General features: G+C 62.3%; 55 protein-coding genes (1 of these 55 cut by a window edge). 37 read left to right on the forward strand and 18 right to left on the reverse strand.

From position 1 onward, the window contains the following. The 10 genes from MKZ91_RS09585 to MKZ91_RS09630 all read left to right on the forward strand — a co-directional run. Window positions 1-213: the end of an aminopeptidase P family protein gene (locus MKZ91_RS09585; protein WP_336170385.1), read on the forward strand. It extends 1,590 nt beyond the left edge of the window; only the last 213 of its 1,803 coding nucleotides appear in the window; its start codon lies beyond the left edge, outside the window; it ends in the stop codon at window positions 211-213. Between the two features lie 226 nt (window positions 214-439). After that, on the forward strand, window positions 440-1,171 hold the full coding sequence (locus tag MKZ91_RS09590) for a DeoR family transcriptional regulator (RefSeq protein WP_336170387.1): 732 nt from the start codon (window positions 440-442) through the stop codon (window positions 1,169-1,171). Between the two features lie 178 nt (window positions 1,172-1,349). Beyond that, complete coding sequence (gene deoC, locus MKZ91_RS09595; RefSeq protein WP_336170389.1) at window positions 1,350-2,363, forward strand: deoxyribose-phosphate aldolase; 1,014 nt, start codon at window positions 1,350-1,352, stop codon at window positions 2,361-2,363. 5 nt (window positions 2,364-2,368) lie between these two features. Then, the gene (locus MKZ91_RS09600) at window positions 2,369-4,753 is read left to right on the forward strand and encodes an aldehyde dehydrogenase family protein (protein WP_336170391.1); all 2,385 of its coding nucleotides are present in this window, start codon (window positions 2,369-2,371) and stop codon (window positions 4,751-4,753) included. Window positions 4,754-4,946: 193 nt separating this feature from the next. Beyond that, a complete protein-coding gene (locus tag MKZ91_RS09605; RefSeq protein ID WP_060518285.1) occupies window positions 4,947-5,399 on the forward strand; it encodes an RbsD/FucU family protein in 453 nt (150 codons plus the stop codon). Between the two features lie 106 nt (window positions 5,400-5,505). Next, window positions 5,506-6,438, forward strand: coding sequence for a ribokinase (gene rbsK, locus MKZ91_RS09610; RefSeq protein WP_336170396.1), 933 nt, complete (start codon window positions 5,506-5,508; stop codon window positions 6,436-6,438). Continuing rightward, window positions 6,435-7,310 (forward strand): carbohydrate ABC transporter permease, encoded by an 876-nt coding sequence (locus MKZ91_RS09615; protein WP_336170398.1) that lies wholly within the window; start codon window positions 6,435-6,437, stop codon window positions 7,308-7,310. Before rbsK ends, MKZ91_RS09615 begins: the two co-directional genes overlap by 4 nt. Then, complete coding sequence (locus MKZ91_RS09620) at window positions 7,307-8,335, forward strand: carbohydrate ABC transporter permease (RefSeq protein ID WP_336170400.1); 1,029 nt, start codon at window positions 7,307-7,309, stop codon at window positions 8,333-8,335. Before MKZ91_RS09615 ends, MKZ91_RS09620 begins: the two co-directional genes overlap by 4 nt. Window positions 8,336-8,375: 40 nt before the next feature. Beyond that, on the forward strand, window positions 8,376-9,830 hold the full coding sequence (locus tag MKZ91_RS09625; RefSeq protein ID WP_336170402.1) for an ABC transporter substrate-binding protein: 1,455 nt from the start codon (window positions 8,376-8,378) through the stop codon (window positions 9,828-9,830). 85 nt (window positions 9,831-9,915) lie between these two features. Then, window positions 9,916-11,007, forward strand: coding sequence for an ABC transporter ATP-binding protein (locus MKZ91_RS09630; protein WP_336170404.1), 1,092 nt, complete (start codon window positions 9,916-9,918; stop codon window positions 11,005-11,007). Between the two features lie 45 nt (window positions 11,008-11,052). Here MKZ91_RS09630 and MKZ91_RS09635 read toward each other — a convergent pair whose 3' ends face one another. From MKZ91_RS09635 to MKZ91_RS09655, 5 genes are all read right to left on the reverse strand, one after another. Then, window positions 11,053-11,559 (reverse strand): GAF domain-containing protein, encoded by a 507-nt coding sequence (locus MKZ91_RS09635; RefSeq protein ID WP_336170406.1) that lies wholly within the window; start codon window positions 11,557-11,559, stop codon window positions 11,053-11,055. A gap of 74 nt (window positions 11,560-11,633) precedes the next feature. Continuing rightward, complete coding sequence (locus tag MKZ91_RS09640; RefSeq protein ID WP_336170408.1) at window positions 11,634-12,374, reverse strand: ABC transporter ATP-binding protein; 741 nt, start codon at window positions 12,372-12,374, stop codon at window positions 11,634-11,636. Further along, window positions 12,371-13,204 carry an ABC transporter ATP-binding protein gene (locus tag MKZ91_RS09645; protein WP_336170410.1) on the reverse strand — a complete coding sequence of 278 codons (834 nt, stop codon included), beginning with the start codon at window positions 13,202-13,204 and terminating at the stop codon, window positions 12,371-12,373. Before MKZ91_RS09645 ends, MKZ91_RS09640 begins: the two co-directional genes overlap by 4 nt. Further along, entirely contained in the window at window positions 13,204-14,109 is a 906-nt protein-coding gene (locus MKZ91_RS09650) for an ABC transporter permease (protein WP_336170412.1), read from the reverse strand. The genes MKZ91_RS09645 and MKZ91_RS09650 overlap by 1 nt, the downstream gene beginning before the upstream one ends. Window positions 14,110-14,122: 13 nt before the next feature. Further along, window positions 14,123-15,115 carry an ABC transporter permease gene (locus tag MKZ91_RS09655; RefSeq protein WP_336170571.1) on the reverse strand — a complete coding sequence of 331 codons (993 nt, stop codon included), beginning with the start codon at window positions 15,113-15,115 and terminating at the stop codon, window positions 14,123-14,125. Window positions 15,116-15,325: 210 nt separating this feature from the next. Here MKZ91_RS09655 and MKZ91_RS09660 point away from each other — a divergent pair, with 210 nt between their 5' ends. The 3 genes from MKZ91_RS09660 to MKZ91_RS09670 all read left to right on the forward strand — a co-directional run bounded on the left by MKZ91_RS09660 (window position 15,326) and on the right by MKZ91_RS09670 (window position 18,155). Further along, entirely contained in the window at window positions 15,326-16,006 is a 681-nt protein-coding gene (locus MKZ91_RS09660) for a helix-turn-helix domain-containing protein (protein WP_336170414.1), read from the forward strand. A 10-nt stretch (window positions 16,007-16,016) separates the two neighbouring features. Continuing rightward, on the forward strand, window positions 16,017-17,606 hold the full coding sequence (locus MKZ91_RS09665; protein ID WP_336170416.1) for an ABC transporter substrate-binding protein: 1,590 nt from the start codon (window positions 16,017-16,019) through the stop codon (window positions 17,604-17,606). Window positions 17,607-17,726: 120 nt separating this feature from the next. Further along, a complete protein-coding gene (locus MKZ91_RS09670; protein ID WP_336170418.1) occupies window positions 17,727-18,155 on the forward strand; it encodes an OsmC family protein in 429 nt (142 codons plus the stop codon). 83 nt (window positions 18,156-18,238) lie between these two features. On the opposite strand, the gene MKZ91_RS09675 is transcribed toward MKZ91_RS09670, so the two are convergent. The 4 genes from MKZ91_RS09675 to MKZ91_RS09690 all read right to left on the reverse strand — a co-directional run bounded on the left by MKZ91_RS09675 (window position 18,239) and on the right by MKZ91_RS09690 (window position 21,248). Continuing rightward, entirely contained in the window at window positions 18,239-19,534 is a 1,296-nt protein-coding gene (locus MKZ91_RS09675) for an MFS transporter (RefSeq protein ID WP_336170420.1), read from the reverse strand. A 113-nt stretch (window positions 19,535-19,647) separates the two neighbouring features. Beyond that, a complete protein-coding gene (locus MKZ91_RS09680; RefSeq protein WP_336170421.1) occupies window positions 19,648-20,043 on the reverse strand; it encodes a MarR family winged helix-turn-helix transcriptional regulator in 396 nt (131 codons plus the stop codon). Window positions 20,044-20,246: 203 nt separating this feature from the next. After that, the gene (locus MKZ91_RS09685; RefSeq protein WP_336170424.1) at window positions 20,247-20,768 is read right to left on the reverse strand and encodes a hypothetical protein; all 522 of its coding nucleotides are present in this window, start codon (window positions 20,766-20,768) and stop codon (window positions 20,247-20,249) included. Window positions 20,769-20,822: 54 nt separating this feature from the next. Then, the gene (locus tag MKZ91_RS09690; protein WP_043613515.1) at window positions 20,823-21,248 is read right to left on the reverse strand and encodes an Lrp/AsnC family transcriptional regulator; all 426 of its coding nucleotides are present in this window, start codon (window positions 21,246-21,248) and stop codon (window positions 20,823-20,825) included. A 92-nt stretch (window positions 21,249-21,340) separates the two neighbouring features. Between MKZ91_RS09690 and MKZ91_RS09695 the strand changes: the two genes are divergently transcribed. The 8 genes from MKZ91_RS09695 to MKZ91_RS09730 all read left to right on the forward strand — a co-directional run bounded on the left by MKZ91_RS09695 (window position 21,341) and on the right by MKZ91_RS09730 (window position 28,585). Next, the gene (locus MKZ91_RS09695) at window positions 21,341-22,423 is read left to right on the forward strand and encodes an ornithine cyclodeaminase (RefSeq protein ID WP_336170572.1); all 1,083 of its coding nucleotides are present in this window, start codon (window positions 21,341-21,343) and stop codon (window positions 22,421-22,423) included. Between the two features lies 1 nt (window position 22,424). Then, on the forward strand, window positions 22,425-23,396 hold the full coding sequence (gene ctlX / locus MKZ91_RS09700; protein ID WP_336170426.1) for a citrulline utilization hydrolase CtlX: 972 nt from the start codon (window positions 22,425-22,427) through the stop codon (window positions 23,394-23,396). Window positions 23,397-23,427: 31 nt separating this feature from the next. Continuing rightward, complete coding sequence (locus MKZ91_RS09705; RefSeq protein ID WP_336170427.1) at window positions 23,428-24,231, forward strand: dimethylarginine dimethylaminohydrolase family protein; 804 nt, start codon at window positions 23,428-23,430, stop codon at window positions 24,229-24,231. 29 nt (window positions 24,232-24,260) lie between these two features. Continuing rightward, window positions 24,261-25,061, forward strand: coding sequence for a transporter substrate-binding domain-containing protein (locus MKZ91_RS09710; protein WP_336170429.1), 801 nt, complete (start codon window positions 24,261-24,263; stop codon window positions 25,059-25,061). A 167-nt stretch (window positions 25,062-25,228) separates the two neighbouring features. Beyond that, window positions 25,229-25,942: an ABC transporter permease gene (locus MKZ91_RS09715; protein ID WP_336170430.1), complete on the forward strand. Its 714-nt coding sequence runs from the start codon at window positions 25,229-25,231 to the stop codon at window positions 25,940-25,942. Then, a complete protein-coding gene (locus MKZ91_RS09720; RefSeq protein ID WP_336170432.1) occupies window positions 25,942-26,643 on the forward strand; it encodes an ABC transporter permease in 702 nt (233 codons plus the stop codon). Before MKZ91_RS09715 ends, MKZ91_RS09720 begins: the two co-directional genes overlap by 1 nt. Window positions 26,644-26,658: 15 nt before the next feature. Continuing rightward, window positions 26,659-27,423, forward strand: a complete 765-nt coding sequence (locus MKZ91_RS09725) for an ABC transporter ATP-binding protein (RefSeq protein WP_336170434.1) — start codon at window positions 26,659-26,661, stop codon at window positions 27,421-27,423. 10 nt (window positions 27,424-27,433) lie between these two features. Beyond that, a complete protein-coding gene (locus MKZ91_RS09730) occupies window positions 27,434-28,585 on the forward strand; it encodes a M20 aminoacylase family protein (protein ID WP_336170436.1) in 1,152 nt (383 codons plus the stop codon). A 48-nt stretch (window positions 28,586-28,633) separates the two neighbouring features. Here the strand turns inward: MKZ91_RS09730 and MKZ91_RS09735 are convergent, their stop codons facing one another. Both MKZ91_RS09735 and MKZ91_RS09740 read right to left on the reverse strand, forming a co-directional pair. Further along, complete coding sequence (locus MKZ91_RS09735) at window positions 28,634-30,010, reverse strand: FAD-containing oxidoreductase (protein WP_336170438.1); 1,377 nt, start codon at window positions 30,008-30,010, stop codon at window positions 28,634-28,636. Next, window positions 30,007-30,474: a DUF4126 domain-containing protein gene (locus MKZ91_RS09740; protein ID WP_336170440.1), complete on the reverse strand. Its 468-nt coding sequence runs from the start codon at window positions 30,472-30,474 to the stop codon at window positions 30,007-30,009. The genes MKZ91_RS09735 and MKZ91_RS09740 overlap by 4 nt, the downstream gene beginning before the upstream one ends. 336 nt (window positions 30,475-30,810) lie before the next feature. On the opposite strand from MKZ91_RS09740, the gene osmF reads away from it, so the two are divergent. The 10 genes from osmF to MKZ91_RS09790 all read left to right on the forward strand — a co-directional run bounded on the left by osmF (window position 30,811) and on the right by MKZ91_RS09790 (window position 41,196). Beyond that, window positions 30,811-31,722, forward strand: a complete 912-nt coding sequence (gene osmF, locus MKZ91_RS09745) for a glycine betaine ABC transporter substrate-binding protein OsmF (protein ID WP_336170443.1) — start codon at window positions 30,811-30,813, stop codon at window positions 31,720-31,722. A 98-nt stretch (window positions 31,723-31,820) separates the two neighbouring features. After that, window positions 31,821-32,990 (forward strand): ABC transporter permease, encoded by a 1,170-nt coding sequence (locus MKZ91_RS09750; protein WP_336170445.1) that lies wholly within the window; start codon window positions 31,821-31,823, stop codon window positions 32,988-32,990. Further along, on the forward strand, window positions 32,987-33,925 hold the full coding sequence (locus tag MKZ91_RS09755; RefSeq protein WP_336170447.1) for an ABC transporter ATP-binding protein: 939 nt from the start codon (window positions 32,987-32,989) through the stop codon (window positions 33,923-33,925). Before MKZ91_RS09750 ends, MKZ91_RS09755 begins: the two co-directional genes overlap by 4 nt. Next, window positions 33,925-34,662 (forward strand): ABC transporter permease, encoded by a 738-nt coding sequence (locus MKZ91_RS09760; protein ID WP_336170449.1) that lies wholly within the window; start codon window positions 33,925-33,927, stop codon window positions 34,660-34,662. The genes MKZ91_RS09755 and MKZ91_RS09760 overlap by 1 nt, the downstream gene beginning before the upstream one ends. A gap of 79 nt (window positions 34,663-34,741) precedes the next feature. Further along, window positions 34,742-35,554 (forward strand): pirin family protein, encoded by an 813-nt coding sequence (locus MKZ91_RS09765; RefSeq protein WP_336170451.1) that lies wholly within the window; start codon window positions 34,742-34,744, stop codon window positions 35,552-35,554. A 240-nt stretch (window positions 35,555-35,794) separates the two neighbouring features. Continuing rightward, a complete protein-coding gene (locus MKZ91_RS09770; RefSeq protein WP_336170453.1) occupies window positions 35,795-36,952 on the forward strand; it encodes a Gfo/Idh/MocA family protein in 1,158 nt (385 codons plus the stop codon). A gap of 13 nt (window positions 36,953-36,965) precedes the next feature. Next, window positions 36,966-37,850: a carbohydrate ABC transporter permease gene (locus MKZ91_RS09775; RefSeq protein WP_336170455.1), complete on the forward strand. Its 885-nt coding sequence runs from the start codon at window positions 36,966-36,968 to the stop codon at window positions 37,848-37,850. Continuing rightward, window positions 37,847-38,704 (forward strand): carbohydrate ABC transporter permease, encoded by an 858-nt coding sequence (locus MKZ91_RS09780; protein WP_336170457.1) that lies wholly within the window; start codon window positions 37,847-37,849, stop codon window positions 38,702-38,704. Before MKZ91_RS09775 ends, MKZ91_RS09780 begins: the two co-directional genes overlap by 4 nt. 37 nt (window positions 38,705-38,741) lie before the next feature. Then, window positions 38,742-39,971: an ABC transporter substrate-binding protein gene (locus MKZ91_RS09785; RefSeq protein ID WP_336170458.1), complete on the forward strand. Its 1,230-nt coding sequence runs from the start codon at window positions 38,742-38,744 to the stop codon at window positions 39,969-39,971. Between the two features lie 91 nt (window positions 39,972-40,062). Further along, the gene (locus tag MKZ91_RS09790; protein ID WP_336170460.1) at window positions 40,063-41,196 is read left to right on the forward strand and encodes an ABC transporter ATP-binding protein; all 1,134 of its coding nucleotides are present in this window, start codon (window positions 40,063-40,065) and stop codon (window positions 41,194-41,196) included. A 116-nt stretch (window positions 41,197-41,312) separates the two neighbouring features. Here MKZ91_RS09790 and MKZ91_RS09795 read toward each other — a convergent pair whose 3' ends face one another. Continuing rightward, the gene (locus MKZ91_RS09795) at window positions 41,313-42,788 is read right to left on the reverse strand and encodes a M81 family metallopeptidase (protein WP_336170461.1); all 1,476 of its coding nucleotides are present in this window, start codon (window positions 42,786-42,788) and stop codon (window positions 41,313-41,315) included. Between the two features lie 28 nt (window positions 42,789-42,816). Beyond that, entirely contained in the window at window positions 42,817-43,308 is a 492-nt protein-coding gene (locus tag MKZ91_RS09800; RefSeq protein WP_336170463.1) for a hypothetical protein, read from the reverse strand. Between the two features lie 113 nt (window positions 43,309-43,421). Here MKZ91_RS09800 and MKZ91_RS09805 point away from each other — a divergent pair, with 113 nt between their 5' ends. From MKZ91_RS09805 to MKZ91_RS09830, 6 genes are all read left to right on the forward strand, one after another. Beyond that, a complete protein-coding gene (locus MKZ91_RS09805; RefSeq protein ID WP_336170465.1) occupies window positions 43,422-43,811 on the forward strand; it encodes a RidA family protein in 390 nt (129 codons plus the stop codon). A 23-nt stretch (window positions 43,812-43,834) separates the two neighbouring features. After that, window positions 43,835-44,698 carry a MurR/RpiR family transcriptional regulator gene (locus tag MKZ91_RS09810; RefSeq protein ID WP_336170466.1) on the forward strand — a complete coding sequence of 288 codons (864 nt, stop codon included), beginning with the start codon at window positions 43,835-43,837 and terminating at the stop codon, window positions 44,696-44,698. A gap of 21 nt (window positions 44,699-44,719) precedes the next feature. After that, complete coding sequence (locus MKZ91_RS09815; RefSeq protein ID WP_336170468.1) at window positions 44,720-45,496, forward strand: SDR family oxidoreductase; 777 nt, start codon at window positions 44,720-44,722, stop codon at window positions 45,494-45,496. A 22-nt stretch (window positions 45,497-45,518) separates the two neighbouring features. Then, window positions 45,519-47,438, forward strand: coding sequence for a beta-N-acetylhexosaminidase (locus MKZ91_RS09820; RefSeq protein ID WP_336170470.1), 1,920 nt, complete (start codon window positions 45,519-45,521; stop codon window positions 47,436-47,438). Between the two features lie 11 nt (window positions 47,439-47,449). Further along, window positions 47,450-48,892: a M81 family metallopeptidase gene (locus MKZ91_RS09825; protein ID WP_336170472.1), complete on the forward strand. Its 1,443-nt coding sequence runs from the start codon at window positions 47,450-47,452 to the stop codon at window positions 48,890-48,892. An 87-nt stretch (window positions 48,893-48,979) separates the two neighbouring features. After that, a complete protein-coding gene (locus tag MKZ91_RS09830) occupies window positions 48,980-50,197 on the forward strand; it encodes an MFS transporter (RefSeq protein WP_336170474.1) in 1,218 nt (405 codons plus the stop codon). A gap of 5 nt (window positions 50,198-50,202) precedes the next feature. On the opposite strand, the gene MKZ91_RS09835 is transcribed toward MKZ91_RS09830, so the two are convergent. The 5 genes from MKZ91_RS09835 to hutI form a co-directional block, all read right to left on the reverse strand. After that, window positions 50,203-50,880: a hypothetical protein gene (locus tag MKZ91_RS09835; protein ID WP_336170477.1), complete on the reverse strand. Its 678-nt coding sequence runs from the start codon at window positions 50,878-50,880 to the stop codon at window positions 50,203-50,205. Window positions 50,881-51,102: 222 nt separating this feature from the next. Continuing rightward, window positions 51,103-52,776, reverse strand: a complete 1,674-nt coding sequence (gene hutU / locus MKZ91_RS09840; protein ID WP_336170573.1) for a urocanate hydratase — start codon at window positions 52,774-52,776, stop codon at window positions 51,103-51,105. A 2-nt stretch (window positions 52,777-52,778) separates the two neighbouring features. After that, on the reverse strand, window positions 52,779-53,597 hold the full coding sequence (hutG, locus tag MKZ91_RS09845) for an N-formylglutamate deformylase (RefSeq protein WP_336170479.1): 819 nt from the start codon (window positions 53,595-53,597) through the stop codon (window positions 52,779-52,781). Between the two features lies 1 nt (window position 53,598). Further along, a complete protein-coding gene (gene hutH, locus MKZ91_RS09850) occupies window positions 53,599-55,134 on the reverse strand; it encodes a histidine ammonia-lyase (protein ID WP_336170482.1) in 1,536 nt (511 codons plus the stop codon). After that, window positions 55,131-56,375, reverse strand: coding sequence for an imidazolonepropionase (gene hutI, locus MKZ91_RS09855; protein ID WP_336170484.1), 1,245 nt, complete (start codon window positions 56,373-56,375; stop codon window positions 55,131-55,133). The genes hutH and hutI overlap by 4 nt, the downstream gene beginning before the upstream one ends. Window positions 56,376-56,620 lie beyond the last annotated feature (245 nt).

Here is a 56,620-nt window from a genome sequence, read left to right on the forward strand (position 1 = left end):
GAGGTGGTGGATGACGGCGATGGCTTCCTCAGTTTCCACAGTCTGACGCTGGTCCCGATCGACATGCGCTTGGCGGGCCTCGATCTCTTGACGCCGGCCGAACGGCAGTGGATCGACGCCTATCACCGGCGCGTCGCCCAGGAGGTGGGCGAGTTGCTCGACAATGAAAGCTTGGCCTGGCTGGCGGAGCGGACGGTCCCGATAGGCGGCTGATCCGTACCGTTTCCCTATGCGATGTGTACAAGACCATTCAATCGAACGGCGGGCGGGTGCCCGCCGCTTTGTTTTGTGGCTAAGCCACTTTAAGTCCATGTCCATCTTGGCTGCTTCTCAAACAATGTGAGTCCTCTTGCTTGCGGAATGCAATTTGTGATAAATTTCACAAAGCCTGTTCCAGCACTTGGAGAACGGGCAGAACGCTCCGGACACGGATTTAGCCATGGTCAGCCGCAAGACAGCCCGCATCATCCAACTCGCCGACGCCCTTTCCGGGCGACGGGTTTTGCATCTGCGCGACGCTGCAGCCCTGCTTGGCGTTTCGGAAATGACCATTCGCCGCGACGTTGCCGACAATCCCGGCCAGTTCGCCTTCCTCGGCGGCCACATCGTTCCGGCAGGCGAGATGGAGCCGGATGCGCCCTATGAGCTCGCGCGTGAAGCCGACAGCCATGCGACCGCCAAGCGCGAGGCCTGTGTGCACGCGGCCCGTCACATTCGACCGGATGAGACGATCTTTATCGATTGCGGCACCACGCTCGAGTATCTCGTTGAGCTCATTCCGGAAAATTATTCAATAACGGCAGTCTGTTATTCGCTGAACGTCGCGGAAAAGCTGACACGCAAACCGAATGTCCGGATCGTCATGCTGGGTGGCGTCTATCACCCGTCATCGGCATCCTTTTCCGGCAATTCCGGACTGGAGACGCTCGATTCGCTCGGCATTAACGTGGCCTTCCTTTCGGCGGCCGGAGTCGATCCGGGGCGGGGCGCGACCTGTGTTCATTTCCACGAGGTGTCGGTGAAGCAGAAGGTCATTTCGCTGGCGCGTGAAAGCCATCTCGTCATCGATTTGAGCAAGATCGGCAAGCTGAAGCCGGCGTTCTTCGCGCCCCTTCATGTCTTTCGCTCCGTCATCACCGAAGAGGGTGAAACCCTGGTGCCGGCGCAGTAATTATCGTCCGCTCAAAAATATTACGAATTCGTCAAAATCCGCACGCTTCGCTTGACACCTTCAATATTTGATGGAATAGTCACAAAAAATCGGTAGAAAAATAACAAAATTGACGATCTCCACGGCTGCGCCCTGGGTGTAGAGTTATGCCGTGACAGGGAGTTCAAGGAGCCATCGCTTGGAAGACCTAGCTGTGAAGTCAGGCGCGGTGAAAGCCGCGCAATCGCCTGCGGCAGGCCATAACTGGCCGCGCAACAACGGCATCGATCTCGATCTCGGCTGGGTGCTGGACCAGCGCGTCAATCTGTCTGCCGCCGAGCGCCGCGTGGCGACGCTACCCGGCCGGCGGACGGTGAAGAAGGACGCGCAGGCCGCCTGGTTGCTGAAAGCCGTGACCTGCATCGACCTCACTACCCTTAATGGCGACGATACGACGGAGCGCGTCAAGCGCCTCTGCGCCAAGGCGCGTCAGCCGGTGCGCCAGGACCTGCTCGATGCGCTTGGCATGGGTGGTCGCGGCATCACCACCGGCGCTGTTTGCGTCTATCATCGTTTCGTCTCGACCGCCGTCGAGGCGCTTGATGGCTCCGGTATTCCGGTTGCCGCCGTTTCCACCGGCTTTCCGGCCGGTCTCATTCCGCATGACGTCAAGCTGCGCGAGATCGAAGCCTCGGTCGCCGATGGCGCCAAGGAAATCGATATCGTCATCACGCGCGAGCATGTGCTCACCGGCAACTGGCAGGCGCTCTATGACGAGATGCGCGACTTCCGTGCTGCCTGTGGCGATGCCCATGTGAAGGCGATCCTGGCGACGGGCGACCTGAAGACGCTGCGCAACGTCGCGCGCGCCTCGCTCGTCTGCATGATGGCCGGTGCCGATTTCATCAAGACCTCGACCGGCAAGGAAGGCGTCAACGCCACGCTGCTCGTGACGCTCGTGATGTTGCGCATGATCCGTGCCTATCAGGAGCAGACCGGCCTCAAGGTCGGCTACAAGCCTGCCGGCGGCATTTCGGCGGCCAAGGACATTCTAAACTACCAGTTCCTGATGAAGGACGAGCTCGGTCGTGAATGGCTCGAGCCGGATCTCTTCCGCATCGGCGCATCGAGCCTGCTTGCCGACATCGAGCGCCAACTCGAGCATCACGTGACCGGCGCCTACTCGGCCCTCAACCGACACCCGATTGGATGATCCCGATGACTGTCGCAAGGTATTTTGACGAAATGTCCTATGGTCCAGCACCGGAAGCCGACACCGAAGCACGCCAGTGGCTGGCTCGTCACAAGGGCGAATTCGGCCACTTCATCAACGGCGCATTCGTGGCGTCCGCTTCGGGCAAGACCTTCGAGACGAACGAGCCGGCAACCGGCAAGCTGCTGGCCAAGATTGCGCTCGGTGGCGCCAAGGACGTGGACGACGCCGTTGCCGCCGCCCGCAAGGCGCAAGGCGCCTGGGCGAAGCTGCCGGGCCATGCCCGCGCCCGCCATCTCTATGCGCTCGCCCGCATGATCCAGCGCCACGCGCGCCTGATCGCCGTGGTCGAGGCCATCGACAACGGCAAGCCGATCCGCGAAACCCGCGACATCGACGTGCCGCTCGCTGCCCGCCATTTCTACCACCACGCCGGCTGGGCGCAGCTGCAGGAAACCGAGTTTGCCGATCAGGTGCCGGTTGGTGTCGTCGGCCAGGTCATCCCGTGGAACTTCCCGTTCCTGATGCTTGCCTGGAAGGTCGCGCCGGCTCTGGCGCTCGGCAATACGGTCATCCTGAAGCCGGCCGAATTCACGCCGCTGACGGCGCTGCTCTTTGCGGAACTCGCCGCCGCTGCCGGCCTGCCTGCCGGCGTACTCAACGTCGTCACCGGTGAGGGCGAGACCGGTGCGCTGATCGTCGAGCATGCGGACATCGACAAGATCGCCTTTACCGGCTCGACCGAAGTCGGCCGCCTCATCCGTGAGCGCACCGCCGGCACCGGCAAGTCGCTGACGCTCGAACTCGGCGGCAAGTCACCCTTCATCGTCTTTGACGATGCCGATATCGACGGCGCCGTCGAAGGCGTGGTTGACGCCATCTGGTTCAACCAGGGCCAGGTCTGCTGCGCCGGCTCGCGCATCCTCGTGCAGGAAGGTGTAGCACCCCTTTTCTACGAGCGGCTGAAGCGCCGCATGCAGACGCTGCGTGTCGGCCATCCGCTCGACAAGGCGATCGACATGGCGGCAATCATCGCCCCGGTGCAGTTGCAGCGTATCGAAAGCCTCGTTGCCAAGGGTGTCGCCGAAGGTGCGGCACTGCACCAGCCGAAGATCGAGTTGCCGAAGGGCGGCAGCTTCTATCCGCCGACGCTTCTGACCGGCGTGCAGCCGACCTCGATCGTCGCAACCGAAGAAATCTTCGGACCGGTCGCCGTCTCGATGACATTCCGCACCCCGGAAGAGGCGATCCAGCTTGCCAACCACACGTGCTACGGCCTTGCCGCCAGCGTCTGGAGCGAAACCATCGGTCTCGCGCTGCACGTGGCGGCCAAGCTCGCCGCCGGCGTCGTCTGGGTCAATTCAACCAATCTCTTCGATGCGTCGGCCGGGTTCGGCGGCAAGCGGGAGTCCGGCTTCGGCCGTGAGGGTGGTCGCGAGGGCTGCTACGAGTATCTGAAGCCGAAGGCATGGCTCGGCCGCAAGCCGCGCCCTGCCGTTGCCGAGGCCGCGCTGAAACCGGTCGCCGGTGATTTCGCCATGCCGACGGTCGACCGTACGGCCAAGCTCTTCATCGGCGGCAAGCAGGCGCGGCCTGACGGTAACTATAACCGCAACGTGCTTTCGCCCAAGGGCAAGGTGCTGGGCGAGGTCGGCGAAGGCAACCGCAAGGACATACGCAACGCCGTGGTCGCGGCACAAGCGGCATCTGGCTGGGCTTCGGCAACGACCCACAACCGCGCGCAGATTCTCTACTATATCGCCGAGAACTTGAGCGGTCGCGCCGACGAGTTCGCCGACCGCATCGCCGCCATGACCGGTGCCTCTGCGGCCAACGCCAAGGCGGAGGTCGAAGCCTCGATTGCCCGCCTCTTCACCTACGGTGCTTGGGCGGACAAGTACGAGGGCGCCATCCACCAGCCACCGCTGCGCGGCGTCGCACTCGCCATACCCGAGGCCATCGGCGTCGTCGGCGTGATCTGCCCGCCGGAAGCACCGCTTCTCGGCATGATCAGCCTCGTCGCGCCGCTGATTGCCACCGGCAACCGCGTCGTGGTCGTGCCAAGCGAGCCGCATCCGCTGGCCGTGACCGACTTCTACACGGTCTTGGAGACGTCTGACGTTCCGGCCGGCGTCGTCAACATCGTCACAGGTTCGGCGGTGGAACTGGCGAAGACGCTTGCAAGCCACAATGACGTCGATGCCGTCTGGGCTTTCGGCACGCAGGAACTATCGACTCTCGTCGAGAAGCTCTCGGTCGGCAATCTGAAGCGCACCTTCGTCGACTACGGCAAGGCAACCAACTGGCTCGATCGCGACGCTGCGGAAGGCCCCGCCTATCTGCGTCGTGCGACCGACGTCAAGAACATTTGGATCCCCTACGGCGAGTAGGGGGTCGTCGGGAGCGGGATGAGGAAAAGTGCGTGCGGTTTTCCGCCCGCGTCCCGCTCTAACTTGATGGAGGCGCGAGGCGGGGGGAGCCGGCTCGCGCACAATGGAGAAATGTACGGTTTGGGAGACGCGCTTGCCCCAAGAGCAAGCGTATATGGCGCGGCCGCGACGGCAGCGTCTGGAGGAGGACTGCATGCTGAAGAATATCGACCCCGCCCTCAACGCTGATGTGCTGCACGCACTCAGATCCATGGGGCATGGCGACACGCTGGTCATTTCCGATACCAATTTTCCGTCCGATGCCATCGCCCGCAAGACGACGCTCGGCACACTGCTGCGCATCGACAATGTCTCGGCGGCGCGCGCCGTCGAAGCGGTGCTTTCGGTGCTGCCGCTCGATACGCCACTGCAGCCTTCCGCTGGCCGAATGGAGGTGATGGGCGCTCCCGATGAAGTTCTGCCGGTGCAGCAGGAAGTCCAGGCCGTGATCGACCGCGCCGAGGGCAAGTCGGCGCCGATGTACGGCATCGAACGCTTCAAGTTCTACGAGGAAGCCAAGAAGGCCTATTGCGTTATCACCACGGGTGAGACGCGCTTCTACGGCTGCTTCCTGTTCACCAAGGGCGTCATTCCGCCCAAGACCTGAGCGACACGCCTGCGCGGCCGCCGCGTTGGCGCCAGACCACACATGAAATCGCGAGAGATTGCCTGGGCACACCGTTCCTGCGGTGCGGTCGCAGGGGGAGGCTTGAATGAAGACTGGCGTTTCCATCCTTGGCATTTTCGTTGCCGACACGGCCTATCTGGCGCGGCGCATGCCGGTTGTCGGTGAAACGATTACCGGCAGCGGTTTCTCCGTCGGCCCCGGCGGCAAGGGCTCGAACCAGGCGGTGGCTGCGGCACGCGCAGGCAGCCCGGTTTCCTTCATCTCCAAGCTCGGCCGCGACACCTTTGGCGAGATGGCGCTGCGCACCTACGCGGAAGCCGGTGTGACGCCGAAGATCGTGCAGATGGACGATCTGCCGACGGGTGCCGCCTTCATCTACGTCAACGACCAGAACGGTGAAAACGCCATCATCGTTTATCCGGGTGCCGCCGGCTCGATCGGCGTCGACGATGTCGAGGCTGCCCGGGAGACGATCGAGAGTTCGCGCATCTTCGTCACCCAGTTGGAGCAGCCGGTGGCGGCCGCGCAGCGCGCGCTCGAGATCGCGCATACGGCCGGCGTCATCACCGTCTTCAATCCGGCGCCGGCCGAACCCTTCCCGGACGCGATCTATCCGCTCTGCGATTATCTCGTGCCGAATGAAACCGAAGCAGCAGCAATCGTCGGTTTCGCACTTTCTTCGGAGGACGACATTCGCCGTGCCGGTGACGTGCTCCTGAAAAAGGGCGCCAAGACGGCGCTGATCACGCTCGGCGAACGCGGCGTCCTTTACCACAACCACCAACAATCGGTGCTGGTGCCCGCAATCGCGAGCGGTCCGGTGATTGATACGACCGGGGCAGGGGACGCCTTCGTCGGCGGCTTCTCGGCAGCGCTGGCGCGGGATCTTTCGCCGGTCGACGCGGTGCGCTTCGGTTGCGCCACGGCCGGCATCGCCGTGACCCGCCGCGGCACGGCGCCGGCCATGCCAACGCTTGTCGAGATCGAGGCGCTGCTTGCAAAAGGGCTGGCCGCATGACGCGCAACGATCCGATCAAGCACTTCTTCATCTGGCCGGCGTTGCTGATCGTGCTTCTGATCTCGATCTTCCCGCTCGTCTATTCGCTGACCACCAGCTTCATGAGCATGCGGCTGGTGCCACCGACGCCGGCGCGCTTCGTCGGCTTCGGCAATTATCTCGACCTCCTGCAGAACCCACGCTTCTGGCATGTGGCGGGAACGACGACGCTGATCGCCGTCATCTCCGTCGGGCTGCAATATGTCATCGGTCTTTCGGTGGCGCTGGCGCTGAACTCAAAGGTGCCGGGCGAGGGCATCTTCCGGGTGAGCTTTCTCCTGCCGATGCTGGTCGCGCCGGTCGCCGTCGCGCTGATCGCCCGCCAGGTGCTCAATCCGACAATGGGGCCGCTCAACGAGGTGATGACCGCGCTCGGATTTCCCAACCTGCCGTTTCTCACGCAGACGAGCTGGGCGCTCGGCTCGATCGTCGCGGTCGAGGTGTGGCAATGGACACCCTTCGTCATCCTGATGCTGCTGGCCGGGCTGCAGACGCTGCCTGACGATGTCTATGAGGCGGCAGCCCTCGAAAACGCCACGCCCTGGCAGCAGTTCCGCGACATCACCTTTCCGATGCTCTTGCCGATATCGGTCGCCGTCGTCTTCATCCGGCTGATCGAGAGCTACAAGATCATCGACACCGTCTTCGTCATGACCGGCGGCGGGCCGGGAATCTCGACTGAGACGCTGACGCTCTTTGCCTATCAGGAGGGCTTCAAGAAGTTCAATCTCGGCTACACCTCGGCGCTCTCCTTCCTGTTCCTGATCGTCATCACCGTCATCGGCCTCGTCTATCTCGCGGTCCTCAAGCCCTATCTGGAGAAGCACAAATGAGCGTGCGCACTCTCAAGGGAAAACGGCGCTGGCTGGCGCTCGGCGGCTGCCTCGCCTGGCTCGCCATCACCTTCTTCCCGCTCTACTGGGTGCTGATCACCTCGTTCAAGACGCCGATCGCCGTCGTCGGTGGCCCGACCTATCTGCCATTCGTCGACTTCGAGCCGAGCCTGACCGCCTGGAGCGAGCTTCTGTCTGGCCAGCGCGGCCAGTTCTTCAGCACCTTCTGGGCGTCGACGATCATTGGCCTTTCGGCGTCGATCGCCGCGACCTTCATCGGCGCCATGGCGGCCTATGCGCTGGTGCGCTTCACCTTCCGCTTCCGTCTGCTCTCGGCACTGATCTTCGTGGTCATCGCCTTTGGCGGCTTTCTGCTCGGGCGCCATATGCTTGGCTACGGCCAGGGCATATCGCTGATCTGTTCTTTCGTTGCAGCACTTGCACTTGCGGTGATTTCCAGCCGTTTCTGTCTTCCCGGACCGGAACTCGGCAACAACGACATCGTCTTCTGGTTCGTCAGCCAGCGCATGTTTCCGCCGATCGTCGCCGCCTTCGCGCTCTACCTGATGTACACTGAAATGGGCAAGCTCGGCTTCAAGCTGGTCGACAGCTACATCGGCCTGACCTTCGCCTACATCGCCTTCTCGCTGCCGATCGTCATCTGGCTGATGCGCGACTTCTTCGAGGCATTGCCGGTCGAGGTCGAGGAAGCCGCGATGGTCGACAATGTGCCGTCCTGGCGGATCTTCTTCGGTATCGTGCTGCCGATGTCGAAGCCGGGGCTGATCGCGACCTTCATGATCACGCTTGCGTTCGTGTGGAACGAGTTTCTGTTTGCGCTGTTCCTGACCAATTCCAAGTGGCAGACGCTGCCCATTCTCGTTGCCGGCCAGAACAGCCAGCGCGGCGACGAATGGTGGGCGATTTCCGCTGCCGCCCTTGTCGCCATCATTCCGATGATGGTCATGGCCGGGCTTTTGAGCCGGCTCATGCGCTCCGGCCTGCTTCTGGGAGCGATCAAATAATCAACCGCTTTGGCATGAATTCATTCAACAGGAGGATAGAATGAGGAAACTGCTACTGGCATCTGCATCCCTCGGCGCACTGGTAATGGGGAGTGCTGGAACGGCGCTTGCCTGCGATCCGGATTACACCGGCGTCGAACTGACCGCGACGACACAGACCGGCCCCTATATCGCTTCGGCGCTGCAGCTTGCGGCCAAGGGCTGGGAGGAAAAGACCTGCGGCAAGGTCAAGGTCGTCGAGTTCCCTTGGTCGGAACTCTATCCGAAGATCGTGACGTCGCTGACCTCGGGCGAAGACGCGTTCGACGTCATCGCCTTTGCGCCGGCCTGGGCGCCCGACTTTACCGACTTCCTGTCGGAAATGCCGGCGGATATGCAGAAGGGCGCCGATTGGGACGACATCGCGCCGGTCTACCGCGAGCAGTTGATGGTCTGGAACGGCAAGGTCCTGTCACAGACGATGGACGGCGACGCCCATACCTATAGCTACCGCATCGATCTCTTCGAAAATGCCGACAACCAGAAGGCCTTCAAGGAAAAGTACGGATACGACCTCGCTCCGCCGAAGACCTGGAAGCAGTACCTCGACATCGCCGAATACTTCAACCAGCCGACGAACAACCTCTGGGGCACGGCCGAAGCCTTCCGCCGCGGCGGTCAGCAGTTCTGGTTCCTGTTCAGCCACGTCGCCGGCTATACCAGCCATCCGGACAATCCTGGCGCCATGTTCTTCAATCCGGAGACAATGGACGCCCAGGTCAACAATCCCGGCTGGGTTCGCGGCCTTGAGGAATACATCCGCGCGTCCAAGCTCGCACCGCCCAATGCGCTCAACTTCTCCTTCGGCGAAGTGAACGCCGCCTTTGCCGGTGGTCAGGTGGCAGAATCGATCGGCTGGGGCGACACCGGCGTTATCGGCGCCGACCCGAAGCAGTCGAAGGTTGCCGGCAGTGTTGGCTCGGCGCCGCTGCCGGGATCGGACGAGATCTGGAACTACAAGACCAAGAAATGGGACAAGTTTGACCATGTCGTCCAGACCTCCTTCATGGCGTTTGGCGGCTGGCAGGCGGCGGTTCCGGCGACCTCGACGAAGCAGGAAGCAGCTTGGAACTATATCCAGTACCTGACGAGCCCAGCCGTCTCCGGCCAGGCGGCGATCACCGGCGGCACGGGCGTCAACCCCTATCGCATCTCGCACACGACCAATCTCGATCTCTGGTCGAAGATCTTCTCCGAGCGGGAGGCGAAGGAATATCTCGGCGCGCAGAAGGAGGCGGTGACCGCGAAGAACATCGCGCTCGACATGCGCCTGCCCGGCTACTTCTCCTACACCGAAGTGCTGGAGATCGAGCTTTCCAAGGCGCTTGCCGGCGAAGTGACGCCACAGCAGGCGCTCGATAGCGTCGCCGAGCAGTGGAACAAGCTGACCGACGAGTTTGGCCGCGACAAGCAGCTTGCCGCCTACCGTGCGTCGATGGGCCTCGCCCAGGAATAACGAGACCGCGCCCGCCCCGAGGTGGTCGGGGCGGGCCCTAACGTCCCGGGCGAGACCGGGCACCGTCAGCAGCAAGGGTTTTCGCATGTCACAGGTCCGACTGGAACAGATCACCAAGTCCTTCGGGAACGTCACGGTCATTCCGCCGCTCGATCTTCATATCGCCGATCGCGAATTCGTCGTGCTCGTCGGGCCATCCGGCTGCGGCAAGACGACGACGCTTCGGATGATCGCCGGCCTCGAAACCGCGTCGTCGGGTTCGATCCGGATAGGCGACCGCGACGTCACTGATCTGAGGCCTGGTCTGCGCAATTGCTCGATGGTGTTCCAGAACTACGCGCTCTATCCGCATATGACGGTTGCCGAAAACATCGGCTACGGCATGAAGGTGCGCGGCACGCCGGCGGCGGAGATCGATAAGGCGGTCGCAGATGCGGCGCGCATTCTCAATCTCGGCGCTTACCTCGCACGTAAGCCGAGTGCGCTTTCCGGCGGCCAGCGCCAGCGCGTGGCGATCGGCCGGGCGATCGTGCGCCAGCCGGATGTCTTCCTGTTCGACGAGCCGCTGTCCAATCTCGATGCGAAGCTGCGCATCGAAATGCGGACGGAAATCAAGCTGTTGCACCGGCGTCTTCAGACGACGGCCGTCTATGTCACGCACGACCAGGTGGAGGCGATGACGATGGCTGACCGCGTCGTCGTCATGAACCAGGGTCGTATCGAACAGGCGGCTGATCCGATCACGCTTTACGAAGCTCCGGCCAATCTCTTCGTCGCCGCCTTCATCGGCGCGCCGAGCATGAACTTCATCGAGGGCCGGCTCGAGCGTGGCGATGGCGGGTTGACGTTCCGGGCGGAGGGCGATGTTGCAATTGCGGTTCCGCAGAACCGGGCGGAAAAGCTCGGCGCCTTTGCCGGCAAGGACGTTGTGCTCGGCATTCGTCCTGAGCATACGATGGCGACGGACGCTCTTGCGCCGACCGTGAAGCTCACCGTGCGTGACGTCGAGCCGCTAGGGCCGCACACGCTGGCGCTCGGCAGGGTGGGACAAGGCGCTTTCACCGCACAGGTTCACGCAGCGTCACGCATCGGCCCTGACGATCAGATCGAGGTGCCGATCGAAGCGGAAAAGATGCATTTCTTCCTGAAGGAAACCGGCAAGTCGATCGGCCGCTAATCGGAGGGACGGAGCCGAAGGCGGTGACGCCTTCGGCTCGGACCATTACTTCTGCTCGGCGCGCGCGGCGGCAAGGAAGGCGAGTTTCGCCGGCAGTTCTAGATGCTTTGACAGCGCGACGCGTTCCGGCGTGTAGTGGTGCTCGACGTCAAGGCAGTTGACCGTGCCGAGCAGTTCGCCGCCGACGACGACCGGGATGTTGGCGACCGAGCCGCAGCCGAGCGACCAGATGGTTTCATGGTCACCGAAGACCTTGGAGATGTCGACGATGGTGTTGGCGACGAAGGTCTGATGCGCCTTGTGCACGATGTCGAACCAGCTGTCATAGCGGATCGGCTTGGTGCCGGAGGTCGGGTATTCTTCCGGATGCGAGGTATAGGCACGGCGGGCGACTTCGTTGACCATGTCGACCGTCATGATGGTGAAGAGCTTGGCGCCGATCACCTGGCGGCAGAGCGTCTGCAGCGCGGTCCATACCGCATCGGCATCTGTGGTCTTGGCAATGGCCGCGTCGAATTCCGCCAGCGCGGAAGCGATCTGTTCACTGTTCATGCTATGTCCTTGGGGTTACTCGATATGTCAGAACGGAACGCGAGTGGAGAACCGCCGGCGTTGGGTGTCCCGCTCTAGTTGGCGTGGGCGGCGCTGATCTGCATCAGCTCGCGCGAATAGGCTTCCTTGAGGTCGCCGCGCTTGAGGTCGGCGACATCGGCCACCTCGACGATGCGGCCCTGACGCATCACGGCGAGGCGATCGCAGAGGAAGGAGACGACGGCCAGGTTGTGCGTGACCATCAGGAAGGTGAGGTTCTGCTCGCGCCTGAGGCGCTTCAGCAGGTTGAGGATTTCGGCCTGGACCGAGACGTCGAGCGCTGAGGTCGGCTCGTCGAGCAAAAGCACTTTCGGCTTCAGCATCAGCGCGCGGGCGATTGCCACGCGCTGGCGCTGGCCGCCGGAGAGCTGGTGCGGGAAGCGGAAGCGGAACTTGCGGTCGAGGCCGACCGAGGTCATCACTTCCTCGATCCGCGCATTGCGGTCGCCGATACCGTGGATCGTCAGCGCTTCGCCAAGCGTGGCGTCGACGGTCTTGCGCGGGTGCAGAGAGCCATAAGGATCCTGGAACACCATCTGGCACTGGCGCGAAAACGCGCGGTCGATGCCATGGCCGCGCGGCGAGCCGAGCACGGTGATTTCGCCGGTCCATTCCGGCGCGAGGCCGGCGATCGCCTTCAAGACAGTCGATTTGCCGGAGCCGCTTTCGCCGACAAGCGCGAAGCTTTCGCCATCGGCGATGTCGAGATTGACGTCGTACGTGATCTGCACGTCGCCATAGGAAATGTCGAGGTTCTTGAGAGAAAGCGCGGTCATGCCTTGGCCCATGCGCTGCGGTCGAGCACCGGCAGCTCGTCCCGTGTTTCATCGAGGCGCGGGATTGAGGCGATCAGCCCGCGCGTATAGGGATGCTTGGCGGCCATCAGTTCGCCGGCCTTGCACTCCTCGACCACCTCGCCGGTGTTCATGACCAGGATGCGGTCGCAATAACTGGAGACGAGGTTGAGGTCGTGGCTGATGAAGATCAGTCCCATGCCCTTGCGCTTCACCAGTTCGTCGATGATGTCGAGCACCTGTGCCTGGACAGAAACGTCGAGTGCCGAAGTCGGCTCGTCGGCAATCAGGAGATCCGGCTCGGGGATCAGCATCATCGCGATCATCACGCGCTGGCCCATGCCGCCGGAGACTTCGTGCGGATAGAGCTTGGCGACGCGCTCCGGGTCGGCGATGCGCACCGATTCCAGCATGGCGAGCATGCGGGTGTTGACCTCGCGTCGCGGCAGCTTCTGGTGCGTCAGCAACGCTTCGGCGATCTGCTCGCCAATGGTCATGACCGGGTTCAGCGAGAACTTCGGGTCCTGCATCACCATGGAGATGCGGGCTCCGCGAATGGCGCGCATCTGCTTTTCCGACTGTTTGGTGAGGTCGATGCCGTCAAAGACGAGCTTGTCGGCGGTGACCCGACCCGGCGCCCGGATGAGCTGCAGGATCGAGCGGCCGGTCATCGACTTGCCCGAGCCGCTCTCGCCGACGATGCCGAGCCGCTCGCGACCGAGCGTGAAGGAAATGCCGCGCACGACATCGAGATCGCCACGGGGTGTGGGGAAGGTGACGCGCAGGTTTTCGACTTCGAGAAGGTTCGTCATCAGCGTTGCTCCCCGCTCTTCGGGTCGAGTACGTCGCGCAAACCGTCGCCGAGGAAGCAGAAGCCGAGGCTGACGAGAATGATGGCAAAGCCCGGCATGGTCGCAACCCACCACTGGTCGAGAATGAACGAGCGGCCGCGCGAGATCATCGCGCCCCATTCGGGAAGCGGCGGCTGGGCGCCAAGGCCGATGAAGCCGAGGCCGGCGGCCGTCAGGATGATGCCGGCCATGTCGAGCGTGACGCGAATGATCATCGACGAGGTGCAAAGCGGCAGGACATGGCCGAGATTGACGCGCAGGCTCGATGCGCCGAGCAGCCGGACGGCCGAGATGAACTCGGAATTCTTGAAGGTCAGCGTCTCGGCGCGGGCGACGCGGGCGTATCCGGGCCAAGAGGTGATGGCGATGGCGATGATCGCGTTCTCGATGCCCGGACCGAGGGCGGCGACGAAGGCGAGCGCCAGGATCAGCTTCGGCAGCGACAGGAAGATGTCGGTGATGCCCATGAGGATGCGATCGACCCAGCCGCCGAAATAGCCGGCGGCAACACCGATCACCAGGCCGGCGGGGGCTGCAAGCACCGCAACGAGGGTGACGATCGCCAGCGTGATGCGTGAACCGTAGACGACCCGGGACCAGATGTCGCGACCGAGTTCGTCGGTTCCCATCCAGCGGGCGGCACTTGGCGGCAGCAGCCGTTCGCTCAATGACTGGCGCAGCGGGTCATGCGTGGCAAGCCACGGGGCGAACAAAGCGGTCAGCACCAGAACAAGGATGATGACGCCGCCGACGACCGCAAGCGGATTGCGCATCAGTGCGCCAAAGATGCGGTAGAAGCGGCCGAGGCGGGCCTGCATCGGCGAGGCGGGGCTGTCGTCGATCAGCCAGTCGCGAAAAGTGGTCATGTCCGCCTCCTCCTTAGCGTGCGCGCGGATCGAGCACGCGATAGAGCACGTCCGATATCTTGTTGATGCCGATGAAGACCGCACCGATGACGAGGGTCGAGCCGAGCACGGCCGCCATGTCGGCGTTGAGCAGGGCGACGGTCAGGTAGTTGCCGATGCCGGGCCAGGAGAAGATCGTCTCGATCATCACGGAGCCTTCGAGCAGGCCGGCATAGGAAAGGCCAATGACCGTGATCAGCGGCACGCGGATCGGCCGAAAGGCGTGACGCCAGATGACCAGGCGCTCCGGCACGCCCTTGACCCGGGCGGTGGTGACATATTCCTGGCTCAGCTGGTCGAGCATGAAGGAGCGCGTCATGCGGGCGATATAGGCGAGCGAGAAGAAGCCGAGGCAGGACGCCGGCAGGATCAGGTGCCAGACGGCGTTGCGGAAGATTTCCCACTCGCCGGCGATGATGCTGTCGATAAGGATCAGGCCGGTGACCGGCGAGACCATGCCGTCATAGAAGATGTCGACGCGCCCCGGTCCGCCGACCCATTTCAGCCGTGCATAGAACACGGCAAGGCCGACAAGGCCGAGCCAGAAGGCGGGCACGGAATAGCCGAGCAAGCCGATGACGCGGATAAACTGGTCAACCCACGAGCCGCGCCGGGCCGCGGCGAAAACGCCGAGCGGCACGCCGATCAGCACGCCGAGGATGATGCCAAGCGTCGCCATTTCGAGCGTTGCCGGGAAGACGCGGGCGAGGTCTTCGATGACCGGCTTTCCCGTCGAAACCGAGGTGCCGAAATTGCCGGTGACGACATCGCCGACATAGCGCACGAACTGGGTGATCAGCGGTTGGTCGAGGCCCATCTCCTGGCGGACGCGCTCATAGACGGCAACGGGCGCGCGGTCGCCGACGACCGCCAGAACCGGATCGATCGGCACGATGCGGCCGATGAAGAAGGTGATGGCGAGCAGGCCGAGGAAGGTCACTGCAAGCGTGACCAGGAAGCCTGCCAATGAGGTGAGGCGCTGCCAGCTCCGGCTCGGTCTTGCGGCGCGGCGGGCCGGCGTTGCTGCTGTCGTGCTGTCGTTTGCCACGTGGCGATTCCATCCCTTCTCGCGTGCGGTCTGAATTGTCGATACCGCAAAAATTCGCTTGGAGTATATAAATAAGTTTGCTTAAATCAAAAAAATTTTACTGAGGCGGAAACGGGAGGAACGACCGCTGTGAGCGATCCGTCTGAGGATACGGAAGTGGCTTCGGGCAAGTCCGGGGCAGGCCAACCGAAGGTGGGTGCGCTGGTGCGCGCGCGCCGCCGGCAGATGCATATGACGCTGCAGACGTTGAGCGACGCGGCGGGCGTCTCGGTCGGTTATCTCAGCCAGATCGAGCGCGATCTCGCCATGCCTTCGCTCGGAACGCTGGCGCAGATTGCTCAAGGGCTGGGCGCCGAACTCAACCATTTCATCCTCGCGCCGGCGATCGATACCGGGCTTTCGCGCGCCGAAGGGCGCATGGTGTTTTCGGTCGGCGGCTCGCCGGTTTCCTATGAGCGGATCGGCGCCGATTTCGCCGGCAACCAGCTTTCGAGCTTCGTCATCACCATTCCGCCGGGGCACCGTTCGGAGGTCTTCAGTCATGAGGGCGAAGAGCTCGTCTACATGCTCGAGGGTGAAATCCTGTTCGGGCTCGACGGCGACGACACCATGCTTTCCGCGGGCGACGGCCTGCATTTTCGCGGCATCCAGCCGCACTACTGGTGGAACAGGACCGATAGGCCCGTGCGGCTGATCTGGACCGGCACCTTGCCGCTCTTCCGGCCGCGCGCCTCCCAATCCAACGAGACCGGCGCGCCGCAGGCGCTCCCCAAGCCGGCAACGACAAAAACCAAGCCTCATCGAAAATAGGAGAATGATGATGAGAATGTTCAAGGCCGCGGTCTTCGCGGCGTCCCTGATGCTGAGCGTGGCGCCGGCCGCGCTCGCCGAAACGCCGGCGGATATGCTGGTCGTTGCCCAGAATATCGACGACATCGTCAGCATCGACCCGGCCGAGGCTTATGAGTTTTCCTCGGGCGAATACGTCACCCAGACCTATGATCGCCTGGTGCAGTACGATGCGCCCGACGTGAAGAAGCTGGCGCCGGGCCTTGCGTCCGAATGGACCGTCGACGATGCCGCAAAGACGATCACCTTCACGTTGCGTGACGGCGTCACCTTTACGTCAGGCAACCCGCTGCGCGGCGAAGACGTCGTCTACTCCTTCAAGCGCGTCGTCGTTCTCAACAAGGCGCCCGCTTTCATCCTGACGCAGCTCGGCTGGACGCCTGAAAACATCGACAAGATGGTGACCGCCGACGGCAACAAGGTCACGATCAAGTATGAAGGCGACTTCTCGTCTGCTTTCGTTCTCAACGTTCTCGCCGCCCGTCCGGCCTCCGTCGTCGACGCCGAAACCGTCAAGGCCAACGAAGCCGATGGAGACCTCGGTAATGCCTGGCTGAAGGCCAATTCGGCCGGCACCGGCCCCTTCGTCCTCAAGGCCTTCCGCGCCGGCGAACTCCTGAACCTTGCGAGCAACCCGAACTATTTCGGCGGCGCCCCGGCTATCAAGGGTGTCATCATCCGCCACGTCGCGGAAGCCGCGACCCAGCAGCTGATGTTGCAGACGGGCGACGTCGACATGGCCAAGAACCTGACGCCGGACCAGGTGTCGGGTCTCGAAGGCAAGGACGGCGTGAAGGTCGAATCCTATCCGCAGGCGGCCGTGCACTTCCTGTCTTTCAACCAGAAGAACGCAGCGCTTCAGCCTGAAGCCGTTTGGGAAGCCGCGCGCTATCTCGTCGACTACAAGGGCATGACCGACAGCTTCCTCAAGGGCCAGATGGATGTCCACCAGGCCTTCTGGCCGAAGGGCTTCCCGGGCTCGCTCGATGAGACGCCTTACAGCCACGACGTCGAAAAGGCGAAGAAGATCCTGGCCGACGCCGGCATCAAGACGCCGATCAAGGTGACGCTCGACGTTATCAACTCGACGCCGTTCACTGACATGGCGCAGTCGCTGCAGGCGTCGTTTGCCGAAGCCGGCATCAACTTCGAGATCATCCCGGGCACCGGAAGCCAGGTCATCACCAAGTACCGTGCCCGCACCCACGAAGCCATGCTGCTCTATTGGGGTCCGGACTTCATGGACCCGCATTCGAACGCCAAGGCTTTCGCTTATAACGAGGACAACGCTGACGACAAGTATCAGTCGACGACGACCTGGCGTAACGGCTGGGCGGTTCCGGCCGAGCTCAACGAAGCGACCAAGGCAGCCCTCAAGGAAGCCGATCCGGCCAAGCGCGACGCACTCTATGTCGACCTGCAGCGCAAGGTGCAGGAAAAGTCGCCGATCGTGATCATGTTCCAGGCGGCGACCCAGGTCGCGATGAAGGACAAGGTCGAAGGCTACGTCAACGGCGCCACCTCGGACTTCGTCTTCTACCGCCTGGTAAAGAAGAACTGATCCGGTCGTTCTGACCCTTGCGCGTGTTGAAGAAGGCGCTCATATCAAACGCCCTGGGCCATCGGTCCGGGGCGACGTGTTTCTAGCGATCGGTTTTGAAGGCTCTGGAAGGTTTGTGAAATGGCGGATGTGAAGGTGAGGACCCGTGAAACCGGTGCGACGGCCGTCGTCGGCAAGACGGGTTTCCCGCATGTGACGTCGGTGACGGGCGGCGAGCTCGATATCGTCACCGGTCCCTCGCAGCCAGGTTATGGTCCGCTCGACCTGCTCTATGCATCGCTTGCGAGCTGCCTCGTGCTCAGTGCCCGCATCGCCGCCAGCCGCTACGGCGTGCTCGACCGATTGACGGAAGTGAGCGCCAAGGTGACCGGCGAGAAGGCCCATGACGAACCGTCTCGCGTGGCAAAATTCAACATCGTCTTCGACATCAAGGGCGATTTCGACGATGCGGTCCGTCATGCGATCGCCGAAGCCGCTGAAAACGAGATCTGCACCGTCAGCAACACGATCCGCGGCAATCCGGAATTCGTGACGACCTTTGGTCACTGACGGCCAGCAGTCCCTAGGTCCAATACAAAAGGGCGGGCTGCCGATGGCAGCCCGCCCTTTTTGCTGCAATTGCGGAGACCGGCTCAGGCCGGCTGCGGCACCAGTGCTTCCGGCTGGCGTCGGCCGATTGTCAGCACCAGCAGCGCAGCGACCACGCAAAGCATGCCGGCGGCAAGCAGTGCTGGGGTATAGGTTTCAAGCGACGTTCGGCTTGCTCCGGCGAGAAAGGTCGCGCTGGCGGCACCAAGCTGGTGACCGGTGAAAACCCAGCCGAAGACGAGGCCTGCCCGTTCCGGGCCGAAGCGTTCGGCGGAGAGCTTTACCGTTGGCGGCACCGTCGCCACCCAGTCCAGACCGTAGAAGATCGCGAAGATCGACAGTGTGTAGATGTTGAAGCCGCTGAACGGCAGGAACATCAGCGACAGGCCGCGAAGGCCATAGAACCAGAAGAGCAGCCAGCGGTTGTCGTAACGATCAGAGAGCCAGCCGGAGCCGACGGTCCCGATGAGATCGAACACGCCGATCAGCGCTAGCAGGCTGGCCGCGGCGACGGCGGCAATACCCACATCGCCGCAGATCGACACCCAATGGGTCTGGATCAGGCCGTTGGTGCTGAAGCCGCAAACGAAGAAGGTGGCAAACAGAACCCAGAAGGTGTTGGTCTTCGCAGCGTCGGAAAGCGCCCTGATCGGAGCCATCAGCAAGGCCCCGAAGCTCTTTGCCTTCGGCGGTGCGGAGACGATCTGCTTTGAGCCAAAGGGCGCGATGCCGAGGTCGCTGGGGCGGTCCTGCATCAGTAGGAGGACCAGAGTAAAGGCTGCCAGAAGGATGACAATGATCAGCGTCAGAGCCGAGCGCCAGCCGATCGTTTCGGTGAGTGAGGCGAGCAGTGGCAGAAACACCAACTGGCCCGTGGCGTTGCTGGCGGTCATCAGCCCGACGACGAGCCCGCGGCGCTTGTCGAACCAGCGCGTTGCGACCGTTGCGCCGAGAACCAGCGCCGTCATACCGGTGCCGACGCCGAGCACCACGCCCCAGATCACCACCAGATGCCAGAGTTCCGTCATATAGAAGGAGACGGCGATGCCGGAGATGATCAGGATCAGCGCCGCGGACACGACCGGGCGTACGCCGAAGTGGTTCATGAACGATGCGGCGAACGGGCCGAGCAGGCCGAAAAGGCAAAGCCGGATCGCCAGTGCCATCGAGATCTGCGCGTTGGACCAGCCGAACTCGGTTTCAAGCGGCTTGATCAGCACGCCGGCCGAGCCCATGGCGCCGGCGGTCGACAGCATGACCAGGAAGGTCACGCCGGCGACCGCCCAGCCGTAGTGGATATTGCGTCTGGCAAGATAACGCGCAAGTGCCGGACCGAGCATCGTCGATTTTCCCTTTTTCCGTATTTCGAGGTGTGCGAAAGCGCTGCGCGGGCTTTTGCAGCGCAGATCGCAAATTGAATTGTCATCTCGCAGGAGCCGCCGACGATGCTTGTCTAGAGTGACAGGAGCATCTCCTTCAGCGCGGCGGCTGCATCTGTTCCCAGCCGTGCTTCGATCTTGTCCTGAGCGCCTTCCCAGAGCGGCGCGCCGTCCGTGAGTATCCGGCGACCGCTTTCCGTCAGTTCGATAACGGCTTCTCTCTGGTCCTTTCCGCTCCCGGTCGTCACCAGCCCCATGCCCTCAAGCACCTTCACGTTGCGGCTGACCGTCGAGCGCTCGAGTTCGATCGTTCGGCCAAGTTCCGTCATTGAAATGGGTTCGCCGCGTTCAATGTGCCTGAGCATACTGAACTGGGCGAGGTTGATACCGATCGGTTCAAGTGCGTCGTCATAAAGTGACGTCACTCTCCGGGTGGCTTTGCGTAAAAGGGCGCAGTAGCAACGAGACATGATGCGTGTATATACACGTAAATTCGGAACGTCAAGTCTCCGGTTCCGGAGATACCCGGCGCTAGCCTTCCCGGCGATATTGAGGGACCTGGTTCGGGTAGGCCTGCTCATCGATCCGGAAATGGGGCTGTCCGGCTATTTCGAAGCCGTTTGCGAGGTAGAAGGTCGTGGTCCTTTCGTTTTCGGAGATCGCGACCGGCTTCTCAGTCGACGAACGGTTCCAGTTCCTTGTCGAACTCGACCTCGACGACATTGTTGAAGAGGGCGGTTGCCACCATGATGCCGGAGAAGGCGACGAGGTCGACCAGCGCCTTGGCGTCGTAGCGCGCCTTGAGGCCAACCCAGATTTCGTCCGGGACGGCGTTGCTGTTGGCAACGATCGCGCGGCCGAAAGCGATCAGCCGCTGCTCATCTTCCGTCGGTGCGACGACATGGAAATCGATTCCAGCATTGGCAAAGGCGCGGCGGAAGAAGCCCATGGCGATCGGCGAACGCATGGCCTCAGATATCGCGTGCGACAGAAACCAGGTCTCACGGTCGTTGAGCGCCGGGCGCAGTTCCTCACGCAGCGTGAACCACTCGGCATAGATCCGGTGCGCCACCGGTGAATGCAGCAGCGTGCGCTTCATGTTGGTCATGCGTCCGCGCACGCGCACCTCTTCATCATGGGCGGCGCGGATGTTGTCGGAAGCGGTGTCGTAGTCGATTTGCGGGATATGGCTCACGGGTTTTGCCTGTCTGGACTGACACACGCGCGGTGCGCTTGTGGTGCTGAGAAATTAAACGGTGCTGAGCAGGATGCTCGTTTCGCTGTTCGAAACGCCGTCGACGTCGCGCACTTCGCGCAAGATGCGGTCGAAATCGCTCAGGCTGTTGGCGCGAATTTCAGCGACCAGATCCCAGCCGCCATTGGTCGTGTGCAGTGCATAAAGCTCGGGCAGGCCGCGCAGGTATTTGATCACCTTGGTGGTGTTGCGGCCGCTGACCTCGATCATCATGATCGCACGGATGGCGCGATCGTCATAATCCTGCCGCACGCGAAGCGTGAAGCCGAGCACGGCGCCGCTTTCGAGCAGCCGGTCGATGCGTGTCTGCACCGTCGCCCTCGATATGCCGAGCACGGCCGCGATCTTGGAGTAGGGCGCACGACCGTCTTCTCGCAGGAGCGAGATGAGCTGGTGATCGAGGTCATCGAAGATATGCATGAAAACTGTATATTCTCATTGCGCAATTTGCTCAATATGCCTTTCGATTTTGCGCAAGTTTAAAATTTCAACTCACTTCTTGCCTGCCTAGGCTGACTTCATCGAATTTCTCCGATGGAGTTTTAAACGTGGTTCAGTATGTCGGTGTCGGCAACGTAATCGAGCTGGTCAAATCGATCGGCATCGAGACGTTCCTTGTGGGTCTTGCGGGATACATCGAGGATGATTTCCGCCGGTGGAATGCCTTTGAGAAAACGCCGCGGCTTGCGAGCCATTCGAAGACGGGCGTCATCGAGCTGATGCCGACGTCGGACGGCGAGCACTACGGCTTCAAGTATGTCAACGGCCATCCGAAGAACCCGAATGTCGGTCTGCAGACGGTGACGGCCTTCGGCGTGCTCTCGGACGTCAGCACCGGCTATCCCTGCCTCGTCTCCGAAATGACGATCATGACGGGGCTTCGCACGGCGGCCACTTCCGCACTCGCGGCAAAGTACCTCGCTCGTCCCGACGCCCGTTCGATGGCGATTATCGGCCTCGGCGCCCAGTCCGAATTCCAGGCGCTGGCCTTCCGCGCCCTTCTTGGCGTCAAGCGCCTGCAGGTCTTCGACATCGATGCCGAAGCCGCTGACAAGTTCTGCAACAACCTCGCGGATATGGACTTCGACATCGTCGTCGCAGCCACGGCCGAGGAAGCCGTCGCCGGCGCCGATATCATCACCACGGTCACGGCCGATAAGCGCAACGCCACGATCCTCTCCGACAACATGGTCGGCGCCGGCGTTCACATCAACGCCGTCGGCGGCGACTGCCCCGGCAAGACGGAACTGCAGGGCGATATCCTGCGCCGTGCCGACGTCTTCGTCGAATATCCGGAGCAGACCCGCATCGAAGGCGAGATCCAGCAGATGGCGCCGGATTTCCCGGTGACCGAACTCTGGCAGGTGATTGCCGGCGAGGCCGAAGGCCGTCGCTCGAGCGCCCAGATCACCATCTTCGATTCCGTCGGTTTTGCGACCGAGGACTTCTCGGCGCTGCGTTTCCTGCGCGACAAGATCCAGGGCACCGCATTCTACACCGAACTCGACCTGACGACCCAGCCGGACCATCCGCGCGATCTCTACGGCCTGTTCCGGCAGCCGCCGGCCGCCCCTGCCGAGCGGAGCGCTGCATAACATGAAGAGACTGTCCGTACAGGCGCCGAAGGGCGTCGTGATGATCCGCCCGCACCACTTCGGCCCGAACCCGATGACGGCGAAGGATAACGCCTTCCAGGCGACCGATGCGGCACGCCAGCCGACAGCAATCGCCAAGGCGGCCTTTGACGAGGTCAGCCGCATGGCTGACGGGCTCGCAAACGCCGGCGTTGCCGTGCATCTCTTCGAGGACGAGACGACGACCCGTCCCGATAGCGTCTTCCCGAACAACTGGTTCTCGACCCATTCGGGCGGCCACGTCGCGATCTATCCGATGTATTCGGAAAGCCGCCAGAGCGAGCGCCGCGCCGATATCATCGAGATGCTGAAGAACGAATACCGCGTTCAGGATGTGATCGATTACTCCGGTCTCGAAAAGGACGGCGTCTATCTCGAAGGCACCGGCGCCATGGTGCTCGACCATATCGGTCGCGTCGCCTATGCCGCCCGTTCCAACCGCACCAACGAGGTGGCGCTCGAGCGTTTCTGCACTCACTTCAATTTCGAGCCGATGATTTTCGGTGCGGTCGACCGCCACGGCAAGTCGATCTATCACACCAACGTCTTGATGTGCATCGGAACCGAGTTCGCCTTGATCGGCACGAGCATGATCCCGGACGTGGCCCGCCGCCAGGAAATCTGCGCGCGGCTCGAGGAAACCGGCCGCCAGGTTATTGATTTGACCCTCGACCAGATCGAGAATTTCGCCGGCAACGCCATCGAGCTCGAGGGCACCGACGGGCGTGTCGTGGTCATGTCGGCCCGCGCGCTGGCGTCGCTGCGCCCGGACCAGATCAAGGCGCTCGAAGTCTCCGCCCGCGTGCTCGCCTTCGACGTGCCGACCATCGAGCTTGCCGGCGGTTCCGTTCGCTGCATGCTGGCCGGCGTTCATTTGTCGAGAAGAGAACCAGCCGGTACGCAAAAGCTTTACGCCGCCACGTCCGATCGATAGAAGCACCCCATCCAAGCCAAAGGTACTACAAATGTCGCAATCTCGCCCCGTCTACCAGTTCAACAACATCATCGTCCGCACCCCGTCGAAGTCGGTCGTCAACGGCCTGCGCGCCGACGACCGTGGTAACCCGACCTTTGAGGGCGTGAAGGCTGAGCACGACGCCTATATCGCGGCGATGAAGGACGCGGGCGTGAAGGTGACGGTGCTTCCGGCGCTCGAAGCTTTCCCGGATTCGATCTTCGTCGAAGACCCGGCGCTGGTCTTTACCGAAGGCGCGATCCTGCTGCGTCCGGGTGCCGAGACCCGCGTCAAGGAAACGCCGGAGATCGAGCCGACGCTGCGCGCCATGTTCGAGACCGTGCTCGACCTGCCGGGCAACGGCTTTGCCGATGGCGGCGACGTACTGACCACCCGCGAGAGCGTGATGATCGGCCTTTCGGCCCGCACCAACAAGGTTGGCGCCGAAGCCCTGCAGGCTTGCCTCACCAAACTCGGCCGCAAGAGCGAGATCGTCGCAACGCCGGAAGGCGTTCTGCACTTCAAGACCGATTGCTCGCTGCTCGACGACGAGACCGTGCTTTCGACCGCGCGTCTTGCGAAGTCCGGTGCCTTCGAGCGCTTCAAGCAGGTGATCATTCCTGAAGGCGAAGAGCCGGCAGCCAATGCGCTGCGCGTCAACGACGTCGTCATGGTCGGTTCCGACTTCCCGCGCACGATCGAGATGCTCGACAAGCTCGGCTACAAGGTCGTGCCGATGAAGACGACGGAAATCGGCAAGATCGACGCAGGCCTGTCCTGCATGTCGCTGCGCTGGTTCAGCAACACGCTCTGATCCGACGCAATCCCCGAGGAGGAAACAAAATGAAGACATTGAAGACCGCCCTGTTCGCAGGGATCGCCCTTTCCATGGCCGCCGGCAGCGCATTTGCCGAGGACACGCTGCGCCTCGGCATGACGCCGGAACCCTACATGCCCTTCACCCAGGTGAACGCCGGTGGCGAATGGGAAGGTCTCGAAGCCGATCTCTCCCGTGCACTCTGCGAAAAGATGGCCGTCAAGTGCGACATCAACCAGATGGCCTGGGACGGTCTCATCCCGTCGCTGAAGGAAAACAAGGTCGACTTCATCATCGGCGCCTTCTCGATCACCGACGAGCGTCGCCAGGTCGTCGATTTCTCGACACCCTACTACACTGAAGGCACGTCCTTCGTCGGCTCCAAGGGTGACACGAGCGAGATCAAGACGGCCGACGCAGCAGATGGTTCCGGCAAGATCATCGATCCGGCAAGCGTCGAGGGCAAGATCATCGGCGTCCAGACCTCCAGCGTACAGTCGGCCTATGTCGCCAAGTACCTGACGGGCGCCGAGGCCAAGAGCTACGACACCGCCGACAACTCGGTCGCCGACCTCGTCGCCGGCCGCGTCGACTACGTGCTGATCCCCGACCTCTACATCCAGACCTTCCTGAAGTCGCCGGAAGGCGCCGACTACGAGGTCAAGGTTGAAGTGCCGAAGAACGTCACGCTCGGCGAAGGCGTTGCCTATGCCGTGCGCAAAGGCGACGCTGCGATACTTGAGAAGGTCAATGCCGGCCTTGCCGCTCTCGAAAAGGACGGCACGACCCAAAAGCTCGTCGACAAGTGGATCTTCGGCAAAAAGTAATCGCACGTTCTTGAGGGTGGTGGCCGGCTTCGGCCCGCAGCCGCCCTCATTCGCCAAACCGGCCACAGCGCCGGGGCACTATCGCAGCAACCGCGATCGCGACCTTGCCCGACATTTGGGGCAATGGCGCCGGGGCTGACGAGGCAATCGGGAACAGGTAACGACGGATGGACTATTACTGGCAATTGCTTGCCTGGGGCGGCGAGGGCTGGGGCGATGATTTCGCCTGGGGCCTGCTGATGACCCTCCAGGTCTCCGTGGTCGCCTATGCGGTTGCGGTTCTCTTTGGCTTTCTGGGTGCCGCCGGCAAACTGTCGAAACATCGGATCCCGCGTTTCCTTGCCGATATCTACACGACGGTCGTGCGCTCCCTGCCTGAACTGCTCGTCATCCTGCTTCTCTACTTCTCGGTTGCCAGCGGCGCGGAGCGGCTGTTGAAACACTTCGGTCTCGTCGGCGAAACCTTCCAGTTCAGCTCCTTCTGGGCGGCGATCATCGCGCTCGCCTTCGTCTCCGGTGCCTTCATGACTGAGGTGCTGCGCTCGGCCTATCTCTCCGTACCGCCGGGGCAGATCGAGGCGGCCGTTTCGATCGGCATGACCAGGCCGAAGATCTTCACTCGCATCGTCTTCCCGCAAATGATGCGCCATGCCGTGCCCGGCATGGGCAATCTCTGGCTGTCGATCACCAAGGAAAGCGCCATCATCAGCGTGCTCGGCTCGTTCAGCGAGTTGCTCTATACGGGCTACCGCGCAGCCGCGGGCACCAAGCAATACATCTTCTTCTACGGGCTGACGGCCATCCTGTTCCTGGCGATCACGCTCGTTTCCGTCCTGGTAATTGCGCAGATCGAGCGCCGCCTCAATCGGGGGCATCATTGATGGAAACGATCCTCAACGTAGCCAATTTTCTGCCGGCGCTGATCAAGGCAACGCCGCTGACGCTGCTTTTGACCGCCGTTGCCGGCGTCTTCGGTCTCGTCATCGGTACGCTCGTGGCGCTTGCGCGGCTCTCTGGCCGCCGCATCCTATCGGTCCCGGCCTATGTCTTCACCTTCGCCTTCCGCGGAACGCCGCTGCTGGTGCAGATCTACCTGATCTATTACGGCCTCGGGCAGATCCTGCCCGCCACCTGGGTGCGCCACAGCTTCCTCTGGCCCTATCTGCGTGACGGCCTGTGGTATGCGATCTTTGCGCTCAGCCTCAACCAGGCGTCCTACAATGCCGAGGTCATCCGCGGTGCGATCAAGGCGGTGCCGCGCGGCCAGATCGAGGCGGCAAAATCGATCGGCATGCGCTCGTCGATGATCCTTCGCCGCATCACCCTGCCGCAGGCGTTTCGCTCGTGCCTGCCGGTTTTGACGGGCGACCTGATCATCCTGTTGAAGACGACGTCGCTCGCCTCGACCATCACCATCCTCGAGGTCATGGGCACCGCCCGCATGCTGCAGCGCCAGTCGCTTCTGATCTTCGAACCGCTGATTGCCGCCGGCATCATCTATTTCACCGTCGTCTTCATCCTGACGCGCGTCATGGGCGTCGTTGAGAAGCGGCTTACCCGCTACCGCACGGCGAAGGCATAACGAGGAGGAACGGACATGGCTGCGACTGCGCTTTCCGTGAACAATATTCACAAGAGCTTCGGATCCGTCGAGGTGCTGAAGGGCGTCTCCTTCGAGGCAAAGTCCGGCGATGTCATCTCGCTGATCGGCAGTAGCGGCTCCGGCAAAAGCACGTTGCTTCGCTGCATCAACTACCTGGAAACGCCCGACCAGGGGGAGATCTCGGTCTCGGGCGAGGTGATCCGCACGGTCAAGGGCAGGGACGGCAAGCTCGTCGCCGCCGACAAGCGGCAGCTCGAACATATCCGCACCCGCCTCGGCATGGTGTTCCAGAGTTTCAATCTCTGGTCCCACAAGACCATTCTCGAAAACATCATCGAGGGGCCGATCCACGTGCTCGGCATGGCCCGCAAGGATGCGATCGGCGAGGCCGAGTTGCTGATGGAGAAGGTCGGAATCACGCCGAAGCGTGACCACTATCCCAACCAGCTCTCGGGCGGCCAGCAGCAGCGCGCGGCGATCGCCCGGGCTCTTGCGATGAAGCCGGAAGTGATGCTCTTCGACGAGCCGACCTCGGCGCTCGATCCGGAACTCGTCAACGAGGTGTTGCTCGTCATCAAGAAGCTCGCCGAGGAAGGGCGCACCATGGTGATGGTCACCCACGAAATGTCACTCGCCCGTGATATCTCGAGCGAAGTGATCTTCCTGCACAAGGGCCTCGTCGAAGAACGCGGCGCGCCTTCGCAGGTGATGCGGGATCCGCAATCGGCGCGCCTGCGTCAGTTCCTGCAGATGGCTTGAGGAGGCCTTGATGCGCGACGCTAGTTTTTCCGATTTCCTGCCCGAACTCGTCGAGATCCGTCACATGCTGCACGAAATGCCCGAGATCGGCCTTTCCGAAGTGAAAACCTCGGATTACGTCGCCGGGCTGCTGCAATCCTGGGGCTTCGAGGTCACGCGCGGCTTGGCCAAAACTGGCATCGTCGCGACACTGAAGCGTGGCAACAGCAACCGCGCCATCGGTTTTCGCGCCGACATGGACGCTTTGCCGATGCAGGAGGAAACCGGCCTTGCCTACCAGAGCAAACATCCGGGCGCGATGCATGCCTGCGGCCATGACGGCCACACCAGCATGCTGCTCGGTGCCGCCTGGGCGCTTTCCAAGGACGAGAGCTTCAACGGCACGGTGCACCTGATCTTCCAGCCGGCCGAGGAGAATTTCGGCGGTGGCAAGCTGATGATCGAGGACGGTCTGTTTGAGCGCTTCCCCTGCGAACGCGTCTATGCGCTGCACAACTGGCCGGGCCTGCCGGTCGGGCAGTTCTCCAGCCGCGCCGGCGCGATCGCCGCCTCGATCGACGTACTGACGCTGACGATCAAGGGCAAGGGTGGGCATGGCGCGCAGCCGGAACTGACGGTTGATCCCGTCGTCGTCGGCTCAAGTGTGGTGATGGCGCTGCAGACGCTGGTGTCGCGCAATGTGTCGCCGCACCAGCCGTCGGTGCTGACGGTCGGCTCGTTCCAGGCGGGCTCCGCGTCGAACATCATCCCGGATACGGCCGTGCTGGAGATCAGCATGCGCGCGATGGATCCGACCGTCCGCAAGCAGTTGCAGGGGCGCGTCGAGCAGATCGCCCGCCTGCAGGCCGAAAGCTACAATGCCGAAGCCACCTTCGACTGGCAGGTCGGCTATCCCGCGACGATCAACGACGCCGAGGCGATCGACGATGCCCGCACGGTGATCGCCGAAACCTTCGGCGCCGGCGCCTATGTGGAGTTGTCGGAGCCGCTGATGGGCAGCGAGGACTTTTCCTTCCTGCTCGAAAAGGTGCCGGGCGCCTATGTCCTGATCGGTAACGGCGACAGCAGCGGGCTGCACACCACGCGCTACGACTTCAACGACGACATCCTCGAGCGCGGCGCGACCTATTTCTACAACCTCGCGCGCGCTGCGCTGGTCTAGGCAATCCGGACCTGCGTTTTCAGATGTGCGAGCCCGGATCCCGGCGGATCAGGTGACGGGATGCAGATCGCCGAAGACGGTCGGGATCAGCTCTGAGACCGTCGGGTGGATGTGCACCGCATGCGTGATGGTCGTATAGGGCTTGCCGGCATACATCACGTCGAGAATGCTCTGCACGGCCTCGTCGCCGCCGGTGCCGAGGATCGAGGCGCCGAGGATCTCCTTGCTGTCGGCGTCGACGATTACCTTCATGAAGCCTTCGGTCTCGCCCTTTTCCACGGCACGGCCGACGCGGGTCATCGGTCTGGTGCCGATCAGCAGCTTGCGCCCTGACTTGCGCGCTTCTGTTTCGGTCATGCCCGCGCGGCCGAGCGGCGGGTCGATGAAAAGACCGTAGGTCGAAATACGGTCGCTGACCTTTCGCTTCTCACCGTCGATGAGGTTCGCCGCGATGATCTCGAAATCGTTGTAGGCGGTGTGCGTGAAGGCACCGCGGCCGTTGCAATCGCCCATGGCGAAGATGTGCGGCACGTTGGTCCTGAGCGTCTCGTCGACCTCGACAAAACCGCGCGCATCGGTCTTCACGCCGGCGCGCTCCAGGTTGAGATCATCGGTGTTCGGTCGGCGGCCGGTCGCAAGCAGCAGGTGGGAGCCGACAATCTCGGGCGCGCCGGACGTGCAGTCGACGCCAGCGACAACGTCGTCACCGCGCTTGGCAAACCGGATACATTCTGCATTGAGCCGGAACTTTATGCCTTCCTTCTCGAGGATCGCGAGAATGGCGTCGGAGACGTCCGTATCCTCACGCCCGATCAGCCGCGGCCCTTTCTCGATCACCGTGACCTCGGAACCGAAGCGGCGGAACATCTGCGCGAATTCAAGCCCGATATAGCTGCCGCCGACGACGATCAGGTGGCGAGGCAGGGTTTCGAGGTCCATGATCGAGACGTTGGTGAGGTAGGGCACATCTTCGACACCGGGGAAATCCGGAGTTGCGGCACGGCCGCCGACATTGAGAAAGATCTGGTCGGCCGACAGCAGGTTGTCACCGACGCGGACCTGATGCGGGCCCTCGAAGCGCGCATGGCCTTCAAAGACCGAACAGTTGTCCATGCCTCTCAACCAGTTTTCGATGTTCTTGCGCGAGGTGAAACGCACCGTGTCCTTGCGCGCCATGACGCGGGCGAAATCGATGGAAACGGGTCCGGTCGTGACCCCGAAGTCTGCGCCACGCCGCGCCAGATGCGCCGCATAGGCGCTTGCGACCATCGCCTTGGTCGGCATGCAGCCGGTGTTGACGCAGGTGCCGCCGAAGTGCTTGCGCTCGACAAAGGCAACGGACTTTCCCGCCGCGGTCAGCCGGCCGGCAAGCGAAGGGCCGGCCTGACCGGAACCGATGATGATTGCATCGAAGTGTTTTGTCATGACACCGAGGACACCACCCAGAGTGCGAGGAGAACAGCAATAACGTCCTCAAGCAGCGCGATCGGCAAATCCTTGCCGCCGATGGCCGCGACCAGACGCTTGCGGGCTTCGTAGCCGACGAGCGTGCCGATGACGGCACCGATCACGCCGGCGACCAGTCCGCCCAGCATAGCACCTCCAGCCGTCCCAAGCACGGCGCCGCAGAAGCCGCCCGAGACGATGCGGGCGCCGAATTGCTGCGGCACCTTGCGGCTCGGCGTGCTCGACAGCTGATCGGTCACAAACTCGACGAGCGCGAGAAGGCCGAAAATGTAAGGTGTGAAGCGGAAACCCATGAAGGCAGCCCAGCTGCTGCCAAGCGGCAGCCAGCCGGCGGCAGCGGCAATGCTGACGGCCGCCGGTGCCGTCATGGCGCGAAGGCCGGCGACCACGCCGATGATGAGCGCGAGAAGATAAATCGACATCAGTTCCCCGAACGTTGGCCGGGCAACCCGTGTCGCCAGCCCCCAGGCGGTCCGGGTCGAGCGGCATCGCAACCAAGAATGAACGCGGATGTTTCTGGTGGGGCATGGTCAGAGTGGCCGACAACGCCGGCGATTGCAACGCCCAATCAGATACTGCCCCAGGGCGGTAGTCTATGCTTTCTGTGGCGTTTGTCGTTTTAGGAAAATATTCGCCCGCCGCAGTCTCTGCGTGCAACCCTATTTTTTGCCGGGGCCTGACATATATGGAATGGCTTGCCCCGACGCAGGGCGCTTTCCGTGATCAAACTTGCGGAGCGATATTCGAGGGAGAAACTCATGCGCCTGACTGGATTGCTTATCGGAACTGCCTTTGCCATCACCTTGACGGCTGCCACGGCGAATGCCGACGTGGTGGTTTCCTCGAAGATCGACACCGAGGGCGGCGTGCTCGGCAACATCATCCTTGCCGTGCTCAATGCCAACAACATCAAGACCGTTGACCGCGTCCAACTCGGTGCAACGCCGGTGGTGCGCAAGGCGATTGCCGCCGGTGAGATCGACATCTATCCGGAATACACCGGCAACGCCGCCTTCTTCTTCGAGAAGGCCGACGATCCGGTATGGAAGGATGCGGCCAGGGGCTACGAGGCGGCCAAGAAGCTTGACTACGACGCCAACAAGATCGTCTGGCTGACGCCGTCGCCGGCCAACAACACCTGGGCGATCGGTCTGCGCAAGGAAGTCGCCGACGAGAACAAGCTGAAGACGCTGAGCGACTTCGGCAAGTACGTTGCTGGCGGCGGCAAGATCGTACTTGCGGCCTCATCCGAGTTCGTGAACTCGGCAGCAGCGCTCCCTGCCTTCCAGACGACCTATGGCTTCACGCTGAAGCAGGATCAACTGATCACGCTTTCCGGTGGCGACACGGCGGCAACCATCGCAGCCGCAGCCAACCAGACCAACGGCGCGAACGCGGCGATGGTTTATGGCACTGACGGCGGCATCGCGCCTTCCGGTCTCGTTGTGCTCGAAGACGACAAGTCGGTACAGCCGGTCTACCAGCCTGCCCCGATCATCCGCGAGGCGGTGCTGAAGGAAAACCCGCAGATCGAAGAACTGCTGAAGCCGGTGTTCGAGAAGCTCGATCTGGTGACGCTCCAGGATCTGAACGGTCGGGTCCAGGTCGGCGGCGAACCCGCCAAGGCGGTTGCCGAGGACTTCCTGAAGAAGAACGGCTTCTTGAAATAGGTTGACGGTTAACCGGGGCGCTGGTCCGATGGCCGGCGTTCCGGGGCGTGCCTGCAGGTGCCGAAGATGCGCCGGCACAGGCGGGGAGGGAATGTGGTTTGACAGAACTCCGCTTTGACAAGCTCGGAGCGATCATTGCGGCTTTGGCACTCGGTGGCGCATTCGTCGCACCTTTTGCAACGTTTCGCGCCAATCGTATCGTCGCCGGTGAAGCCAAGACGATTATCGAGGCCTTGCCGCAAACGTGGGGCATCGCTGTCCTTTTCGTGGTCCTTGCCGGCGTATTGGTCGCAGTGCTCCGCACGCCGACCGTCCTGCGTCTTTCCGCAGCCTTCGTCGCGCTGGCTGTCCTTGCTCTCGGCATCGGCGTGGCCGCCATTCACCTCACTCCGGAGGGCAACACCTATGCGCGCGTCTCTCCGGCTTCCGGTTTCTGGGTCCTGCTGTTCGCCTTCGGGCTGCTGGCGGCCGACGCGCTGACGCGATTGCGCCCCGCACCGTTCGTGCGCATCGTCGTGCTCGCCGCCGTGCTTGTTTTCGCCGGCGCCATACTCCTCTCAGGCAGTTGGGACGGACTGTCGATCCTCCGGGAATACGCGAGCCGGGCCGACACTTTCTGGGCAGAAGCCCGCAAGCATGTGACATTGGCGCTGGGCTCGCTCGCCGCCGCGACCATCGTCGGCATCCCGCTCGGTATTCTCTGCCACCGTGTCACGCGTGTGCGCGACGGACTGCTCGGGGTGCTGAACGCGATCCAGACCATTCCGTCCATCGCGCTTTTCGGCATTCTCATCGCGCCGCTCGGCTGGATCGCCGCCAATGTTCCGGGCGCAACCGCTATCGGCATCCGCGGCATTGGCGTTGCGCCCGCATTCGTTGCGTTGTTCCTCTATTCACTGCTCCCGGTCGTTGCCAATACCGTCGTCGGTCTCGCCGGAGTGCCAAGAGACGCAAACGATGCCGCCCGCGGCATCGGCATGACCGACTGGCAGCGTCTGGTTGGCATCGAATTTCCGCTGGCGTTTCCTGTCATCCTCACCGGCATCCGCATCGTGCTCGTGCAGAACATCGGCCTTGCGACGATTGCCGCGCTGATCGGCGGCGGCGGTTTTGGCGTCTTCGTCTTCCAGGGCGTCGGCCAGACGGCGATGGATCTTGTCCTGCTTGGCGCTGTCCCGACTGTGGTGCTCGCCTTTGCGGCGGCGATCGTGCTCGATGCCTTGATCGAGATGGCCACCCCCAACAACAGACAGGCAGAGGCCGCATGATCGAGATCGAGAACATCACCAAGCGTTATGACACAACGACGGTCGTCGACGATGTCAGCCTGACGATTGCGCCGCGCACGGTTACCGTGATCGTTGGTACCTCCGGTTCCGGCAAGACTACGCTGCTGCGCATGATCAACCGACTGGTCGAGCCGACATCGGGCGCGATCCGCCTCGACGGCGAGGACAATCGTTCGCTGGCGGGCTATGAGCTGCGCCGCCGGATCGGCTACGCGATCCAGGGCCACGGCCTCTTCCCGCACCGCACGGTGGCGCAGAACATCGCGACCGTACCGACCCTGCTCGGCTGGGAGCGGCCTCGCATCGATGCCAAGGTGAAAGAGCTGCTGACCCTCTTCCAGCTCGATCCGGCGTCGTTCGGGCCGCGTTTCCCCCACGAACTTTCCGGCGGCCAGCAACAGCGCGTCGGCGTCGCACGGGCGCTGGCGGCAGAACCCAAGGTGCTGCTGATGGACGAACCCTTCGGCGCGCTCGATCCGATCATCCGCGCCAAGGCGCAGGACGATCTGCTTGCCATTCAGAAACACTTCGAGACGACGATCATCCTCGTCACCCACGATATGGAGGAAGCCTTCCATCTCGCTGATCGCATCGCCGTCATGGACAAGGGCAGGGTGGTGCAATATGCGTCGCCGTCCGAAATGTTGCTGAAGCCCGCAACGCCGTTCGTGGAGAGCCTGATCGGGGCCTCGGAGCGCCCTTATCGCCTGCTGGGAATCGCATCGGTTTCGGACGCGATTGAAGTCGGCTCAGCCGACGGTGCGCCAATTGCAGACACGCTCAGCCAAAGGGAGGCGCTCGCCGAACTGCTCTGGTCCGGGCGCAAAGCGCTGCCGGTGGCCGGTTCGGACGGCGCAATCCTCGGCAAGGTCAGCCTTGAGGGACTGGCGCGGCGGGCGGCCGGGTCAGTGTGATGCTGAAGCTTTCCGTACTCCTGCGCATCGCGGCCTTTGTCCTGCTTGCTGCCTTCCTGTTGCAGCCCCATTGGTTCGAGCCTTTGCTCAAGCCTCTGGTTCAGGACAATGCGCCGGTCATCTACAATCAGGGCAGCCTGCTGCAATTGACACTTCTGCATCTGCGCACCGTGGCGATCGCAACCGGCCTTGCGGCTGTCGTGGCGCTTGCCTTGGCGATCCTCGTGACCCGCCCGTCAGGGGCCGAGTTCTTGCCGCTTTCACGCAGTCTGGTGAATATCGGCCAGACTTTTCCTCCGGTCGCGGTGCTTGCCCTTGCGGTCCCGATTTTCGGCTTCGGCGAAAAGCCGACGTTGATTGCCCTCTTCCTCTACGGATTGTTGCCGATCTTCGAGAATGCCTTGACCGGATTGACGACACTACCGCCTTCGGTGATGGAGGCGGCGCGCGGTGCAGGCATGACCGGAGGCCAACGCCTGCTCAGGGTCGAGTTGCCGCTTGCCATGCCCGTAATCCTGGCCGGCATCAGGCTGTCGATCGTCATCAGTCTTGCCACTGCCACGATCGGATCGACGGTCGCAGCAAAGACCCTTGGCGAAGTCATCATCGCCGGGCTGCAGTCGAACAATCTCGCCTTCGTCGTCCAGGGCGGGTTGATCGTGGCGGTCCTTGCCGTCCTCTTGCACGATGGCTTGCAGGCGGCCGAAAGACGGCTCGCGGCGCGAATGGGACGCTAGTCGCCGCAGGGACGAAGATGCTGGATCGCGGCCAGATCTTCGATGCGCAAAGCTTGGACTGCGCGTGCTAGAATGGTGCATGCTCTATCGCGGCGCCAAAAGTCCGGTTCTCAGGGATATGGGCGGGTTCAGGGTAAGGCTCAATATGCCTGGCTGGCTGTTGCCCTGGCCGCGTGACCATGGTTACGGGCCGCTCGCAATGGTCGCCGAGACGATGCTGGACCCGGGTCGGCTGGTTGCGATGCACGAGCATCGGAACGACGAAATCCTGTCGTGGGTACCCGAAGGGGTCATGCGACATGACGACCGCGCCACCGGCCGGCTGATCACCGACAGCGCGCATCTGATGGTAATGAATGCCGGAAGAAGCTTCTGGCATTCGGAAGAGACTTTGCCTGATGATCCACCACTCAGGATGCTGCAGATCCTCCTGCGCCCTGACGCTCTCGATCTGCCGCCAAACATTCAACACGGTCCGATTGCCACGGCGCCTGTCAATCAGTGGCGATATCTGGTCGGGCCGGAGAGTGGTACGGCGCCGTTTTTCGTGCGCAACTCGGTCGACTTTTTCGACCTGACGCTTGAAGCGGGGGCAAAGACGACCTTCCCCAACGCCGATGGGCGACACCTCTACTTCTATGTGTTTTTCGGCGGGGTTCGGACCGGAGGTATCGAATTTGCCGAGGGAGACCAGGGCCTGTTTCGGTCGGACCGCTCATTGGAACTCGAGGCTGCCACCAAATCTCTTGTTGTCGCGTTCCTACTCGATCCGAATGCGCCAGTGGTGCGTCGGGGGACGATCGGCGATCATCCGAAGATACCGCCACCCTACCTCGCCCGGCCGTTGCTGCGATTGTTGCACTGGCGTCAGCGCCTGTTTGCCAGAACCTGACCCCATCAGAAGCAGGCACGCAACGTGCAGTGGTCTGGACCGCTTTCCTCCTGCCGTAGAGTTGCGAATTGCGCACCCTCTTTAGTTGTCCGTGAAATGCCTGCTTTCTCGGCATATGCCTCGAACATGAAAATGAATTTCACAATTTTACAGAATATGCGGATTTGAGTTGACGGCCTGAAAAAACTGTCCCAGTCTGCGAAAATAAATTACGCCAAAAGGCAGGGGAACAGGACGAGCATGAAAGTCGGCATCATCGGACTCGGATTCCGTTTGGGTTATCTGGGCTACGTCTTCAAGGCCATGGATGAGAGCTTCGAGATCGCGGGTTACGTCGATCCGAACCCGGCTGGTCTGTCTACCCTGACCGAGAAGGGCATCTCGCCCGGCAAGGCCTATGCAACGCCCGAGGAACTGATCGCCAACGAGAAGCTCGATCTGCTGATGATCGGCTCGCCAAACCACATGCATCTGGACCATATCCGCATTGGTCTCGAGGCTGGCCTCAAGGTCTTCAGCGAAAAGCCGATCGTCACAACGGTGCAGGAGAGCCTGGAACTGGCCGCGCTGATGGCCAAATTTGGTCATGAACGGCTGATGGTCGGTCTGGTGCTGCGCTACGCGCCGATGTATCGCGACCTGCGTCAGGCCCTTGCCGAAGGCAAGCTCGGCCAGGTGGTCTCGATCGAGGCGGCCGAGCATATCGAGCCCTATCACGGCGCTTTCTTCATGCGCGACTGGCGCCGCTACGAGCGCTATTCCGGCAGCTTCATGCTCGAGAAATGCTGCCACGACCTCGACCTCTATAACGGCGTCGTCGGCGCCCGCCCGGAGCGGGTCGCCAGCTTCGGCGGCCGCAAGAGCTTCATTCCGGCCAATGACCCGGCCCGTGAAGGCATCAACGACCTGGAGCTCTTCCATCGCAAGCCGAGCGGCTGGATGGGCTCCGACAAGGTCTTTGACAGCGATGGCGACATCATCGACTACCAGGTGGCGATCGTCGAATATGCCAACGGCGTCGGCATGAATTTCCACACCAATCTCAACGTCCCGGACCAGTTCCGCCGCTTCTGCGTCATGGGATCGCGCGGCATGGCCGAGGGCGATTTCATTCGCGGCTACTTCGACGTTCATGAAATGCTGACCGGCAAGAAGGTCATCGAGAACAAGTACGCCGCCACCGAGCTTTCACAGCATTACGGCGCCGACGAGCAGATGGCGACCGATATCATCGGCCACGTGCGCGATGGCCGGCCGCTGCCAGTTTCCACGCTCGATGCGCTTGAGGCCGGCATCCTGGCGCTGTCGATGGACGAGGCGCGGCGCAAGAAGAGCGTGATCGACCTTAGACCCATCTGGGACCGTTTCGACGAAGCCCTGCATTCCCGCGCGGCCTAAGGGGAGGCGAGGGATGAGTGTTCAACGCAGCACGGTCATCTTCGCCTGGATCCTGCTTCTTCCTGCCGTCCTCTACGTCACGGTGATCGTCGCCTATCCGCTGGTCGACACCTTCATCCTGTCGTTTACGGATGCGTCGCTGAAGAAGACGACCAATTGGGTCGGCTGGACCAACTACGACAAGATCTTCAATGAGACCTTCGCCGAGGTCATCTTCCGGACCTTTGTCTGGACCTTCTTCTCGGTGTCGATCAAGATGATCATCGGCGTGTTCGGCGCGACGATGCTGAACGCCGCGGTGCCCGGCCGGGCGCTCTTCCGCCTGCTGACGATGCCGCCATGGATCGTGCCGATGGCGATCGGCATTTTCATGTGGGGCTGGATGTACAACGGCCAGTTCGGCATGATCTCCGGCGTGTTGCAAAATCTGGGCGTCGTCGACGGACCGGTCGCTTTCCTTGCCCGCGGCGAGACCGCGTTCTGGGCGACGATCATCACCGACGTCTGGATCGGCGTGCCGTTGGTAACGCTCTATATGCTCGCGGCCATGCAGGCGATCCCGCAGGATCTCTATGAGGCCGCCTGGACCGACGGGGCAGGGCGCTTCTATCGCTTCCGCCGCATCACGCTGCCGCTGCTCGTGCCGTCGCTGATCACCATGTCGATGCTGTCGCTGATTGCGACCTTCAACTCCTTCGACATCATCTGGATCCTCACCCAGGGTGGCCCCAATGGCGAGACCACGACGATGATTATCGATACCTATCGCACTGCGATCGGGTCGAAGAAGTACGGCGAGGGTGCAGCCCGCGCGGTGCTGATCTGCATCTTCCTGTCGATCTTCTGCTTTGCCTATTTCCGGGTCACGAGCCGCCTTTCCGCGGGGGAACAGAAATGAGCCAGCCGGCCCTGATCAATCGCTACCGCTGGTACGAGCTTGTTGGCATCTATGCCGGTATCTTCGTCTTCCTGTGCTTCATCCTGGCGCCCTTCGTGGAAGGCTTCCTGGTGTCGCTGAAGCCGCTCGGGCTGTTGTTTTCTTCGCCCTATCGCTTCTGGCCAGAAAACGGGTCCTTCACTGCCTATTATACGATGTGGGAGAGCGTGCCGGGTTTTGCCCGCTACATTTTCAACTCGTTCTTTATCTCCACCATCGTCACGGCGATCGTGCTCGTGCTCGTCATTCCCGCGGCCTACGCCTTTGCCCGCTTTAATTTCCGTGGCGCCGGCGTTCTTCTCGGCGCGTTCCTCGCGGTTAACATGTTCTCGGGCGCGGTGCTGCTCATCCCGCTGTTCCGGCTGATGCGCACCTTCGGCGTGCTCAACACCTATCTGGCGATGATCGTGCCGGGTGTTGCCTTCCTGATCCCATCGGCGATCTGGCTGCTCCGCACCTACATGATGCGCATTCCGCGCGAACTGGACGAAGCTGCCTTCGTCGATGGCGCCAGCCACTTCTATACGCTGCGCCGGGTGATCCTGCCGATCGCCATGCCGGGCATTACGGTGGTGGCAATCACGACCTTCATCGGCGCCTATGCCCAGCAGTTCATCTACGCGCTGACCTTTAATTCCAAGAGTGAGTACATGCCGCTTCCGGTCGGGCTCTTTGCCTATTTCGGCCGCCAGGAAGTGGTCTGGAACGAGCTGATGGCGGCAAGCTTCGTTGGCATCGCGCCGGCCGTCGTCGTCATCTTCCTCTTGCAACGCTATCTCGTCAGCGGGCTGACCGCGGGCGCGGTGAAACAATAAGACTTAAGTCAACCACCAGAGAACGGGAGCATAAAAAGTGTCTATCCAATTCAAGACGGGGGTACTCGCCCTTGCCCTGCTCGGCTCGACCGCGCTCGGCGCAGTGACCGCCCATGCCGCTGACCAGGAGATCAGCTGGATCTACTGCGGCGACACCATGGACCCGGTCCACGAGAAGTACATCAAGCAGTGGGAAGAGAAGAACCCGGGCTGGAAGGTTACGCCGGAAGTGGTCGGCTGGGCCCAGTGCCAGGACAAGGCGACGACCCTTGCTGCCGCCGGCACGCCGGTCGCGATGGCCTATGTCGGCTCGCGTACACTGAAGGAATTCGCCCAGAACGACCTCATCGTCCCCGTGCCGATGACGGACGACGAGAAGAAGACCTACTATCCCAACATTGTCGACACCGTTACCTTCGACAACAACCAGTGGGGTGTTCCGATCGCGTTCTCGACCAAGGCGCTCTACTGGAACAAGGACCTGTTCAAACAGGCTGGTCTTGATCCGGAGACGCCGCCGAAGACCTGGGCTGAAGAAATCGAGTTTGCCAAGGCGATCAAGGAAAAGACGGGCATCGCCGGCTACGGCCTCCCGGCCAAGACCTTCGACAACACCATGCACCAGTTCATGCATTGGGTGTACACCAACAACGGCAAGGTCATCGACGGCGACAAGATCGTCATCGACAGCCCGGAAGTGCTGGCAGCACTCCAGGCTTACAAGGACATCACACCTTCCTCGGTCGAAGGCGCGACCGCATATGAACAGAACGAAATCCGCGCCATCTTCCTCGACGGCAAGGTCGGCATGATCCAGGCGGGTTCGGGTGCAGCAACGCGCCTGAAGGAAACCAAGGTCAACTGGGGCGTCGCGCCGCTGCCGCTCGGCCCGTCCGCCAAGGGCGAAGGCACGCTGCTCATCACCGACAGCCTGGCGATCTTCAAGGGCTCGGGCGTCGAGGAGAAGGCGATCGAGTTCGCCAAGTTCATCACCTCGCCCGGTCCGCAAGGGGAGTATGAGCTGCAGGGCGGCGCCGGTCTGACGCCGCTGCGTCCGTCGCCGATGGTCGACGAGTTCGTCAAGAAGGATCCCTATTGGAAGCCGTTCATCGACGGCATCACCTATGGTGGTCCCGAGCCGCTCTTTACCGACTACAAGGGCTTCCAGAACGTCATCATCGAGATGGTCCAGTCGGTCGTGACCGGCAAGACCGAGCCGGCTGATGCTCTGAAGAAGGCCGCTGGCGACCTCGAAGAGTTCAAGTAAAGCCATCGGGCCGCGAACCCTGAGGGTTCGCGGCCCTTGCTTCGTTCTGCTATAAATGAGCCGCTTCTCGCCGGTGGCCGGAGACAGTTTCTTGGGACAGCTCAATCTCAACAAGGTTCAGAAATTCTACGGGACTTTCGAGGTGCTGAAAGGCATCGATCTCGAAGTCAAGAACGGAGAGTTCGTCGTTTTCGTCGGACCCTCCGGTTGCGGCAAGTCGACCTTGCTCAGGATGATAGCCGGTCTCGACGAGACCAGCTCGGGGGACATCCTGATCGAGGGCAAGCGCGTCAACGACCTGCCGCCGGTCAAACGCGGGATCGCCATGGTCTTCCAGTCCTATGCGCTCTATCCGCACATGACCGTCTTCGAGAACATCGCCTTTCCGCTTCGGGTGGAAAAGATGGCCGAGGAGAAATTGAAGGCGAAGGTGGAGCATGCGGCACGCATCCTGCATCTGGACCAGCGGCTGCAGCAAAAGCCAGGCATGTTGTCTGGCGGTCAACGCCAGCGTGTCGCGATCGGGCGAGCGATCGTGCGCGAACCGAAGATCTTCCTCTTCGACGAGCCACTGTCGAACCTCGATGCGGCGCTTCGGGCGGATATGCGTATCGAACTGGCGAAACTGCACCGGCAATTGCGAGCAACGATGATCTACGTCACGCACGACCAGGTCGAGGCGATGACGATGGCGGACCGGATCGTCGTGCTCAACGCCGGTGAGATCGCCCAGACGGGCGCACCGCTGGAGCTCTATCACAAGCCTGCCAATACCTTCGTTGCCGGCTTTATCGGCAATCCGAAGATGAACTTCCTGCCGGTCACCTGCAAAGGCGTCAGCGATGCGGGCGTCGAAGTCGACTACAAGGGGCAAAAGGCGGTCATTCCCGTCGCCCCGCAAGGCAGCCTCGTCGGCCGAACGCTGACGCTCGGGGTCCGTCCGGAACACATTGTGCTGGGTGCCGGAGACTTGAGCCTCACCGTTACGCCGACCGTCATCGAGCGCCTCGGCGCCCACACGGTCGCCTATGCGGCGGTTGGCGGAGAGGGCGAGAATTTCTGCGCCATGTTGCCGGGAACGGCAGCCATCCGGCCCGAAGAGACGGTGCAGACCGGCATTCGGGCTGCCGATTGTCACCTCTTCGACGAGGCTGGTCTTGCGCTCGAGCGCCGGGTCGAACTGACCGACATCGACATGGGCGTTCTCGATCCGGCGGCGGCCTGATCAAAACCTTCTGACAATGAAATGGACCGCTGTCTTTGGCGAGACAGCGGTCCATTCTTTTTTGAGTATTGTGTTCCTCGTGCCGGGGAGACGCGGTGCCGCACGCCAGGGGCGGGTCAGGCCGCGCCCTTCTCGGTTCCGTGCGGATTGGCGACCTTCGGCCAGATGGTCTTCGGTGCCCGCTTGTAGTCGGTCTTTGCCGGATTGTTCGGGTAGGGTGTGCCGGCCGAGCAATAGAGGATCTCGGAGGCGATCTTCGAGAACGAGGCGTAGAAGTGATTGGTCGACTTGATCACCAGGATCTTCTTTTCAGTCGGCTCGATGCCCATCACCGAAAACAGGCTTGGATCGAAGCTCTGCGCGCGCGTCGAGTTGAGGATGACGTCGATGCCGTTGAAATGGATATGCGCTGCGTCGCCGAATGGAGCAAAACTTTCGCCGAAACGCATCTCGGCGTCGCGCACCAGCTTGACCACCTTGACCGTGCCGTCGACCGGATTGCCGGTGCCGGGTGCCGACTTGGCGCCGAAGCGCAAGGGGATTTCCGCACCTTCGCCGGCCGCCATGCAGATCTGCACCGCCATCGGGTCCCAGATCGTGCCGACGGCAACGTCGGTTGCGCCGCGTGCCAGCAGTTCTTCGAGCAGAACCGTCGCATCGCCGGCCGTGCCGCCGCCCGGATTGTCCCAGACATCGGCGATCACCACAGGGCCTTTCGGCGCGGCGAGCGCCTCGGAGACCGCCTGCTTCTCATCGATCTGCGGCATGATGAAGGTGCCGCGGTGGGAGAAGAGTTCGAGGCCCAATTCCCGCGCGAGGCTTGCGCCCTTCTCGGGCTTGCCGTTGGTGACGGCGAGCAGCTTGGTTCCCATCTCCGGAACGTCGCCGGCCATGAAGCCGTGGATGACCGAGAGCGACAGAACGTCCGCGTCTTCATTTTCAATGCGCACGAGTTTGTCGACGAAGGAGCGCATCGGATCGCGGGAGGTCGGGTAGACGTCGATCATCCGACAATCGAAGATCGACATGACGGGTGTTACCCGGCCCTCGAGCGTATCGACCACAATCCGCCAGAGATCCTCGGCGCGATCGACGAAGTCGGTGTGCGGGAACTCCTTGAAGTAGACGAAAAAGTTCGACGCTGCGGCGCGCTTAGCCGTCAGGTGACTGTGCGGGTCGAGTTCGGCGCAGACGAGAATGTCGGGCCCGACGATCTCGCGCACCTGCGCAAGCAGATCTCCTTCGGGGTCCTCGTAGCCGTCGGCAACCATCGCGCCATGCAGTCCGAGCACCACCGCATCGACAGGCATGGCTGCGCGCAATTGATCCAGGATTTCGTCGCGCAGGTCTTCATAGGTCTGGCGGTTGACGAGGCCGGCCGGATCGGCCCAGGTCGCCGTACCCTCGATCAGCTCCCAGCCCTTCTCGGCGCAGACGCGCCGGCCGACCGTGATCGGCGCGGTACAGAGCGTCGGCGTCTCCGGATGTTTGCCCGGTGGTGCATAGAGCGAAGCCTCAAAGGCCCGGCGGTCGATGCAGATCGGAGAGAACGTGTTGGTTTCGGTTGCGAGCGCCGCTGTGAAGATCCGCAATGCCGTTGCCTCTTTTTATGCGTCGCGCTTAAGCCGGGCCCATCGGGTTCGGCAGGTAGCCAGTGAAGCCGGCGATCTTCCAGCGACCCTCATGCAGCCGGCAATAGTAGACCGTCTGCCATTTCAGGATGTCGACGCTGCCGTCCATCTTCTTGAGGCTACCGTCGAACTTCTTGCGCGCCAGCGCCTGGTCGCCGTTGATTTCGATGTCCTCGAGCGTTGTCGTCGTGAAGATCGCGGTGCGAGGATCTTCGGCGAAGCTCTGCGTCGCGAAGTCTTTTGCCTGGCGCAGCCACTCGTCGCGATAGGCGCCAAGCGACGGGAAGGTCAGTCGCCAATTGTCCGGGTTCTGTTCGCGGCGACCGTCGATGCCGATGAACCCATCCTCGACGAAATCGCCGGCAACCATCGACCAATCGGCAGCCAGAAAGGCGGTGATATCTCGAGAGACGAGCATCTCCCAGATGGAATGGCGTGCGGTATCGGAGGAAGGGAATGGATTGAGAAAAGGATCCCGCATGTTCGCGCCCTAGATTGAAATTCTTTTCATGAATGGTGTTTTTCGCTGGCCAAATTCCGCTTTCTATGGTCACTTGTCAACGATCGAAGAAAATAATTTGCACGAAGGCGGACATGATCATCAAGAGATACGGTGCGGAGCAAGTCGGTGCCGGTGGTAAGCCCTTGCCCTTCGCGCGCGCGGTCGAGGCGGACGGCTGGCTCTATGTTTCCGGTCAGGTCGCCATGGAGAACGGCGAGATCATCGAGGGCGGGATCATCCCGCAGACCCACAAGACGATCGCCAATCTTCTGGCCATTCTCACCGAAGCCGGCTACGGTCCCGAACATGTGGTTCGTTGTGGCGTCTGGCTCGACGATCCCAGGGATTTCTGGACATTCAACAAGATCTACCAGGAGTATTTCGGTGCGCATCCGCCGGCGCGGGCCTGCGTCCAGTCGTCGATGATGGTCGATTGCAAGGTCGAGATCGACTGCGTCGCCTACAAGCCGAAGGAAGGTTGATCGGATAAAGGTAAGCTCAGCCGATGGATATCTTCGCGACACTGCAGGAAGAAAAAGGGCGGCTCTCCCAGTCGGAAAACCGCATCGCCGATATTCTCCTGAACGACTTCGAGTTCGCGGTAAACGCTTCCATCATCGAGCTCGCGAGCAAGGCCGATGTTTCACCGCCGACTGTCACCCGCTTCTGTCGCCGGCTCGGCTGTGACAGCTTCTCCGATTTCAAGGTGCAGCTCGCGCGCACGGCCTATATCGGCATGCGCTACCTGAAGCCGGAGCCGAAGAGCCGCGAAGCCGGCGACGTCGCCCAGGACATCATCACCAAGTCTCAGAATGCGCTGTTCCTGTTGCACCGTTCGCTGGACCTTGCGGCAATCGAGCAGGCGGTCGAGCGGATTGCCGCAGCGGAGATGATTTACGCCTTCGGCTCGGGCGGCAATTCCTCGATGATCGCCGGCGAACTGCAGAACCGGCTGTTTCGTTATGGCCTGCGCATCACCTCCAGCTCCGACCACAGCATGCAGCTGATGATGACGGCAGCGGCGCGGCCGACGGACGTGCTGATCGGCTCGTCCTTTTCCGGTCGCAACGCCGAACTCGTTCGAGCCTTTACGTTGGCGCGCGAACTGAAGGTGCCGACCATCGCACTGACACAGAGCGGCAGCCCGGTCGCGGCAGCTGCCAGCATCACCGTTCCGGTCGATCTGCCCGAGGGCAACAACATCTACCGTCCCACTTCCACCCGCATCGCCTATCTGGCGCTGCTCGATATCCTCTCCAGTCTCGTTGCCTATCGGGTTCAACCCCAGGCGACGACTACACTTCGGCGCATCAAGCAGCAGCTGGTGACACACCGCGACGGTGACGACCGCCAGCTTCTCGGAGACTGACGTGCCACGAAAGGTCAGCGCATGACGCAATCCCTCGCGATCGTAACCGGCGCTGCCGGCGATATCGGCCGCGCTATCGCGCGCAAGCTTTCCGAAGATCACGACGTGATCCTGCTGGTCGACATCGATGCGGAGGCGGCAGAACGCGCGGCGGGCGCCCTCGGCGACGACAAGCGCTTTGTTGCGGCTGCCTGCGATGTGACGGACGAGGCTAGCGTTGCAGCAATGGCGGCGAGTGCGGCGGACCGGGGCACGGTGCGCACGCTGGTCAACAATGCCGGTGCCGCCCGTGCCGTCAGCCTGCACGATACGACGCCAGAAATCTGGCGCATGGACAATGCGTTGAACCTCGAGGCGGCCTTCCTCTGCTTTCGCGCCGTTGAGGACATGCTGAAGCAGAGCCGCGGATCGGTGATCAATATTGCCTCCGTCAACGGCATGAACGTCTTTGGCCATCCGGCCTATAGCGCCGCCAAGGCTGGTCTCTTGCATCTGACCCGATTGATCGCGGTCGAATATGGCAAGTTTGGTATTCGTTCGAATGCCGTGGCCCCTGGCACGGTGCGCACCCAGGCCTGGGAGGCACGCGCTGCCGCGAACCCTGATGTCTTCGAGGAGGCGCGGCGCTGGTATCCGCTGCAACGCATCGTCAATCCCGACGATGTCGCCAACGCCGTGCATTTCCTGGCGGGGCCAATGGCGGCGGCCATATCGGGCGTCTGCCTGCCTGTCGACTGCGGCCTGACCGCGGGGCAGGCGGAACTGGCGCGCACGTTCTCACAATCAAGCCATTACTGACATAAGCATTCGGAGGAAGAGCATGCACCCGGATTCCTATCGTCTCGAGGCGTCGTGGCAGCCGGACGCTGGGCCGTTCGGGCGGTTCACGTTCACGCTGTTCAATTTCTCCGGAAAACCGCTCTCCGGTTTCAAGATCGTCTATACGTCGCTGACCCGCGTCATCGATCCCAAGGCCTGCGACAATGCCGTGTTCCTCAGGCGCAACGCCAATTTTCATGAATTCGCACCGCCCGAAGGCCTGACGATCGAGAGCGGCGCGAGTTGGACCTTTACCGTCAGTGGTCTGCATCGCAAGGCGCGCCATTGCACCGACGGTGCAAAATCCGCCTATCTGACGCTTGGCGACGGCCGGCATGTTCCGGTCGCGGTCTCCGATCTGCTTCTCGAAAACGCCACCAGCGAACCGCCGCCGGTGCGGTTGCCGGAAGGCAAACTCGATCAACCCTATGCGCTGCAGCCTTGGCCCATGGCGCTCGACCTTCGCCCTGCGGACGGTTTCCCTGTCGTCCTCTATCCGGTCGGCGGCTCCGCTGGCGAGGATGTCACAGCGATTGACACCGTGCTGGCGATGTTCCGGCGGCTGTTTCCGGCGGCGCATGCCCCCTTCAGTCTCGCTGCTTCCAAGCAGGGGCGTGCGATTGCCTTTGCCGCTGATGCCACCCTTGGTGCGGAAGCCTATCGCCTGGAGTTTTCCGGAGCCGAGATCAAGCTGAGCTATGGCGGCAGCGCCGGCCGACAATATGGCCTGACGAGCCTTGCGCAACTGCTCGACGGTGCGCGCAATCATCCGTCCAAGTTCCGGTTCCCGGCGAGCGGTACAATTTCCGATGCGCCACGCTACAGCTGGCGCGGTTGCCATCTCGATGTCTCGCGCCAGTTCTACCCGACATCGGATGTGGCGCGACTGATCGATATCCTCGCCTGGTTCAAGCTCAACGTCTTCCATTGGCACCTGACGGATGACGAGGCTTGGCGGCTGGAGATCAAGGCCTATCCCGAGTTGACGACGCTTGGCGTTCTGCGCGGCCCGGACGAGCCGCTCTTGCCGCAACTCGGCAATGGTGCGGAGCCGGTTGGTGGCTTCTACAGCCAGGCGGACGTGAAGGCGATCGTCGCCCAGGCGACCGCACTTCATGTCGACGTCGTGCCGGAGATCGACATCCCCGGCCACAGCACCGCGACGCTCGTCGCGTTGCCTGATCTTGCCGATGGCCAGGAGGCGCCGGAGAGCTATCATTCGGTTCAGGGTTATCCCAACAACGCGCTGAACCCCGCAGTTGCCTTCACCTATGAATTTCTCGAGAAGGTTCTCGACGAGATGGTTGAGCTCTTCCCGAGCAAATACCTCCATATCGGCGGCGACGAGGTGGCAAACGGCTCGTGGCTCGCATCGCCGCTTGCCAGGAAGCTGATGGAACAGGAAGGCATTTCGGGGACTTTCGCGCTGCAATCCTATTTCCTGAAGCGGGTGAAGACGATGCTGACGGCCCGCGGCCGCAAGCTTGCCGGCTGGAACGAGGTTGCGCATGGCGGCGGCGTTTCGGCCGAGGATACCTTGCTGATGGCCTGGGAACGACCGGAAGTCGGGATCGAACTGGCGCGCGAAGGCTACGACGTGGTCATGACCCCCGGTCAGGCCTATTATCTCGACATGGCGCAGGCCGATGCCTGGCAAGAGCCGGGCGCGAGCTGGGCCGGTACGGCGACGCCTGCGCATACATACGGCTATGAGGCAGAGGGGGAGTTTCCGGATGAGTTGAAACCGCGCCTTAGAGGCGTCCAGGCCTGCATCTGGAGTGAGCACTACCTCTCGCGCGGCTACTTCAACCGCCTTGTCTTCCCGCGACTTCCGGCGATTGCCGAGGCGGCCTGGACGCCGAAGGCGTCAAAGGACTGGCTGCGTTTCGCGGCCATCGCCCCGCTCAGCCCCAATCTCTAAGAGGAAAGCCCATGCGCATCGCCGTTGGTGGCATCCACACCGAATGCAGCACCTACTCGCCCGTATTGATGACGGAGGAGGACTTTCGGGTGCTGCGGGGGCAAACGCTACTCGACGCCGACTACTTCAGCTTCATGAAAGCCGAGGGCGTCGAGCACTTGCCGCTGCTGCACGCGCGGGCCGTGCCTGGCGGCCCGGTTTCGCGAGCGACATACGACGCCTTCAAGACGGAGTTCCTGACATTGCTTCGTGCGGCCCTGCCGATCGATGGGCTCTATCTCGCCATGCATGGCGCGATCAAGGTCGATGGCATGGATGATGCCGAGGGCGACTGGATTTCGTCGGCCCGCGCCGTCGTCGGCCCTGATTGCCCGATTGCCGCAAGCTACGACCTGCATGGCAATGTCAGCAAAAGGATTATCGACCAGCTCGACATCTTTGCTGCCTATCGTACCGCGCCGCATATCGACACGCCGGAAACCATGACGCGCGCGTGGTCAATGCTCGTATCCGCACTGCGCAACGGGACGCGCCCGGGTGTTGCCTGGGCGCCGGTCCCGGTGCTTCTGCCTGGAGAATCCACCTCGACGGAGGACGAACCGGCCAAGTCGCTCTATGCACAGTTGCCCGAGATCGATCAGCGGCCGGGGATCCTCGACGCCAATCTGATGATTGGCTACGTCTGGGCGGACGAGCCGCGGGCGACGGCCTGCGCCGTCGTGACCGGCACCGACAAGGTTGCCGCCAAGCGGGCGGCGGAAGAGATCGCTGCCGGCTATTGGGCAGAGCGCCGCAACTTCCGCTTCGGTCCGGTCACGGGACCGCTCGACGAGATGCTGGATGTTGCCGAGCGGGCGACGACCACACCCATCATTCTTGCGGACTCCGGCGACAACCCGACCGGCGGCGGCGTCGGCGACCGGGCCGATGTGCTGAAGGCACTGCTTGCCCGCGGCTGGCGGGGTGCGCTGATCGCCGGTATCACCGATGCTCCGGCAGTCGAGACCTGTTTTGCAGCCGGCGTCGGGCACACGCTGATGCTGAAGATCGGCGGCAGCCTCGATCCGGCAAGCCCTCGTGCGGAGATGCTGGTCGATGTCGTCAGGCTGGATGATCCGGGCCCGGAACGGGAGCGGCAGGCGGTGGTGCGCGTCGGCGCGATCGACATCGTCATCGCCGCGCGGCGCAGGCCCTATCACAACATTGAGGATTTCCACCGTCTGGGTCTCGACCCGCAGACGGTGCGGCTGCTGGTGGTCAAGTCGGGCTATCTCTCTCCCGAACTGGCGCCGATCGCCAATCCCAACCTGATGGCCCTGACTGAAGGTGTCGTCAACCAGGACATTCCGGGTCTCGCCAGCCTGCGCCGTCACCGCCCGAGCTATCCCTTCGATCAGGACTTTGCCTTCGAACCGGTTGCCCGCCTGTCGGCACGCTGGTCTAACGGCGGCTGACACGACGCAATCTGATCCTATGCCCGCCTGACCCTCAGGCGGGTTTCCTGTTCCTCAATATCCTCCACTTTGTGGACGCCTTCCGTCATGACCTCGACCATCCTTAGCGCCATGCGCACGCCGGCCATGCGGATCAGCATGCTGGCAATCTTCCTGTTCGGCTTTGCCGGCGCTGCCACCTCGCCCTATCAGTCGGTTGTCGGCATCAACGAGCTCGGCTTGAGCGACGCCGTCTATTCGCTGCTGATCCTGCTTGCCTCCACGGTCAATGTCATCGTCAGCGTCTCGATCGGCATCCTGGCGGATCGCGTTGGCAATTACCGGCTGCTGATGTCGACGGCGATCCTGTTCGGCGTCGTCGGTTACGGCATCGTCTATCTGCTGCCATATCAGGCCAGCTTCATCGTCAGCGTCCTGGTTTTTTTGCCGATCTACGGTGCGCTTTACACTTTGCTCTTTGCCAATGTTCGCAGCATCGCCCGGCGGATGAGCGGCCATGATGCGGCGTCGCTGACGACGGGCGCGCGCGCAGCCATCTCGGTGTCCTGGGTTCTGGTGCCTGGACTGGTCGGCTTCGCGCTGGCGGGCGGAGAAAGCATGCTGCCGGCCTATCTGCTCGCCTGCCTCGGCTGCCTCGCCAATCTGCTGATTGTCTACTTTCGATTGCCCAATGAAGGCGGGGTCGACGCTTCGCTCGGCAAGCGTCTTTCCTACTGGACGTCGTTCCGGGAGATCCTGGCGCCGGGCATTTTCTTCAGGGTGATTGCGGTTGCGACCATCACCTCGACGCTGCACGTCAACGCTGCCGTGCTGCCCTTGATCATGACCGACGAGGTCGGCGGCAGCGTCACCGATATCGGCATCATCGTCGGCATCGTCGCCTTCCTCGAAGTTGTCTTCATCTTCGTCTGGGCACGCATCCAGTTGAGCCTGGTCCCGTTCAAGGCGCTGGCGCTGGGGACGGCCATTTACATCGGCTACATGGTGCTACTCGGGTTCTCCGACGCCACTTGGCAGATCTACGCGCTGACGCTGATCAGCGCCTTTGGTGCTGCTGCCTTGATCACCATTCCGATCAGCTATCTTCAGGATCTGATCGCCGACAGGCCGGGGCTCGGGAGTTCGCTGATCGCTGTCAACCTTTTCCTGAGCGGCGCACTTTGCGCCGGGCTGTTTGCGCTCGGCACCCGGATCAGCGACTATTCCGGCACGGCACTGCTCGGCGGTGTCGGGGGATTTGCCGGCCTGGTGCTGCTGCTGGCGCTCGATGGCGATAGAACAGGGAAGAGAACGATCCATCGCTAAGTGGGCTAGTCCCAGGGCTCATCGACAAAACTGCAGGTGAATTTTGTTTGGTTGTCCTGGAGACATCGCTTCTTTTGGTCGACGAGGATCATGATCCTTGCGATGAAGCGTGAGAAATCGGCTTTGCTGGAGTTGAAGGTTGTGATCCCCAACGCGTGGGCCTGGGCCTGAGCCACGCAGGTCACCAACTCCTGATCGGGGACATCACTGTTTGCAACGACGACGGCTCTGTCAAACCGCCCTTCCGCGGAATAGTTCACGGCGGAAGCGCAGTTTGCTGCACCAGTGGCTGCACTATCGTTCAGTAGCCTCTGATAGTAGGGGTCGAAGCCAAAATCTTCGATTTTGCTGACGTCGACCCGGCCATTCTGGACCGCATCTTTTCTAAATATGACGCCGATGGTGTTCCGTCCGAGGCCCGGTTGGGCTCGAACCTCAAGTCCGGCAGTGATGGCGAGCATTTGAATCGTTGAGAAGACCACGTCCCTCTTCTTGGTCTCCCCTTGGCTCATTCCTACGCCGATAAACTCCGGGAAGGCGGTGAAATGTCGCTCTCCGTTGCGAACAGGGCCGAGAAAGCTCACGTTCTGGGCGACTGAAGACGAAGCAACAAAAACGCTCGTGAGAAGGCCCGCGGCAAACATAAGATGTCTAATGGTTCTTCTCCTGTTTCTGCCCGACACGCGAAGCCTCCTCACAAGGGGCCAGCGCTCGCATAACCGGACGAGATCTGTCGCAACGCATCGCCAGCAATGCGTCTCGATTTTTCTATCATTGCGATCAATAGCTGCAAGGCGCTGAGGCGAGGAAGACGCCGTCCTGGTGCGGGTCTCATCAAAAAGTGATTGGGGCGCCTTTCGGCGCCCCAATCAGTATGTCCGTTGAGTATGTCAGTCGCGGGCGTATCAGTTGCCGAGAATGCCCGGCAGGCGCAGGCCCTTATCCTTGGCGCAGTCGAGCGCGATGTCGTAGCCCGCGTCGGCGTGGCGCATGACGCCGGTCGCCGGGTCGTTCCAGAGCACGCGCTCCAGGCGCTTGGCCGCATCCTCGGTACCGTCAGCGCAGATGACGACGCCCGAATGCTGCGAGAAGCCCATGCCGACGCCGCCGCCATGGTGCAGCGACACCCAGGTGGCGCCAGATGCGGTGTTGAGCAGCGCGTTCAAGAGCGGCCAGTCGGAAACGGCGTCCGAGCCGTCCTTCATCGCTTCGGTCTCGCGGTTCGGTGAGGCAACGGAGCCCGAGTCGAGATGGTCACGGCCGATGACGACGGGGGCCTTCAGCTCGCCGTTCTTGACCATCTCGTTGAAGGCGAGGCCGAGGCGGTGGCGGTCACCGAGACCAACCCAGCAGATGCGGGCCGGCAGGCCCTGGAAGGCGATGCGCTCGCGGGCCATGTCCAGCCAGTTGTGCAGGTGCTTGTTGTCGGGCAGCAGTTCCTTGACCTTGGCGTCGGTCTTGTAGATGTCTTCCGGATCGCCTGACAGAGCCGCCCAGCGGAACGGGCCGACGCCGCGGCAGAAGAGCGGACGGATGTAGGCCGGAACAAAGCCCGGGAAGGCGAAGGCGTTTTCGAGGCCTTCTTCCTTGGCCATCTGGCGGATGTTGTTGCCGTAGTCGAAGGTCGGGATGCCCATGTCCTGGAAGGCGATCATCGCTTCGACATGGTCGCGCATCGAGGCGCGGGCGGCCTTCTCGACAGCCTTCGGATCGCTGACGCGCTTTTCCTTCCACTGGCCCATCGTCCAGCCCTTCGGCAGGTAGCCGTTGACCGGGTCGTGCGCGGAGGTCTGGTCGGTGACCATGTCGGGGCGGATGCCGCGGCGGACCATTTCCGGCAGGATTTCGGCGGTGTTGCCGAGCAGGCCGACGGACTTGGCTTCGCCGTTCTTGGTCCAGCGGGCAATCATCGCCATCGCCTCGTCCAGCGTCTCGGCCTTTTCGTCGAGGTAGCGGGTGCGCAGGCGGAAGTCGATCGAGTCCGGGTTGCATTCGACCGCAAGGCACGAAGCGCCGGCCATGACGGCTGCGAGCGGCTGGGCGCCGCCCATGCCACCGAGGCCGCCGGTCAGAACCCATTTTCCCTTAAGATTGTCGCCATAATGCTGGCGGCCGGCCTCGACGAAGGTTTCGTAGGTGCCCTGAACGATGCCCTGGGTGCCGATATAGATCCACGAGCCGGCGGTCATCTGGCCGTACATGGCGAGACCCTTCTTATCCAGCTCGTTGAAGTGATCCCAGGTCGCCCAGTGCGGCACGAGGTTGGAGTTGGCGATGAGGACGCGCGGCGCGTCCTTGTGCGTCCGGAAGACGCCGACCGGCTTGCCGGACTGTACCATCAGTGTTTCGTCGTCGTTCAGGTCCTTGAGCGTCTCGACGATCTTGTCGAAATCGGCCCAGGTGCGCGCCGCGCGGCCGATGCCGCCATAGACCACCAGTTCGTGCGGGTTTTCCGCCACGTTCGGGTCGAGGTTGTTCATCAGCATACGCAACGGCGCTTCGGTCAGCCAGCTCTTGGCGTTGAGCGTCGTGCCCTGGGGCGCGCGCACGTCGCGAATGTTGTGGCGCGGATTGTTGATAGTCATGCCTCGCTCCCTGTCTGTCTCTTGAGGTCAAATGCGATGGTTTCGATGCGGTTCAGAATGGCTTTCAGCGGCTGGCGCAGCAGCGCGGTGCGGGCCGCGTCGAGCGCGAACGGTGGTTCTTCTGCTGCAAGATGGGTGGACTGCGCCAACTCCATCTGGATTGCGTGCACGCCGGTTTCGGGGCGCCCGTAGCGGCGCGTGGTCCAGCCACCCTTGAAGCGGCCGTTGAGGATGCTGGTGTAACCCTTTGCAGCAGCTGCAATATCGACCGTCCCTTTCTCGATTTCTGGCGCGCAGGTCTTGCCCATGTCCGTGCCGATGTTGAAGTCCGGCAGCTTGCCTTCGAAGAGGAACGGGATGTGCGAGCGGATCGAGTGGCAGTCATAGAGCACGGCAATGCCGTGGATCGCCTTGACGCGTTCGATCTCGGCGGCAAGCGCTGCGTGATAGGGCGCATGAAACGTCCGGAGACGTTCGGCGATATCGGCCTCCGTTGGCGCTTCTCCGTCCTTCCAGATTGGTTTGCCGTCGAAATCAGTCTCCGGGATCAGGCCGGTCGTGTTCTGGCCGGGATAAAGGCTCGCGCCCTCAGGGTCGCGATTGGCGTCGATCACATAGCGGTGGAAGGTGGCGCGGACGACGGTCACCTCGGGCAGCAGCCCGTCATAGAGCTGATGGATATGCCAGTCGGTATCGGCGAGGATCCGGCCGTTGTCGTTGAGCCGATCCCAGACCGCACCTGGCACATCCGTACCCGTATGCGGAAAGCCGAGGATAACCGGGGAGTTTCCCCTTTTGACTTCAAAGACCGCCATCTTAAGACTCCAGGCCTGGCAGGATGCCAGCGGAGACGGCAGCGTTCAGGCGACCCGATGCAATGAGGTCGCCGGCCGCCTTGAGGTCGTTGGCCATGTAGCGGTCTTCCTCGATGGTTGGCGAGACGGTGCGCAGGGCGGCGGCCGCCTTCTGCAGTTCCGGGCTCGTTTGCAGTGGCGCGCGGAATTCGACGCCTTGAACCGCGGTCAGTGCTTCGATGCCGACGATCGAGAAGAGGTTCTCCGTCATCAACAGCAGGCGACGGGCGCCATGGCAGGCCATCGAAACGTGGTCTTCCTGGTTGGCCGATGTTGGCGTCGAGTCGACCGAAGCCGGGTGAGACAGCTGCTTGTTCTCAGACATCAGGGCGGCGGAGGTGACCTCGGCGATCATCAGGCCGGAGTTGAGGCCGGGCTTCTTGGCCAGAAACGCCGGCAGACCATAGGAGAGAGCCGGGTCGACGAGCAGAGCGATGCGACGTTGCGAGATCGCGCCGATTTCGCAGACGGCAAGGGCGATCTGGTCAGCGGCAAAGGCAACCGGCTCGGCGTGGAAGTTGCCGCCGGAGACGACGGAGTTGTCCGAGAGCACCAACGGATTGTCGGTAACGGCGTTGGCTTCGATCTCGAGCGTGCGGGCGACCGAACGCAGGATGTCGAGGCAGGCGCCATCGACCTGCGGCTGGCAGCGGATGCAGTAGGGATCCTGCACGCGCTCGTCGCCTTCGATGTGGCTTTCGCGGATCGCGGAGCCGGCAAGCAGTGCACGCAGGGCAGCGGCCGTATCGATCTGGCCGCGATGGCCGCGCAGCGTATGGATATCGGGGTGGAACGGGGCCGAAGATCCCATGGCTGCATCGGTCGACATCGCGCCGGTGATGAGGGCGGCTTGAGCGGCGCGATGAGCGCGGAAGAGGCCGGCAAGGGCCAGCGCCGTCGAGGTCTGGGTGCCGTTGATCAGCGCCAGACCCTCCTTGGCGGCCAGCACGACCGGGGTCAGGCCGGCGGCGGCAAGCGCCTTGTCACCAGGCATGCGGCGCCCCTCGAAGAAGGCTTCGCCGTGACCCATCATGACGGCAGCCATATGCGCGAGCGGCGCGAGGTCGCCGGAGGCGCCGACCGAGCCCTTTTCCGGGATGACGGGGATGACGCCCTTTTCGAGCATGGATTCGATCAGCCGAACCAGTTCAAGGCGGACGCCGGAGGCGCCGCGGCCGAGCGAAACAAGCTTCAACGACAGGATCAGGCGCACGATGTTTTCGGCAAGCGGCTCGCCGACGCCGCAGCAGTGCGACAGGATCAGATTGCGTTGCAGCGTTGCGACGTCCGCGCTGTCGATCTTGATCGAGGCCAGCTTTCCGAAACCGGTGTTGATGCCATAGACTGGGGCGTTGCCGGCAACGATCTCGGCAATTCGCCCGGCAGCCTTTCGGATTCCGGCGTCAAACGACGGGTCGAGCCGGGCCGGCTCGCCGGTCCAGTAGATGGTTTCGAGGTCGCGAAGGGGCACGGAGCCCGGATGTAGAATGATGGTCATTGACCGATCCTTTGCCCTCTGAAGATGCGTTCATGAAGCGGATTGAAGCCGATCCGGTAGACGAGCTCGGCCGGGTCCTCGATGTTCCAGATCGCAAGGTCGGCCGACTTGCCGACCTCGATCGTGCCGGTTTCGGCGATGAGGCCAAGCGCACGGGCGGCTTCGCGCGTGGCGCCGGCAATGCATTCGGCAACCGTCAGCCGGAAGAATGTCGCCGACATGTTCATGGTGAGAAGCAGCGAGGTCAGCGGCGAGGTGCCGGGATTGCAGTCGGTGGCGATCGCGATCCGAGCGCCGGCATCCCGCAGGGCCTGCACCGGCGGAAGCTGTTCTTCGCGAAGAGCGTAGAAGGCGCCAGGCAGAAGCACTGCAACCGTACCCGACTTGGCAAGGGCCGCGGCACCATCTGCATCGAGATATTCGAGATGATCGGCCGAGAGCGCGCCATAGGACGCGGCGAGCTTGGCGCCGCCGAGATTGGAGAGCTGCTCCGCATGAAGCTTCACCGGCAGGCCGAGCGCCTTGGCACGGTCGAAGACACGGGCAATCTCGGCCGTCGAGAAGGCGATCCCTTCGCAAAAGCCGTCGACCGCATCGACCAATCCCTCGGAGTGGGCGGCGTCTAGGCCGGGCAGCACCACGTCGGTGATGTAGTCGCCGTTGCGGCCCTTGTAGTCGGCGGGCGTCGCATGTGCGGCGAGGTAACTCGTCACGATCCGCACTGGACGCAATGTTTCGAGCTTGCGGGCGGCGCGCAGCATGTTGAGCTCGGCCGTCACGTTCAGGCCGTAGCCGGATTTGATTTCGACCGTTGAGACGCCTTCGGAAAGCAGCGTGTCGAGCCGCGGCAGGGCGCGTTCGACGAGGTCGTCGACGGTGAGCGCATTGGTCGCCTTCACGGACGAGACGATGCCGCCGCCGGCGCGCGCGATCTCTTCGTAAGTGGCGCCTTCAAGCCGCATCTGGAATTCGCGGGCGCGGTTGCCGCCATGCACAAGGTGCGTGTGGCAATCAATGAGGGCGGGGGTCATGACGCGCTGCTTGCCGTCGAATGCTTCCATGCTGCGCGAGAGGTCGGTCGGAAGTTCGCGCTCCGGCCCCGCATAAGCGATGCGACCATCGACAACCGCGACAGCTGCGTTCTCGACGAGGCCCAGACCTTCCGTGCCCTCGCTCAGCGTTGCGAGGCGCAGGTTGCGCCAGATGCCGGATGTCGGCTGTCGAGTCGTCAGTTGGGTCATGATGTCGCCTCCAGTGGATATAATGTATATACATATTAATCTTCGCCACAAGAGGAAATTTAAGAGATCTGCGGAAAAGGAAAGGTGCGGCGCGGCGACAGAAGGATGTCGATTTCTGCGGTGATGTCTGAGCCGACTTCGTCAGATGATTGAATTTCAAGGATATTGAGATTGAAGCAGAATCGAAAAACCCCGAAACGTGCCCGTTTCGGGGTTTTTCAGTCGGCTCCATTTGGAGGCGCCAA

The sequence above is a fragment of the Ensifer sp. MJa1 genome (assembly GCF_037026475.1).
GTDB lineage: Bacteria > Pseudomonadota > Alphaproteobacteria > Rhizobiales > Rhizobiaceae > Ensifer.

Bases quoted from the DNA above. Each gene is read 5' to 3' on its own strand.
- MKZ91_RS09590 (WP_336170387.1), top strand. From the start codon at position 440: ATGGTCAGCCGCAAGACAGCCCGCATCATCCAACTCGCCGACGCCCTT.
- MKZ91_RS09600 (WP_336170391.1), top strand. From the start codon at position 2,369: ATGACTGTCGCAAGGTATTTTGACGAAATGTCCTATGGTCCAGCACCG.
- MKZ91_RS09605 (WP_060518285.1), top strand. From the start codon at position 4,947: ATGCTGAAGAATATCGACCCCGCCCTCAACGCTGATGTGCTGCACGCA.
- rbsK (WP_336170396.1), top strand. From the start codon at position 5,506: ATGAAGACTGGCGTTTCCATCCTTGGCATTTTCGTTGCCGACACGGCC.
- MKZ91_RS09615 (WP_336170398.1), top strand. From the start codon at position 6,435: ATGACGCGCAACGATCCGATCAAGCACTTCTTCATCTGGCCGGCGTTG.
- MKZ91_RS09620 (WP_336170400.1), top strand. From the start codon at position 7,307: ATGAGCGTGCGCACTCTCAAGGGAAAACGGCGCTGGCTGGCGCTCGGC.
- MKZ91_RS09625 (WP_336170402.1), top strand. From the start codon at position 8,376: ATGAGGAAACTGCTACTGGCATCTGCATCCCTCGGCGCACTGGTAATG.
- MKZ91_RS09630 (WP_336170404.1), top strand. From the start codon at position 9,916: ATGTCACAGGTCCGACTGGAACAGATCACCAAGTCCTTCGGGAACGTC.
- MKZ91_RS09635 (WP_336170406.1), bottom strand. From the start codon at position 11,559: ATGAACAGTGAACAGATCGCTTCCGCGCTGGCGGAATTCGACGCGGCC.
- MKZ91_RS09640 (WP_336170408.1), bottom strand. From the start codon at position 12,374: ATGACCGCGCTTTCTCTCAAGAACCTCGACATTTCCTATGGCGACGTG.
- MKZ91_RS09645 (WP_336170410.1), bottom strand. From the start codon at position 13,204: ATGACGAACCTTCTCGAAGTCGAAAACCTGCGCGTCACCTTCCCCACA.
- MKZ91_RS09650 (WP_336170412.1), bottom strand. From the start codon at position 14,109: ATGACCACTTTTCGCGACTGGCTGATCGACGACAGCCCCGCCTCGCCG.
- MKZ91_RS09665 (WP_336170416.1), top strand. From the start codon at position 16,017: ATGAGAATGTTCAAGGCCGCGGTCTTCGCGGCGTCCCTGATGCTGAGC.
- MKZ91_RS09670 (WP_336170418.1), top strand. From the start codon at position 17,727: ATGGCGGATGTGAAGGTGAGGACCCGTGAAACCGGTGCGACGGCCGTC.
- MKZ91_RS09675 (WP_336170420.1), bottom strand. From the start codon at position 19,534: ATGCTCGGTCCGGCACTTGCGCGTTATCTTGCCAGACGCAATATCCAC.
- MKZ91_RS09680 (WP_336170421.1), bottom strand. From the start codon at position 20,043: ATGTCTCGTTGCTACTGCGCCCTTTTACGCAAAGCCACCCGGAGAGTG.
- MKZ91_RS09690 (WP_043613515.1), bottom strand. From the start codon at position 21,248: ATGCATATCTTCGATGACCTCGATCACCAGCTCATCTCGCTCCTGCGA.
- ctlX (WP_336170426.1), top strand. From the start codon at position 22,425: ATGAAGAGACTGTCCGTACAGGCGCCGAAGGGCGTCGTGATGATCCGC.
- MKZ91_RS09705 (WP_336170427.1), top strand. From the start codon at position 23,428: ATGTCGCAATCTCGCCCCGTCTACCAGTTCAACAACATCATCGTCCGC.
- MKZ91_RS09710 (WP_336170429.1), top strand. From the start codon at position 24,261: ATGAAGACATTGAAGACCGCCCTGTTCGCAGGGATCGCCCTTTCCATG.
- MKZ91_RS09715 (WP_336170430.1), top strand. From the start codon at position 25,229: ATGGACTATTACTGGCAATTGCTTGCCTGGGGCGGCGAGGGCTGGGGC.
- MKZ91_RS09720 (WP_336170432.1), top strand. From the start codon at position 25,942: ATGGAAACGATCCTCAACGTAGCCAATTTTCTGCCGGCGCTGATCAAG.
- MKZ91_RS09725 (WP_336170434.1), top strand. From the start codon at position 26,659: ATGGCTGCGACTGCGCTTTCCGTGAACAATATTCACAAGAGCTTCGGA.
- MKZ91_RS09730 (WP_336170436.1), top strand. From the start codon at position 27,434: ATGCGCGACGCTAGTTTTTCCGATTTCCTGCCCGAACTCGTCGAGATC.
- MKZ91_RS09735 (WP_336170438.1), bottom strand. From the start codon at position 30,010: ATGACAAAACACTTCGATGCAATCATCATCGGTTCCGGTCAGGCCGGC.
- MKZ91_RS09740 (WP_336170440.1), bottom strand. From the start codon at position 30,474: ATGTCGATTTATCTTCTCGCGCTCATCATCGGCGTGGTCGCCGGCCTT.
- osmF (WP_336170443.1), top strand. From the start codon at position 30,811: ATGCGCCTGACTGGATTGCTTATCGGAACTGCCTTTGCCATCACCTTG.
- MKZ91_RS09755 (WP_336170447.1), top strand. From the start codon at position 32,987: ATGATCGAGATCGAGAACATCACCAAGCGTTATGACACAACGACGGTC.
- MKZ91_RS09760 (WP_336170449.1), top strand. From the start codon at position 33,925: ATGCTGAAGCTTTCCGTACTCCTGCGCATCGCGGCCTTTGTCCTGCTT.
- MKZ91_RS09765 (WP_336170451.1), top strand. From the start codon at position 34,742: ATGCTCTATCGCGGCGCCAAAAGTCCGGTTCTCAGGGATATGGGCGGG.
- MKZ91_RS09770 (WP_336170453.1), top strand. From the start codon at position 35,795: ATGAAAGTCGGCATCATCGGACTCGGATTCCGTTTGGGTTATCTGGGC.
- MKZ91_RS09775 (WP_336170455.1), top strand. From the start codon at position 36,966: ATGAGTGTTCAACGCAGCACGGTCATCTTCGCCTGGATCCTGCTTCTT.
- MKZ91_RS09780 (WP_336170457.1), top strand. From the start codon at position 37,847: ATGAGCCAGCCGGCCCTGATCAATCGCTACCGCTGGTACGAGCTTGTT.
- MKZ91_RS09800 (WP_336170463.1), bottom strand. From the start codon at position 43,308: ATGCGGGATCCTTTTCTCAATCCATTCCCTTCCTCCGATACCGCACGC.
- MKZ91_RS09805 (WP_336170465.1), top strand. From the start codon at position 43,422: ATGATCATCAAGAGATACGGTGCGGAGCAAGTCGGTGCCGGTGGTAAG.
- MKZ91_RS09810 (WP_336170466.1), top strand. From the start codon at position 43,835: ATGGATATCTTCGCGACACTGCAGGAAGAAAAAGGGCGGCTCTCCCAG.
- MKZ91_RS09815 (WP_336170468.1), top strand. From the start codon at position 44,720: ATGACGCAATCCCTCGCGATCGTAACCGGCGCTGCCGGCGATATCGGC.
- MKZ91_RS09820 (WP_336170470.1), top strand. From the start codon at position 45,519: ATGCACCCGGATTCCTATCGTCTCGAGGCGTCGTGGCAGCCGGACGCT.
- MKZ91_RS09825 (WP_336170472.1), top strand. From the start codon at position 47,450: ATGCGCATCGCCGTTGGTGGCATCCACACCGAATGCAGCACCTACTCG.
- MKZ91_RS09830 (WP_336170474.1), top strand. From the start codon at position 48,980: ATGACCTCGACCATCCTTAGCGCCATGCGCACGCCGGCCATGCGGATC.
- hutG (WP_336170479.1), bottom strand. From the start codon at position 53,597: ATGGCGGTCTTTGAAGTCAAAAGGGGAAACTCCCCGGTTATCCTCGGC.
- hutH (WP_336170482.1), bottom strand. From the start codon at position 55,134: ATGACCATCATTCTACATCCGGGCTCCGTGCCCCTTCGCGACCTCGAA.
- hutI (WP_336170484.1), bottom strand. From the start codon at position 56,375: ATGACCCAACTGACGACTCGACAGCCGACATCCGGCATCTGGCGCAAC.